General features: G+C 62.2%; 36 protein-coding genes. 13 read left to right on the top strand and 23 right to left on the bottom strand.

The features are described from left to right. Nucleotides 1-682 precede the first annotated feature (682 nt). From DF200_RS06715 to DF200_RS06705, 3 genes are read right to left on the bottom strand one after another with little or no spacing between them, the layout of a single operon-like run. Nucleotides 683-1,555, bottom strand: a complete 873-nt coding sequence (locus DF200_RS06715; protein WP_109137514.1) for an AraC family transcriptional regulator — start codon at nt 1,553-1,555, stop codon at nt 683-685. Between the two features lie 43 nt (nt 1,556-1,598). Continuing rightward, a complete protein-coding gene (locus DF200_RS06710; RefSeq protein WP_109137513.1) occupies nt 1,599-2,294 on the bottom strand; it encodes an N-acetylmannosamine-6-phosphate 2-epimerase in 696 nt (231 codons plus the stop codon). Then, the gene (locus DF200_RS06705) at nt 2,278-3,306 is read right to left on the bottom strand and encodes an ROK family protein (RefSeq protein WP_241520172.1); all 1,029 of its coding nucleotides are present in this window, start codon (nt 3,304-3,306) and stop codon (nt 2,278-2,280) included. Before DF200_RS06705 ends, DF200_RS06710 begins: the two co-directional genes overlap by 17 nt. 237 nt (nt 3,307-3,543) lie before the next feature. On the opposite strand from DF200_RS06705, the gene DF200_RS06700 reads away from it, so the two are divergent. Both DF200_RS06700 and DF200_RS06695 read left to right on the top strand, forming a co-directional pair. Continuing rightward, nucleotides 3,544-4,986, top strand: a complete 1,443-nt coding sequence (locus tag DF200_RS06700; RefSeq protein ID WP_109137511.1) for a sugar porter family MFS transporter — start codon at nt 3,544-3,546, stop codon at nt 4,984-4,986. Between the two features lie 11 nt (nt 4,987-4,997). Beyond that, nucleotides 4,998-6,137 carry an alpha/beta hydrolase gene (locus DF200_RS06695; protein WP_109137510.1) on the top strand — a complete coding sequence of 380 codons (1,140 nt, stop codon included), beginning with the start codon at nt 4,998-5,000 and terminating at the stop codon, nt 6,135-6,137. Nucleotides 6,138-6,277: 140 nt separating this feature from the next. Here the strand turns inward: DF200_RS06695 and DF200_RS06690 are convergent, their stop codons facing one another. The 6 genes from DF200_RS06690 to DF200_RS06665 form a co-directional block, all read right to left on the bottom strand. Continuing rightward, complete coding sequence (locus DF200_RS06690; protein ID WP_109137509.1) at nt 6,278-9,076, bottom strand: bifunctional metallophosphatase/5'-nucleotidase; 2,799 nt, start codon at nt 9,074-9,076, stop codon at nt 6,278-6,280. Nucleotides 9,077-9,323: 247 nt separating this feature from the next. Next, complete coding sequence (locus tag DF200_RS11150) at nt 9,324-13,823, bottom strand: ExeM/NucH family extracellular endonuclease (protein ID WP_241520171.1); 4,500 nt, start codon at nt 13,821-13,823, stop codon at nt 9,324-9,326. Nucleotides 13,824-14,043: 220 nt separating this feature from the next. Continuing rightward, nucleotides 14,044-14,853: a hypothetical protein gene (locus tag DF200_RS06680; protein WP_146192035.1), complete on the bottom strand. Its 810-nt coding sequence runs from the start codon at nt 14,851-14,853 to the stop codon at nt 14,044-14,046. Beyond that, on the bottom strand, nt 14,850-16,355 hold the full coding sequence (locus tag DF200_RS06675) for an AAA family ATPase (RefSeq protein ID WP_109137507.1): 1,506 nt from the start codon (nt 16,353-16,355) through the stop codon (nt 14,850-14,852). The genes DF200_RS06680 and DF200_RS06675 overlap by 4 nt, the downstream gene beginning before the upstream one ends. Nucleotides 16,356-16,726: 371 nt before the next feature. Beyond that, nucleotides 16,727-17,992, bottom strand: a complete 1,266-nt coding sequence (gene ilvA, locus DF200_RS06670; protein WP_109137506.1) for a threonine ammonia-lyase — start codon at nt 17,990-17,992, stop codon at nt 16,727-16,729. A gap of 481 nt (nt 17,993-18,473) precedes the next feature. Then, nucleotides 18,474-18,929, bottom strand: coding sequence for a nucleoside deaminase (locus tag DF200_RS06665; protein WP_241520170.1), 456 nt, complete (start codon nt 18,927-18,929; stop codon nt 18,474-18,476). Nucleotides 18,930-19,111: 182 nt separating this feature from the next. Here DF200_RS06665 and upp point away from each other — a divergent pair, with 182 nt between their 5' ends. Together upp and rlmH are read left to right on the top strand one after the other, a co-directional pair. Then, the gene (gene upp / locus DF200_RS06660; RefSeq protein WP_109137505.1) at nt 19,112-19,750 is read left to right on the top strand and encodes a uracil phosphoribosyltransferase; all 639 of its coding nucleotides are present in this window, start codon (nt 19,112-19,114) and stop codon (nt 19,748-19,750) included. A gap of 471 nt (nt 19,751-20,221) precedes the next feature. Beyond that, nucleotides 20,222-20,701 (top strand): 23S rRNA (pseudouridine(1915)-N(3))-methyltransferase RlmH, encoded by a 480-nt coding sequence (rlmH, locus tag DF200_RS06655; protein ID WP_109137504.1) that lies wholly within the window; start codon nt 20,222-20,224, stop codon nt 20,699-20,701. Nucleotides 20,702-20,877: 176 nt separating this feature from the next. Here rlmH and DF200_RS06650 read toward each other — a convergent pair whose 3' ends face one another. Both DF200_RS06650 and DF200_RS06645 read right to left on the bottom strand, forming a co-directional pair. Next, entirely contained in the window at nt 20,878-21,921 is a 1,044-nt protein-coding gene (locus DF200_RS06650) for a glycerophosphodiester phosphodiesterase family protein (RefSeq protein WP_109137503.1), read from the bottom strand. Between the two features lie 314 nt (nt 21,922-22,235). Further along, entirely contained in the window at nt 22,236-26,198 is a 3,963-nt protein-coding gene (locus tag DF200_RS06645; RefSeq protein ID WP_109137502.1) for a DUF5695 domain-containing protein, read from the bottom strand. A gap of 490 nt (nt 26,199-26,688) precedes the next feature. On the opposite strand from DF200_RS06645, the gene DF200_RS06640 reads away from it, so the two are divergent. After that, complete coding sequence (locus tag DF200_RS06640) at nt 26,689-27,750, top strand: LacI family DNA-binding transcriptional regulator (protein WP_109137501.1); 1,062 nt, start codon at nt 26,689-26,691, stop codon at nt 27,748-27,750. Between the two features lie 535 nt (nt 27,751-28,285). Here DF200_RS06640 and DF200_RS06635 read toward each other — a convergent pair. Both DF200_RS06635 and DF200_RS06630 read right to left on the bottom strand, forming a co-directional pair. Then, nucleotides 28,286-30,244: a glycoside hydrolase family 127 protein gene (locus DF200_RS06635; RefSeq protein ID WP_109137500.1), complete on the bottom strand. Its 1,959-nt coding sequence runs from the start codon at nt 30,242-30,244 to the stop codon at nt 28,286-28,288. Between the two features lie 234 nt (nt 30,245-30,478). After that, on the bottom strand, nt 30,479-31,891 hold the full coding sequence (locus DF200_RS06630) for an MFS transporter (RefSeq protein ID WP_109137499.1): 1,413 nt from the start codon (nt 31,889-31,891) through the stop codon (nt 30,479-30,481). Nucleotides 31,892-32,212: 321 nt separating this feature from the next. Between DF200_RS06630 and DF200_RS06625 the strand changes: the two genes are divergently transcribed. After that, nucleotides 32,213-33,157 carry a helix-turn-helix transcriptional regulator gene (locus DF200_RS06625; RefSeq protein WP_109137498.1) on the top strand — a complete coding sequence of 315 codons (945 nt, stop codon included), beginning with the start codon at nt 32,213-32,215 and terminating at the stop codon, nt 33,155-33,157. 181 nt (nt 33,158-33,338) lie between these two features. Here DF200_RS06625 and DF200_RS06620 read toward each other — a convergent pair whose 3' ends face one another. From DF200_RS06620 to DF200_RS06590, 7 genes are all read right to left on the bottom strand, one after another. Then, nucleotides 33,339-33,839 carry a heat shock protein transcriptional repressor HspR gene (locus tag DF200_RS06620; RefSeq protein ID WP_109137497.1) on the bottom strand — a complete coding sequence of 167 codons (501 nt, stop codon included), beginning with the start codon at nt 33,837-33,839 and terminating at the stop codon, nt 33,339-33,341. Between the two features lie 16 nt (nt 33,840-33,855). Next, nucleotides 33,856-34,890, bottom strand: coding sequence for a DnaJ C-terminal domain-containing protein (locus DF200_RS06615; RefSeq protein ID WP_109137516.1), 1,035 nt, complete (start codon nt 34,888-34,890; stop codon nt 33,856-33,858). Between the two features lie 364 nt (nt 34,891-35,254). Then, nucleotides 35,255-35,911 (bottom strand): nucleotide exchange factor GrpE, encoded by a 657-nt coding sequence (gene grpE / locus DF200_RS06610; RefSeq protein ID WP_109137496.1) that lies wholly within the window; start codon nt 35,909-35,911, stop codon nt 35,255-35,257. Nucleotides 35,912-35,913: 2 nt separating this feature from the next. Then, nucleotides 35,914-37,803, bottom strand: coding sequence for a molecular chaperone DnaK (gene dnaK / locus DF200_RS06605; RefSeq protein ID WP_109137495.1), 1,890 nt, complete (start codon nt 37,801-37,803; stop codon nt 35,914-35,916). Nucleotides 37,804-38,048: 245 nt separating this feature from the next. Further along, nucleotides 38,049-40,241 (bottom strand): alpha-amylase family glycosyl hydrolase, encoded by a 2,193-nt coding sequence (locus DF200_RS06600; protein ID WP_109137494.1) that lies wholly within the window; start codon nt 40,239-40,241, stop codon nt 38,049-38,051. Between the two features lie 79 nt (nt 40,242-40,320). Further along, nucleotides 40,321-41,613 (bottom strand): ATP-binding protein, encoded by a 1,293-nt coding sequence (locus DF200_RS06595; RefSeq protein ID WP_158275800.1) that lies wholly within the window; start codon nt 41,611-41,613, stop codon nt 40,321-40,323. 241 nt (nt 41,614-41,854) lie between these two features. Next, nucleotides 41,855-43,279, bottom strand: coding sequence for an LLM class flavin-dependent oxidoreductase (locus tag DF200_RS06590; RefSeq protein ID WP_206603421.1), 1,425 nt, complete (start codon nt 43,277-43,279; stop codon nt 41,855-41,857). A 376-nt stretch (nt 43,280-43,655) separates the two neighbouring features. Between DF200_RS06590 and DF200_RS06585 the strand changes: the two genes are divergently transcribed. The 5 genes from DF200_RS06585 to hemC all read left to right on the top strand — a co-directional run bounded on the left by DF200_RS06585 (nt 43,656) and on the right by hemC (nt 49,842). Then, nucleotides 43,656-44,177, top strand: a complete 522-nt coding sequence (locus tag DF200_RS06585; RefSeq protein WP_109137492.1) for an FMN-binding protein — start codon at nt 43,656-43,658, stop codon at nt 44,175-44,177. Next, complete coding sequence (locus DF200_RS06580) at nt 44,174-45,091, top strand: FAD:protein FMN transferase (RefSeq protein ID WP_109137491.1); 918 nt, start codon at nt 44,174-44,176, stop codon at nt 45,089-45,091. Before DF200_RS06585 ends, DF200_RS06580 begins: the two co-directional genes overlap by 4 nt. Further along, entirely contained in the window at nt 45,078-46,436 is a 1,359-nt protein-coding gene (locus DF200_RS06575) for a ferric reductase-like transmembrane domain-containing protein (RefSeq protein WP_109137490.1), read from the top strand. The genes DF200_RS06580 and DF200_RS06575 overlap by 14 nt, the downstream gene beginning before the upstream one ends. Before the next feature lie 178 nt (nt 46,437-46,614). Beyond that, entirely contained in the window at nt 46,615-48,420 is a 1,806-nt protein-coding gene (locus tag DF200_RS06570; protein WP_109137489.1) for a glycoside hydrolase family 13 protein, read from the top strand. Between the two features lie 495 nt (nt 48,421-48,915). Further along, a complete protein-coding gene (gene hemC, locus DF200_RS06565) occupies nt 48,916-49,842 on the top strand; it encodes a hydroxymethylbilane synthase (RefSeq protein WP_109137488.1) in 927 nt (308 codons plus the stop codon). Between the two features lie 211 nt (nt 49,843-50,053). Here hemC and DF200_RS06560 read toward each other — a convergent pair whose 3' ends face one another. Then, nucleotides 50,054-50,545 (bottom strand): precorrin-2 dehydrogenase/sirohydrochlorin ferrochelatase family protein, encoded by a 492-nt coding sequence (locus tag DF200_RS06560; RefSeq protein WP_109137487.1) that lies wholly within the window; start codon nt 50,543-50,545, stop codon nt 50,054-50,056. Further along, entirely contained in the window at nt 50,545-51,336 is a 792-nt protein-coding gene (gene cobA, locus DF200_RS06555; protein ID WP_109137486.1) for a uroporphyrinogen-III C-methyltransferase, read from the bottom strand. The genes DF200_RS06560 and cobA overlap by 1 nt, the downstream gene beginning before the upstream one ends. Nucleotides 51,337-51,605: 269 nt before the next feature. Between cobA and hemB the strand changes: the two genes are divergently transcribed. Continuing rightward, the gene (gene hemB / locus DF200_RS06550) at nt 51,606-52,589 is read left to right on the top strand and encodes a porphobilinogen synthase (RefSeq protein ID WP_109137485.1); all 984 of its coding nucleotides are present in this window, start codon (nt 51,606-51,608) and stop codon (nt 52,587-52,589) included. 35 nt (nt 52,590-52,624) lie between these two features. Continuing rightward, the gene (locus DF200_RS06545) at nt 52,625-53,341 is read left to right on the top strand and encodes a uroporphyrinogen-III synthase (RefSeq protein ID WP_109137484.1); all 717 of its coding nucleotides are present in this window, start codon (nt 52,625-52,627) and stop codon (nt 53,339-53,341) included. A gap of 72 nt (nt 53,342-53,413) precedes the next feature. On the opposite strand, the gene DF200_RS06540 is transcribed toward DF200_RS06545, so the two are convergent. Continuing rightward, complete coding sequence (locus DF200_RS06540; protein WP_109137483.1) at nt 53,414-53,854, bottom strand: hypothetical protein; 441 nt, start codon at nt 53,852-53,854, stop codon at nt 53,414-53,416. Nucleotides 53,855-53,915: the final 61 nt, after the last annotated feature.

Genomic DNA, 53,915 nt, shown 5'->3' with positions numbered 1-53,915 from the left:
TTCCATACCCGCACACACAAAAGCCCCGGCCACGACGCCGAGGCTCAACACCCCACCACACAAACTGGCGAAGGCTCATCCTTTCTCGATATCGATGGCATCTGCACCAGTCAAATCATCATTGATTGGATAAGGCTTTAATTGTCAATTATCCTAACATAAAAATGTCTACAACACGGCACATGTCGAAGCAAACACACCGAAGCCAATCCAACCCACAATGTCAATACGGTATATATTCCTTTATTTCCTTTGAAATTAAAGGAATATCAGCATCATCTCCCTTCCTTGTCGCATTCGGAAAGTTTTTTGTAAACTTACTTGCTAATAAATGTACGCATGATTATTACCGTCACTTTTCCATTGGATTACAGCGCTCGGCGTCGGACCGGGGCCGCACCGTCGGGACCGTTCACCGTCGGGACCGTCGGAACAATACCCCGGCGGCGCCGCGCCCGACGGACGACGCCGTTTTTTCGACGAAATCTCGTTTCGTCCTTGGGAAATCACGACACCCGAAATCAGGAACGTTGCGATTCCAACGTTCTTCACATCACAATGCCGTATCGACGAAGGACGAAGCCTCATTTGGGCCCGTTGAACGTCGTCGTCCTTCGCCTTTTCTCTACCACAGACCACGGTTCGCCCGGCTCAATCAAGCCGACGGACGGCCGAAACACAATCATTCCCGGGAACGGGACCGATATTCGCTGGGCGTGCAGCCGAATTCACGGTCGAACGACCCGCGCATGGTCTGCGGGCTTGGGAAACCGGCCTCGCGGACGATCCGGCTGATGGGCATGTCCGTGTTGGTGAGCAGGTCGCACGCCACCAGCAACCGCACCCGCGTCACATAGTTCTTGAACGTCACGCCGGAATATCGACGGAAGATCCGCGAGAAATGCTCCCGGGAATAACCGAAACGCTGCGCCGTCGCGGTGGAGGACAACGATTCGCGATAATGGCGTTGCACATAATGGCGGATCCGTTGGATGACGCGCCCGTCCCGGGCCATGGATTTGTCCTCCTCCTCGTTGCCGGTTCGGGGGATCGACGGCCCGGCATAGTCGAAGATACTGGTCAGCATGGTGTAGAACCACGAATTCGCCTCAAGGAACCGGGTCTGCTTGCCGCCAATCAGCGCGGTGAACATCCGCTCGCAGCATTCCGACAGGCGCTGGTAGGCATCGGCCCCGATATGGTCGTAATCCAGCTGCTGCTGCACCTGGAAGATATACGGATACGAGGGCAGCAGCTCCGTCGGGGAGATTGTGACGGACAACGCCTGAGGCAGCGCGGACGGCCGCCTGTCGTCCCCGATCAGATCGATGCTGTGGAGGCGGCGGGGAGGGATGAGCACCACATCCCCCTCGTGATGCATCGAACGCCGGCTGCCCCGCACCACCGTGGCGCGGCATCGACGGACATACACCACTTCGAACCCCTCATGCCAGTGCAACCGGGCGCGGTCGAATCCCTGATGCGCGATGATCAGGGCGGGGAATTGCGGCGACGCGGTCAACAGCTCCTGATTCGTCCCCTCGACATAATGCATGTGCCGTTCACCCTCCGCCGCTGATCGCCGTATTCGGTTGCCGTCATGACCTTACTGCATCGGAGAACCATGAGGTGATCGTCATGGGATGGGTTATCGCGGTGCCGACGACGACCGCCCACGCCCCCATATCCATGACGCGCCGGGCGTCGTCGGGCGTATGCACACGCCCCTCGCATATCACGGGGATGTCGGGATGGCGTTCCAGCATCTGGGACAACAACTCATAGTCCGGACCCTCCGTCCGGGCCCGGGCGCCGGTGTATCCGGACAACGTGGTGGATATGATGTCGAATCCCGCATCCACGGCGTTGTCGACGTCCTCGATGCATCCACAGTCCGCCATCAGTACCGCGCCGTCGTCCTTCAGCGCCCGTGCGGTCTGCCGCAGCGTAAGACCATCCGGCCGCGGACGGTCGGTGGCGTCGAGCGCCACGATGTCCGCGCCCGCCATGATGCAGGCCCTGGCATGGCGCAGCGTCGGCGTGATGTAGACGCCGTCCTCCCCCTCCTTCCACAGACCGATGACGGGCACCTTCACCCGCCCTTTGATGGCGCTGATGTCGGCGAGTCCCTGGCAGCGTATCGCGGCGGCACCGCCGATCTCCGCCGAACGGGCGACCTGCGCCATGGTCTCCGGATTGCGCATCGGCTCGCCGGGATACGCCTGGCAGCTGACGATGAGACGTCCATGGAATGATTCGATCAGGCTCGCCGTTCGGCTATTGTGCGGATTCATGACTGGTCTCCTCCGTATGTGCTTCATTGGAACGGTCGGAACACAGCGCCTCAGCGGCGCCGATAAGCGGGGCTTTGCTGCCGAGCGTGCCCACGAGGACGGGAGTCCGTTCAAGTATGCCAAGCGTCTGACGGCGGATGCCTTCGTTCACGGCATCCATCCAGCATCGTCCGGATCTCACGACGGAACCGGACAACACCACCGCGTCGGGGTCGACGGCGTTCACCAATCCGCCGAGGACGTCGCCGATGGCATGGCCGGCCAGAACGAGGCTCGCCCTCGCCGCTTCGTCGCCTCGGGCCGCCAGCGCGGAGACCTCCCCTCCGTCGACCGGCGGCGCGTCCCGGCCTTCCCGCCGCATGAGACGCCGGTAATTGTCGGCGATGCCGATGCCGGAGGCTATCGGCTCCACATGGCCGGACCGTCCGCAGGAACAGGGTATCCCCCTCGCATCGGGATGCGGCATATGGCCGATATGGCCGCAGGCGCCGTGAGCGCCGCGCACCAGTTCGCCGCCGACGATGAGCGCTCCACCGATGCCGGTGCCGAGGGCCGCCACCAGCAGCGAGCGCAGACTCCTCCCGCATCCCCACAACGCCTCGCCAAGGGCATGCGCCTGCACATCCCCGACGACGGATACGGGCAGGTCGAAAGCCGCTGATATCGCCTCGCGTAGCCTCATGCCGGTCCAGCCCGGAATCAGCGATGTGGCCGACAGCACCGATCCCGTGCCATCGATCACGCCGGCCGACGCGACGCCTATGCCCAGCAGGGGATATGGCACGTCCCCGGCATCCAGACATTCCCGCATGGCGTCGATCACACGCTTCAGCACCGCTTCGCCGCCCTGCCGGGCCCCGGTGGGAATCGAATGGCCACGAAGCATCCTCGGCATGGCCTGCATACGGCCGTGTCCATCAAGTCGGGCCAGCATCAATCCGACGGCGATCTTGGTGCCGCCGATATCCACGGCCAATATCGTTCGTCGTTGATCTTCGATGATGGAATCCATATGCACCTCCGTTGGTGTGGATGCTCCGCATTGACGCATATTCGGCGTCGTTCGTCATGCTTCCATTCTTCCAAGGGCGTTTCGTCGCCGGCAAACGGGCCGGGACCATACATCACAAAATCATCCATTTGCATCACGTCCACAGTCCCGTCAACGATGACCGGAATCCGTCCGCCCAATACGATTGGGCCCTACCGATGGACACCGACGTCCATCGATCGGGGAAAGGAGCCCATCATGAGCCAACATGCTCAACCCCAAATCGACGGAAAACTCAAAGGCAAACTGATCGCCGTCTGCACCATCGGCGCTGTGGGCGGATTCCTGTTCGGATACGACACATCGGTCATCAACGGCGCGGTCACCGCCATCGCCAGCCCGGATTCCGGGTTCGCGCTCAGCAGCACGATGAGCGGATTCTCCGTGTCCAGCGCCCTGCTGGGCTGCGTGTTCGGCGCATGGTTCGCCGGCGTGATCGCGGACCGCATGGGACGCATCCGCGTGCTCGAACTGGCCGCGGTCCTGTTCGTGGCGGCCTCGCTGGTCACCGGCCTGACGACCGACTTCACCATGTTCATCATCTTCCGCATCGTCGGTGGCCTCGGCGTCGGATTCACCTCGGCCATCGGCCCGGCCTACATCTCGGAGATATCGCCGGCCGCGAGACGCGGGTTCTTCACCAGCTTCCAGCAGATGGCCATCGCCCTCGGCATCATCGCGTCCCTGGTCGTCAACGACATCTACGTGGCCATCTCGGGAGGCGCCGAAATGCCCATGTGGATGGGCCTCGACGCATGGCGTTGGATGCTCGTCACCACGGCATTGCCCGGCGTCATCATGTTCTTCCTCTGCTTCGCCCTGCCGGAGACACCGCGGTATCTGGTCATGAAGGGCGACGTCGGGAAGGCGCGCGACATCCTGGTCGACGTCATCGGCGACCCCGACGCGGATTCCACCATCGAGAAGATCCGCAGGTCGTTCCACAGCGACGAGAACGAAAGGAAGGTCAGTTTCAAGGAGCTGCGCGGAAAGACCTTCGGTCTCAAAGGCGTGGTCTGGATCTCCATCATCTTCGTGCTGCTCGCCCAGGCGAACGGCCAGAACATCATCATGCTGTACGATTCCAGCCTGTGGAACATGCTCGGCTTCAGCGAGCAGGCGTCGCTGACCATCGCCGTCGTGCGCGCGACGCTCGCCGCCGTGGCCACCGTGGTCGGCATGGTGCTCATCGACCGTGTGGGACGCCGCAATCTGATGAAATACGGAACGCTGCTGATGACGGTGTTCCTCGGCATCACGGCCATCGGATTCGGCCAGGGGCAGCTCAACGCCGACGGCACGCTGAGCCTGTCGATCACGTGGACGTGGATCTCCATCATCTGCACGTATGCGTTCTTCCTGGTCTGCTGCGCCACGACGAACGTGGCCGTGTGGGTCATCATCAGCGAGATCTTCCCCAACCGCATCCGAGCCAAGGGCGAGGCCGTGGCCACCGCCGCGAACTGGATGTTCAACTTCCTCATCACCACCATCTATCCGCCCATGCGCGACGGCATCGGACTCGGCTGGACCTACGGCTTCTACACCCTGATGGCCCTGCTCGGATTCTTCTTCGTCATCAGGTTCCTGCCCGAGACCAACGGCGTGGAGCTTGAGGACATGAAGGCCGAACTGAAGTAGGGGGCGGAACGATGAATCATCGAAACGAGGAGGCGACGACGTTCTCCGTCAACGGCATCGCCTTCACCCGCGAAGACCTGTATGCCACGGACGGCAGGCGGCGGCTGACCCCGCTGCAGGAGCGTCTCGCCAGAACGTGGACGTATCTTGACGAGGACATTCCCGCCGACGACGATATGCCCGACGATGCCGAATACCGCGATTTCGTCGAGTACATCCGACGTCATCGGGCCAGTTATGCGTTCAGCGACGTCAGGCGACTTGATTTCCGCAGCGCCGTCCCCGGCACCGTGATGAAATTCGCGGACATCGACTACGCCGGGGATGGGACAAGGTCCCACCTTCTGGACATATTCCTGCCGAAGGAGGCGTATCTGCGTGGCGACGGCGACATCCCGGTCATCTTCAACATCCACGGCGGGGCGTTCTTCTATTCGTTCAAGGAGATCCAGAACGCCTACGCCGCCCAGCTCGCCGAACACGGATTCGCCGTGGTCTGCCCGAACTACACGCTGGCGCCCGGCGGGGATTTCCTCGACATGCTCGCCGACGTGTCGACGGCGTTGCAGTGGCTGATGCACAACGGCGCGGCATGGCAGTTGTCGTCCGAACAGATGTATCTCGTCAGCGATTCCGCCGGCGCGTTGCTGGGAACGTTCCTGCTCGCCTGTGAGACCAACCGGGAGATGGCGTCGCTGCTGGGCGTCCCCGGGCGGGGGGCGCGGTTCCGGTCGGTCGGCTTCACATCCGGAATGCTGGCCTACGACCATCTGTTCGACCCGTCGTATCCGGATTCCGGCGAATTGTTCGAAAAGCTGCGTCCGCTGTTCCGGCCGTTGATCGGACGGCTGGGCGGAACGCCGTATGAACGGACTGCGGCGCTGATGGAACGAATCGACTATCCACCGGTCTGGCTGTCCACCAGCACCGATGATTTCCTGGAATCCGATTCGCTGATCACGGCGATGCGGCTGCGAGCTATGGACCGCGACCATGAGCTGCATGATCTGCGGGCGGTCAACGGCCGACGCATCCCCCACGATTATCCGCTGATGACGTGGGATTCCGGCAGCGCCGCGCTCAACGACGCGATGATCGCGTTCTTCCGCGAGCATCTGTCGCCACGGACCACGTTGACGGCCAGCGTCTGACGGAGAACGTCTGGAGAAACACAATCGCCGAACCGGCGGGATCCGTCGGTTCGGCGATTGGTTGTCAATTATCGGATGTGGTGTGGAGGCCGGCCGATGATGATGACCGACCGGCCTTCACGGGACCTGGATGCGGCGGCTCAGTGCTGCTGCCTGCGGGCGATGCTCACGGCGCCGGCGCCCACACCGAGGACGATCAGCATGAACACGGCGGGGAGCGTCATGTCGGTGCCGGTCTTGGCCAGACCGTTGCCGGCGGTCTTGCCGGCAGTCTTGCCGGCGGTGGGGGCGGTCTTGGCCGGGGCGGTCTCACCGACGGTCACCGGCAGTTCGGCCTTCAGGGCCTTGCCGTCGATGGTGGCGGTCACGGTGATCGTGGCCTTGCCGTCCTTGTGGGCGAGCAGGGTCTGCGCGTTGAAGGCCACGGCGTTGGAGGAGCCGTTGTTCGGCGCGCTCTGCGCGGTCTTCTCGGCGAAGCTCACGGTCTGCGGGTCGGAGGACTTCCACTGCACGGGCTTGCCTTCGACGCTCTTGCCCTCGGCGATGGCCCACACCTTCTGGGAGGCGCCCTTCTTGAGCTTGAGCGAGGTAATCTTCTTGCCGTTGGCGTCGGTGAAGTAAAGCGAGGGCTTGACGATCTTGCCGTCGCGCACGGCCACCGGCAGTTCGGCCTTCAGGTCCTTGCCGTTGACGGTGGCGGTCACGGTGATGATCGCGTTGCCGTCCTTGTGGGCGAGCAGGGTCTGCTCGTCGTAGGCGACGGAGGCCTGGGCGGCACGGCTCTTGCCGTTCTCACCGGACTGTCCGTCCTTCGGCGCGAAGCTCACGACCTCGGGGTCGGAGGACTGCCAGTAGATCTTGGTGCCTTCCACGTTCTCGCCCTTGACGAAGGCGCGCACGGTCTTCTTGTCGTTCGGCTTCAGGGAGAGGGCCTTGAGGGCGTTGTTGTTCTCGTCGGCGAGCGCGAGGGCCGGCTCGGTCGGCTGCGGCTGCGGCTGGTCGGACGGCTTGGTGGCGAGCGTTTCCACGGAGGCGTCGGCGATGGACAGGCTCTGGCCGTCGATGGCCTCGGCCTTCTTGGCGTTCTCAAGGAACGTGGCCTTCTCGGCGTCGGTGAGCGTCTTGGTCACGGTGACGGAGCCGGCGCCGGGGCCCTTCTCCTCACCGGTGAAGTCGAGGTCGCCGATGTTGCCGAAGTCCACGCCGTTGGCGGTGAGCTTGATGCCCCATGGACGCGGCTCGTCTGTGGTGAAGGCGAGGCCACTGACGGTGAAGCTCACGGTGTTGCCGTCGAGCTTGACGGCGGAGAAGCCGGCGCTGTTGCGGGCCTTCGGGGCTTCAAGACCGGGGTTGGCCTTGAGGTAGTCGGAGAAGCCGTCGAAGTCGATGTAGCCGGTGTCCACGTAGCCGGTGCCCTTCTGGAACACGGTGAAGTTGTCGCCGCCTGCGAGCAGGAAGGAGTTGCCGGCGATCTTGAAGGTGTCGGTGGGCTGCACGGCCTTGCCGTTGACGGTCAGGTCGTAGACCTTGGCGCGCGGCACGGTCTTGCCGTCGATGGTGGCGTTGTAGGTGTTGTAGTTGTACTTCACGTTGTCGGAGAAGCCGAGCCACAGGACCGGACGCTGGGCGTTGGCGGGCTGCCACTGCTCTTCGATCAGGGTCTTGAGCTGGGCGCCGGTGAGCGTGATCACGGCGTTGGAGTTGCCGAAGGGCAGCACGTCGTGGGCTTCCTTGAGAGTGACCTTGCCGTCGTTGTTCGGGTCGAGGTCTGCGCGCAGGCCGCCGGCGTTGATGACGCCGATGTCGGCCTTCTGGCCGGCCTGGTCGGCGGCCCACTTCGCGGCGTTGCCGTTGAGGATGCCGAGCGTGGATTCCACACCACGGTTGTTGCCGCGGGTGGTCAGGTCGCCGGGCTTGCTGGCGCCGCGGTTGAAGGTGGAGCCTTCGGCGAGGGTGCCGAGCTGCTCGTCGCCCTTGGCGTCGGCGGCAGCCTTGGCGTCGGTGTAGATCTTGTTCACGGTCTCGTCGGACTGGTAGAGCGGGGTGTCGCCCTTCTCGCCGCCGAACACGTCGTGCTTCTCTGCGGTGGCGGTCACCTTCGCGTCCTTGCCGGTGCCGGTGATCTGCAGGTCGGTGGTGGAGTACTGGGTGCCGTAGTTGGCGGTCTCGATGATCGGGGCGCCGGACTTGGTCTTGGCGGTCTCGTACACGTGCGTGTGGCCGCCGAGGACGGCGTCCACGTTGGCGTCAAGACCGGTCAGATCGTTGGCGTCGGCGTGCACGAGGGCGACGACCGCGTCGGCCTCGCCGTTCTGCTCGTTGCCGTCGGAGAGCTCGTCGGCGTACTTGTTGACCGCGGCGATCGGATCGGTAACGGTGATGCCCTTCATGCCGGCCGGGGAGACGGAGTCGGCGAGCGTGCCGAACACGCCGCCGATGAAGGCGACCTTCTTGCCGCCGATGGTCTCGATGGCGTACGGCTGCACCTTGTCCTTGAGCACATCGCCGGTCACGTTGGCGACGACGTACTTGGCCGGGGCGATGCCCGGGACGATGCGGTCGGCCAGATCGGCGGCGCCCTTGTCGAACTCGTGGTTGCCGGTGGCGGTGACGGCCAGGCCCATGGTCTTGAGCTGTTCCATGGCCGGGACGTCGTCAGCGATCGAGGACTCGAACGCGGAGGCGCCGACCAGATCGCCCGCGCCGACGAACAGCGTGTTCGGGTTCTTGGCCTTGGTTTCCTTCAAGGCGGTGGCGAGGTAGCCGCCGTTCTCGATGTGGCCGTGGAAATCGGTGATGCCGAACAGCGTCACGTTCGTGGCGGCGTCGGCGGCCGGCTGGGCCTCGGCGGCGCTTGCGGCCTGCGCGGGGACGACCACCGCGGCGAGCAGCATCGCGGTCGCCAGCAGTCCTCCCTGAATACGTTTGTTGAACCTCATGTTTTTCTTCCCCTGTCCGTAGATTCCAACGCAGATCGGATGACCTGCGAGAAAGTACCAATAGACATATTCACGGTACGTCCGTCTCGGCAACGAGATGCGAACTGCATACGTCGAGGGAAATAACGTCAGATGAACAATAAAAGCCGACTACGTAGACGCGGTCTGCGTCCACATAGTCGGCTGTCGTCATGGATGGTCATACCGCCGGTTCCCCTCCCGACGGAGGGGAACCGATAGAGGGTGACTACGAGCGGCGCTTGCGCATCGCGAGGGCCACGCCGGCACCCGCGAGCACGATCACGGCGAGGGCGATGCCGCCGATGGCCGCACCGGTCTTCGACAGCGTGCCGCCGTTGCTCGTCGACGCGGCGGAACCGTTGGCGCCGGCGTTTCCGTTGCCGTTCTGGCCACCGTTGGCACCGTTGTTGGCACCGTTGTTGCCGCCGGGCTGCTGGTTGCCGGGCTTGTTGTTCTGCTGGCCGCCGGTGGTGTTGCCACCGGGCTGGTTCGGCTTGCCGCCAGGCTGGTTCGTGTTGCCGCCGGGCTGCTGTCCGGCGTCGCCGACCTCGATGTAGCCCATGCGCAGCGAGTGGCCGTCGGTCACGGCGTCGTCGGCCCAGAACACCGGCTTGTAGGTCTTGCCGGCCTTGCCTCCTTCGACCGTCTTCGCTTCGGCGTCGGGCGTGATGGCGAAGCCTTCGCTGTTGCCTGCGGCGATCTCGGACGGCTCGTCGTTCAGCTTGGTCAGCTGCAGCGTGCCGTCCTTGAACTCGTAGGTGGCGAGCATGGCCTTGGTGGGCTTCTCGTCGGCGCCGATGGTGTTGTCGCCCTGGGCGAGCAGGCGACCGTGTTCGGCGTCCCATGCCAGGTCGCGCGGGCCGGAGTATCCGGCGTTGGCGGCGGCTTCCGGCAGAGTGATCTGCGCCACCGGGAAGGCGTTGTCGTGGCCGTCCTTGGTGGCCTGAAGCGCGAAGGCGTAGATGGCGTTGGTCTTCTCCAGCGCCACGAAGAACAGGCCGCCGTAGCTGTTGCCGAAGCCGTCGGGGTTGTATTCGTGCACGTTCTTCGGGTCCACGTTCACCTTGAACTTCTTCTCGGTGAGCACGGAATCCGGGATGAACGCCACGCCCTCGACGCCGAGATTGGCGTCGTCGCCGTCGGCGAGCTGCACGCCGAACTGGCTCAGGCCGGCGACGAGGTTCCACTCGTGCGCGGCGGTGAGGTCCTGGGCGCCGTCACCGTTGGTGTCGGTGGTCTTCTCGTTCACGTTGTACTGGAGGATGGACGGACGGGGCTTGTTCTTGTCGGTGTTGTCGCGTTCGGCACCGATGAACACGCCCTTGGCCGGGTCGCCGCCGATGAGCGTGATGCCCTCGGAGTCCACGCCGCCCTTGCCGTCCTTGAAGTGCAGCTGCTTGCCGCCCTTCGCCACGCCGTCCTTGGTGAAGCCCCATCCGTCGTTCGTGTCCTGCTTCCACGTGCCGGTGGCCGCGTCGTAGACGAACTTGTTGATGGAGCCGGCGCCCTTCGGCCCGGTGATGCCGAGCGTGGGGTTGAGGTCGTTGTCGGCGGCCCACAGCGTGCCGGGCTTGCCGTCCTTGCCGGGCTGGTAGGCCAAGCCGGAGAGGTTGCCGTCGGTGTGCTCGCCGGTGGCCTTGCCCGCACCGAACTCGTCCACGCCGTCGATGGCCTTCACCTTGTCGAGGCCGGGCCATGCGTCAACGGTCATCTTGTCGCCGGACGGCTGGTCGGTGCCGCCGCCCTCGCCCTGCTTGACCATGCCGTCGGCGTCGGTGTTGGCCACGTAGACGACCTTGCCGTCATCGCCCTTCCAGGTGAACTGGAGGATCTGCTTGCCGGACTTGTCGAACACGCGCACCTGATCGGACTTGCCGAGACCGATGCCGGCGAGCTTGTCGAGGTTGAACTCGGCTTCGCCGCCCGCCTTGATCACGGTGCCGTCGGGCACGGTGTAGATGTGGTCGGCGGAGTCCTTGTCGTCACGGAACGACCATCCGGAGATGTCGGCGTCCTTGGTGTTCTTGGAGCCGAGCGTGACGGTGTCGGTGCCGACGTCGATCTTCTTGAGGTAGACGGCGGTGCCTTCGTCCTTGATGGTGTCCTTGAACGTGGGCGGAACCGGGGTCTCGCCGGCCGTGGTCTTGATGCCGACGACCACCGGATCGTGGTCGGAGGCGCGGAACTGGTCGGGCTGGTACAGGTTCTTCGCGTTGTAGTTGTAGCGCGAGTATTCCAACGCCACGGATTCCACGGAGTTGATGTTCCAGATGTCGGCGCCGGTGACGTCCTTGAGGGCCGCCTCGTTGGCGAAGATGTGGTCGAGCGATCCGACGCCGCCGTTGCTGTTGCCCTTGTCGTCGGTCACGGTGTAGGCGTACGTGTACTTGCCGGTCTTCTCGCTCACCTGTTCGCTCAGGTCGGTGTACTTGCCTTCCGTCACGATCTTCTGGATCGGACGCTCGGCGTAGTAGGCGTTGAAGTCGCCCACGAGGAACACCTTCTGGAGCTTGAGGTCGTTCTTCACCGTGTCGGTGAACTTGAGCAGCTCGGAGGCCTGGGCCTGGCGCGTGTAGTCGGCGTTGCCGGATCCGTCGCCCGGGTCCTTGTTCAGGTCGTTGCTGGCGGAACCCTTCGACTTGAAGTGGTTGGCCACCACGAGGAACGCGTCGGAGTCGGCGGCGTCCTTGGCCTTGAACGCCTGCGCGTCGGGCTGGCGTCCGTGCTCGTAGCCGTTCTTGCCGTTGAAGGCGTCGGAATCAGTGAGGATGCGGGTCTCGCCCACGGTCGCCACCTTGGCGGGCTTGTAGATGAAGGCCGTGCGGATCACGTCCTCCACATCGAGCGCGGGCACGTCCTTCGGGCTGGGCACGTAGGCCCAGGTGCCGGCGCCGGCCTCGGCGTTCAGCGCGTCCACCAGCGTGGAGAGCGCGTAGTCGCGGCGGTTGCCCTTGAAGTCGTTCGGCACCACGCTGGCGGCCTTGGCGGAGTTCTCGATCTCCTCAAGGGAGACCACGTCCGCGCCGAGCTTGTTGATCGCCTTGACGATCTTCGCGCGCTGACGTTCCATGTTCTCCTTGTTCCAGGCGCCGCGCACGTCGCAGTTCCTCGCGGTCACGGGGTTGCCCGCACGGTCGTTGTAGGCGTTGCTCGTCGCGCAGCCGGTCTCGTCGGCGGTGGTGGAGAAGTAGTTGAGCACGTTGAAGGTGCCGAGCTTCACGTCGCCGCCCACGGCCTTGAGGTCCGGGGTGTCGGTGCGGGTGTTGGAGAACGTCACCGGCTGGGCATCGGCGTTGTCGCCGGTCAGGCGGGTCGTCGGCTGGAACTTCCACGCGTTATTGCGGTAGTCGAACACGACCGGCTTGGTGAACGTCACCTTCTCGCCCACGCGCACGGGCTGCTCGTTGCTCAGGTACGGCAGCGGCGTGTCGGCATTCGTCGGGTACTTCGTGTCGAGGAAGTTGCGGCTGGAGCCGTCGTCGAGCGTCACGCTCTCGGCCTCCAGGCGGTCGACCTCGGCCTGATATGCGGCACCGGTCTTGGCGTCGCCCTTGAGGCCCTTGACGGTCGGGTTGAGGAACGGCTTGTTGGCGGCCGCCAGTCCGATCTCGCCGTACTTGTTGGTGTTGTAGACGTCGGAGACGGTGTAGTCGCCCTGCGGTTCCACCAGCATGCTTTCCAGCGTCTCACGCTGCGCGTCGGTCTTCGGGAACGCGACCTGGGCCGGTGCGGGCGCCTCGACCTTGTCGGTGAGCTTGGTGGCCTTCGTGGCGTTGAGCTCGGTCAGGCCGTAGTATTCGCTGACCTTGCCGCTCACCTCCACGTAGTCTCCGGCCTTGAGGGTCTTGGCGTTCGTGGCGTCGTACACGAACAGGCCGTCGGACGCCGTGTGCTTGGCGAGGTCCACGCTGCCGCCGGTGGCCGGCGTCTGGATGGTGTAACCGTTGAAGCCGCCGTCCGGGTAGGTGGCGGTGACGACGCCCTTGGTGCTCACGGTCTTGTCGACGAGCGGGCTGGCGTCGCCGGTTCCCTGAATCTCGGCGATGGTCTTGTCTTCGGACGGCGTCGGATCAGGCGGGGTCGGCTGGGAGCCGCCGTTGGTCACGTTGGCCGCACCGGGCGTGATGTCGGCGCTGAGTGTGAAGTCGGCGCTGTTGTCGTTCGTGTCCTTGGTGTCCGTGCGGTCAAGCGACTTCACGTCGGTGTTGGACTTCGGTGCGGTCGCCGCGGCCTTCTCGAACGTGTTGGTCGCGCCGTATCCGAGCGCATCGACGATGTCGGCGTTCTGCGTGGTGTCGCCGGCCGCCGGGCTGAGCTTGTCGGTCGTCGCGGCGAGGAACAGCGTTCCCTTGGTGCCGCTGGGCATCAGATTCTCGGCGTCAAGATCGGCGTTCGGCAGCTCCTCGCCGTTCGCGCCGTTGGAATTCGCCTTGACGACGTAGTATCCCTTGGCCTTGATGGTGCCCGTCAGATTGACGATGCCGTTGGCAGCGCCCGTCCCCGATGCGGAACGATACTGCAGAGAGGCGCCGTCGAGGCTGATGTCGCCATCGGTCGTGTTGGCCAGTTCAATGAACTTGTTCTTGTATTTCGCGCCATTGCTGCCTCCGGAGAGATAGGCCTCATTGATGACGACGCCGGCGCAGTTCCCGCCGGTCGCCGCATCGGCGGCCGACGCCGCCTGTGCGGGGACGACCGCGGCGGCGAACAGCATTGATGCCGCCAACAGTCCTCCCTGAAGTCGTGCTGCGAACCGTTTCATATTCTTCCCCTGTCGATTTCGTAGACGGTATATTCCGCCATACGAAATCCACGCTATCGCCGCAATCGCAACACGACACGGAGGAAAAATGAACCACGCGACGCCGCACGATGAACATCACGTGCCGACTACGTAGCCGGCAAACCGCGTCACGCCGACCAGGCAACGACTCTTTCCGCTGCCATTACCGTCGTTGCCGCCTCCTTCGCGGTACAGGGCCGGCCGCATGGCTTTGCAGGAATTCTTCAATCCATTTGAGATTGCTGCCTCGTTCCAGACTGTGGAAGCTGGATCTATCTCTGGCATAATCCCATGAACTGCGCCAATCAGGCATACTGCCGTGCAACTGTGCCAGCTCGTCCAGTTTGGCCCGAAAGCCGTCCGCGTCGTTCTGGTAAGCGAATGCAAAATCAGCGGCCTTGCCTTCTTTCTGGTCGGCTTCAAGGCTTCCGACATCATCATGAAGGGCATGCTCCAAATTACGACTCATATAGAAAAGCCGGTACGGCACCAACCAGTCCTGCGTTTCCTTGATTCGACGCCGATATCCGTCGGACCAATTAACCAACATGTCGGTGCATCGGCATTTTTCCTCGGCGACCTCCAAAGCCCGATCCCGGTTTTTCACACGAATCTGATTCAGACCGTACTCGCGGTCATCCATACCAGAGTCCTCAATGACCGCGGAATCCGGTACATACGCCCCGTCCAAATCGGTGATATGGGCTATCCACCCCAAATCGGTCACCTGCCTATCGGCCGCAATATACTCATCGACAAGCTTACCGACGGTGACCGTCACATCCCGACCCGGCACAAACCCATGCTTGTCTCGGAACGGTTCGGGAAAAAGCCTGGCGGTCATCACATCGCAATGCACCTCCTGATCACCGATGACCGCATTATCGAATAGATTCTGCAGCGGGGCCGCCAATGCATTGGCATCGCTCGTCCCCTCAACAAGCAGCAGCAGTGTACGACGTCTGGCCATCATTCACTCCGTCCAACGTTTGCCTCAACCGTGTTGTCATGCACAGTCGACTCCCGGAGCCGGGGATGCCCGGCTCGGTATAACGCGTTGGCGAACATACGAGCCTTCGGCGCCTCATACAAATCGGGACCGTCCCATCCGAGCAGCACATCGGAAAGATATACCTTGCGCGGGTTGTTGGTGGGCTTAAGCTTCGGTGCCGGAACGAATCGATTGCTGGAATCGGTGACCGTAAAGCGAATGCATTCCGAGGGCAGTACCTCCAACGCCCGAAGATTATGGGCCGTGAATACCAACTGCCCTTTGATGCCCGATGCGATCTGCAAGAGCATGTCACCCAACAGCTGCTCGAATACGCCGGAATCGATCTCATCGATGGCGACCATTGCATTCGAATCGTTGTAGGCGTGGATGAAGAATGCCAACAGACCGGTGATACGGATAATGCCTTCGGACTCGCACCGGAACGGTATATGCGGGCCACCTCGCGTAGACATGAGTTCGACCTGGACTCGCGGTCGCCCCTGTTCATCGGCCGGAGCTGCGGACTTACGAAGTTCCAGCTGCAGACCGGGAATCAGGCTTGGCAGCATGGTGTTGTAGGTGGCGATGATGTCGCAGAGCTTCTCCACGTTGACAGTCGACATGATGTTGGGTTCAAGCAGATCGAATCGGATCGACCCGCCTGTTGCATCATCCATAATCGGAACGTATTGATAGCTCGCCAACGCGCTACGACGTGTCGTGGAGATGAAGATATCCGTTCGTGCATACTGCACCAGACGTCTCATCCCCCGCGTCAAAGCGTAAACCTTGGTCTCTAGCAGTTTTCGTGTGGAAGCCGCAAGACGCTCTTTCTGCAAGGCCCTATCGGACAACGCTTCAAGCAGTGGAATATCCTGATTATGCTCATCCAGCTTTGCGTGGGGAAGAAACAGGAAAGACATGCCTTGGAATTGCTCGGCACGCTCGACGAAATCCACATCACGCGCAATGTCAGCGATACCGAGCATAGAGCGCCATGCATACTGGGGAAGTCGCACTGCGGCTTTGCCCGCGCCATTTTCATGGACGATGATAGGCGAGCCGAGACTACTACGGGAATCTCCTGCGCGCAGCGCCTCCCGCGCGACTTTGGCAAAGCCTCCGGGGTGACGTTCAAGATTTACCGAGTACTCAACATACTGATACTCGTGGCGGGGACCGTCGCTGCCACCCTCATCTTTTTCACATGACTTTTCCTGACGGGGTGCATCCATGCGAAAAACCGCGGTAATGGAGGCTTTCCCCGTCCCCGCGTTCACGATATCGGCACTGCCTTCAGGGAGTTTGGCCCCGGCGAGAAGATGACGAAGACAATCAATGACGTCGATAACCGATGTTTTTCCAGAACCATTTTGACCATAGATACCGGTGACGGATCCACGGGAGTCAAGATCCTCAAAGTCAATGATGCCGTGACCGACATTGCGTACGCCATCCATGACAAGCGTAATAAGACGCATGCTTCATCACCACCAGCCATAAATATAAAAAGTGGTATTTTTTATACCATTTCAATAAATCATAACAATGATAGATGCTCAATTCCTCCGCTTCCAAATCATTTCCCATAGAATGAAGCACAATAGGGCCATGCTGAAGACACGACGTTGTACCGTAGAGGCCCATTCAACGTCATCATCGCTAAATACCACTCATATCGTTGTATGTGCAGGAACATCCATCATCGTTGATACATATTCCTCATGTCCCCATAGCAGTGGCCTCGGCATACACCATCGTTGACAATTCACGACGATACCGCCCGCACGACACGCCAACCAAATGAATCGTGCCCGAACCGGGGATACCGGTTGGGGCACGCAACGGTACGTCAGTACACGCGACGGGGCTGGAATCCGGCCTCGCGCAGGGCGGCGAGGATCTCGTCGATGTGATCGGGGCCGTTCGTCTCCACGGTGACGCCGAGCGCGACGGCGTTCGTATAGTGGTTCGATGCCTTGAACTGGTCGTGGTCCAATGCGATGACGTTAGCGCGATGCGCGGCCAGCAACGTGGCCACCTTGACCAGCTGGCCCGGCGTATCAGGCAGATCGACCTCGAAGTTCATGATGCGGCCGCGGGCGATCATGCCTTTCTGGATCACGGCGCCCATGGTCACGGTGTCGATGTTGCCGCCGGAGACGATCGGCACGACCACATGCGGTCCGGGAGCGGCGGCGAATTTGCGCGAACGCAGGTTGAGGTGTTCGAGCGCGGCGAGTGAGACGGCGCCGGCACCCTCCACCACGAGCTTGTGCTTCTCGAGCATGAGCAGGATCATCTCGTTGATGTCGCGTTCGGTCACGGTGACCAAGTCGTCGAGGAACTCGTTGAGCAGCGCGAACGTCAGATCGCCCGGATGCTTCACGGCCACGCCTTCGGCGGAGGTCATCACCTGATCGGCCTCGACCACACGGCCGGCGCGGAACGAGTTGAGGAACGCGGGGCTGCCCTCGGGGATGGCGCCGATCACACGCACTTCGGGACGGAACGTCTTGATGGCGAGCGCCACGCCGGCGCCGAGACCGCCGCCGCCAAGCGGTACGACCACGTCGGTCACATCGGGGACGTCGTCGAGGATCTCCAGGCCGATGGTGCCCTGGCCGCACAGCACCTCATAGTCGTCGAACGGCGGCACGTAGATCATGCCCTCGGTTTCGCTCAGTTCGCGGGCTTTGGCAGCGGCCTCGTCGAACACGTCGCCGTACAGCACCACGTCGGCACCATACGCCTTGGTGGCGTCCACCTTGAGCGGCGGGGTGATCTGCGGCATGCAGATGGTGGCCTTGGCGCCACGTTCGCGGGCGGCATAGGCCACGCCCTGCGCATGGTTGCCGGCGGATGCGGTGACGATGCCGCGGGCCAGCTCCTCTTCGGAAAGCGAGGCGATCTTGTTGTATGCGCCGCGGATCTTGAACGATCCGGTGACCTGCAGGTTCTCCGGCTTGAGCAGGACCTTGTGGCCGGTCATTGCCGACAGCGCGGGGGATTCGATGATGCGTGTGTGCCGCGCGGTGCCCTTGAGCCGCTTCGCTGCGAGCTTGAGCTCCTCGGCATGGTCGCGCTGCAGATTCCTGAGAACGTCTTTCTGATCCATGGGGCTTATCTTAGGGTGCCGCACCAACAATATAGGCGGTTTCACACGGCTTCGTCCCGTAATTCGGGCAGGCCCCCGCACCTCGGGTCCGACGCCGAGCACCGCGGAAAAAGCATGCCGCCCCTCGACGAACTCGTGCAGCGGACGTCGAAAGGCGGCAAGTGTGCAAACGGCCTGGCAGGCCCTACTCCTCCATACGAGAGGAATCTTCGGATTCGTCGGCCCATGCGAAGAAACCATCCGACAGCAGTCGGAGGATATCGATGCGGCTCATCGTCAACTCATCCATCGCGATCATCTCCCCTCACGTGTGACGGACGGCGGCATCAGCATCCCCTCGCCGTCCGTTGCAATCACAACATACGCGTCGATTCCACGAATCGCGTTGCCTCATGATTTCGGAATCGTTACCGGTGTAACGGGCAGATGACCGGCCGTACGGCGGCGGGACGCATCACCTCCGCTCATCTTTGCCACCCCATCAGCGCCGGCTGGCGAAGAAGTCCGTCAGCAGCGCACGGCATTCGGACTCGCGCACATCGCCCACCACCTCGGGCATCGCCCCCACATGCGGGTCGCGCAGCACATCCCACACCGAGCCGCACGCCCCCAGCTTCGCATCCCACGCACCGAGCACCACACGCCCCACATGCGCCGTCAACACCGCGCCCGCACACATCGGACACGGCTCCAACGTCACAACCAGCGTGCAATCGCTCAGATTCCAGCCTCCGCGCAGCGCTGCCGCCTCACGCATCGCCAACACCTCCGCATGGGCCAGCGGATCGCCGCCTTCCTCACGACGGTTCCGACCCCGACCCACAACCCGGCCGGCCGCATCCACCACCACGGCCCCCACCGGCACGTCGCCATGCCCAGCGGCCTCCGCCGCCAACGCCAACGCCTCGTCCATCATCCGTCGATATTCGCCATACATGCGCCCAACTCTACCCAACACGGCGGTTCTGACGGTTCCGGCCAACACAAGGAACGCGTTCCCCATCCCGCATCCGCCCCATCATCACGAATATCAGCAGACAAACGCCACAAAAGTCGCATTCCGACCACGGTAGGCCGCGTGTACGCACCACATCACCCATTAAGCTGGGCACTATGACTATGGAACTTCACGTCGTCTCCCATCCGCTGGTGGACCATAAACTCACCGTGCTGCGAGACAAGAACACCCCGTCCGCCACCTTCCGCGAGCTCGTCACCGAAATCGTCATGCTTGAGGCATACGAGGCCACACGCGACATCCTCGTCGAAGACAAGCCCATCGAAACACCCGTCGCCCCCATGGTCGGCAAACAGCTCGCCGCCCCGCGACCCATCATCGTCCCCATCCTGCGCGCCGGACTCGGTATGCTCGACGGCATGGCCAAGATGATCCCCACCGCCGAAGTCGGCTTCCTCGGCATGAAACGAGACGAGGAAACCCTCAACATCATCACCTACGCCAACCGTCTCCCCGACAATCTCTCCGGCCGCCACGTCTTCCTCGTCGACCCCATGCTCGCCACCGGCGGCACCATGATCGACGCCATCCACTACCTCGCCGAACGCGGCGCCCGCGAAATCACCTGCATCGACATCCTCGCCGCCCCCGAAGGACTCAAACGCCTCGAACAGGAAGTCGACCCCTCCATCAACTTCAAAGTCGTCGTCGCCGCAGTCGACGACCACCTCAACGAGAAAGCGTATATTGTGCCGGGGTTGGGCGACGCCGGCGATCGCCTCTACGGTGTTGTCGACTGACGGAGCGTTTTCCACGTTGCAGAGGGCTCGACGTACCCTCGTACGCCTTCGCCCTCTGCGCCTCGAAACCGCACACGTCAGCCGACACCACAACCATTAGGCAAAACCCGACGCACCCTCGTACGCCTTCGTGTCCCACGCCTTGAAGACACACACATTAATCAACTCCACACAAATCAAAAACCCCACACAAGGCTCGACGTACCTTTGTACGCCTACGCCCTCTGCGCCTCGAAACCACACCGCTACGTGCTGGACTTCACGTTACGTGTTGGACCCCAAAAAACACAATCGTTGAAATTGCAACGATTGTGTTCCCAACACACAACCCAAAATCCAACACACACGGCAAAGCCCAACACACAACGCCACACAACGCACTTCGGCCTCACACCGCACGCGTCCATACCCCACGCAGCACCTACATCTCACACCACGCCCTACACCTCACCATCCGCTACACTTGCATCCATGCGAATCGACATCATCGGCGTGGGAAAAATCAAGGAACGCTATCTACGTGACGGCATCGCCGAATACGCCAAACGCCTCGGCCGCTACTGCAAACTCAACGTCATCGAAGTGACCGATGAGAAGACCCCGGAACACGCCAGCGACGGCGTCGAACGCCTCATCAAATCCAAAGAAGGCGAACGCATCGCCAAACACCTGCGCGACGACGCCTATGTCATCGCCCTCGCCATCGACGGACGGCAGCTGTCGTCCGAACAGTTCGCCGCCACCATCAACGACCTCGGCCTGCATGGCACCAGTCATATCCAATTCGTCATCGGCGGTTCCATCGGCCTCGACGACGCGATTCTACGACGCGCGAACTACCGGCTCAGTTTTTCGAAGATGACGTTCCCCCATCAGCTCATGCGCATGGTGCTGCTCGAACAGATCTATCGCGCATACAAAATCAACGCCGGCGAACCATATCACAAATAAACGGAGCAAAACCGTCAACCGACGCCAATAAACCGGCCAGTCGGACGACGGACGACGGACGACGGCCTTGTTTCGGCGGACGTATCACGCGATCCATCCACCGATCGTCCCTCGAAACCGCGTGGCGGCGCATCACCCACCATACGCCGCCACGCGACCGACAACCGACGTCCCGCCTAGATCCCCGGCACGAACGATTCGAAGATCATATAGTCGAAGTATTCTCCGGACCGTTGGAATTCCAACGAACTCCGCACCGTCCACGACACGGTTTTAGCGCCGAGCTTACGGGCGAAACGAACCTGCGGAAGGTCGCCGCCACGCCAGTCGTACGCCACGAAATCCGGCCGGCCGAGCCAGTTGAACGCCAGCAGTCCGCACATCCATTCCCGCCAGTCGCTTTTGCCGAAAGCCACGTTTTCGGCCAACTGCCCGCGGTTCACCGACGGACGATGCTTGCGATACCAGTTCACCGCGCCCGGATGGAACGATTCGACCACGTATGCGCCCGCATAGGCCTGCAGCAGGGCGTCGCCCTTCTCCATGAGCTCCTCGGCGGCGTCGTCCCAGCCGTAGTGGTCGAACTTGTATTCCACGATCAGCGGCACGCGGCCACCGACGACGTCCAACACGTCGGAGAACAGCGGCACATGCTGATAGTAGCCCTCCGGCCTCTCGTCCCATTTGCCGTCGCCTCGCGTCACGGCCACGGCGTCGCCCGACTTCGCCGGCGCGGGGAACAGCGGGATGTTCTTCAGTTCCTCATACGTCAGATCCTTGATTTTCCGGGGGTCGCCGGCCACACGTTTGAGATCGGAGTCGTGCACGACCACAACCTGACCGTCGCGAGTGAGTTGCAGATCGAGTTCGATGCCGTATCCGGCCACGCATGCCGCCGCGAACGACGCCAGAGAATTCTCGGGTGCCACGGGACCCGCGAACGATTCGTCGGCGTACCCGGCCTTGATGGCGCAGCGTCGTGCGAGGTCGACGTAGGCGCAACGCTCGTTCACCGTGCCGACCGACAGTCCGGAGCCGGCGTCGTGCAGACCACGGTGCGCGTATTTCACGCGTGGGATGGCCGGCACCTTGTTGCGCCGGGATTCGATGATCGACCGCGGGGCCAGCGCCCACGCGCCGATGCCCGCGGCCACGCCGCCGGTGATCGCCGCGCTTCTCATCAGAGCGCCGAGTCCGCCGCTTACGCCGCTGCGATTCATACCGCTGCCGTTCCTACGCCTGGCCATACATGCCTCCTCATTGTCAGGCACCCGCACGTCACCGTGCTCATCGTGTGCATACCGATATCGACGGTATCACCTCATCACCGTCCGTACGACGCCACCACACTGCGATTCACCGTTTTTTACCGATTCGCAACCACATGTCCGCCGGTCTCATAACATCGGCAAACGCCTTATCTTCCCCGTGGCGCGACACGACCCGGCCACGCAACACCGCATACCATGATGATATGCGGCTGCGTGGGCCGGGTCGTGTTGAATACTCAATGCGTCAATCAGCTAACCGCCGATTATGCCCGATGCCGACGAATGGCCAGAATCAGGCCCGCGGCGGCGGACAGTATCGCTACCACGGCGATTCCGATGACGGCGGAGCCTGTCTTGGACAGTGACGACGGTGCAGCCTGCGCACCGGCCTCATCACTGGAAGAGGGTCCGTTGGAACCATTGCTGCCGTTCGAGCCCTGGTTCACATTGGAGCCCTGGTTGCCGTTACCGGAGCCGGTGTTCCCACTGGAACCGTTGGAACCATTGCCACCGTTGGAACCATTGTTACCATTGTTACCGTTCGAACCGTTGGAACCCTGATTTCCATTGGAACCATTGGAACCATTGCCACCGTTGGAACCGTTGTTGCCATTGTTACCGTTCGAACCGTTGTTACCGTTCGAACCGTTGGAACCATTGTTTCCATTGGAACCATTGCCGTTCGAGCCGTTGCCGTTGGAACCCTGATTCCCATTACCGGAGCCATTGTTCCCGGCATTGCCGGGCTTGGCGATGCTGAACAGATGTTCGGCGTCGTCTCCGGCGAGCGCCACGGAGACGCTGGCGGCACCGTTCTTGACCGTCACGTCGGCGATCTTCTTGCCGTCGAGCTTGGCCTCATACGTACCGTCGGCCATATTACGCACGGCGACGACGGCGTTGGCCTTGGTATCCGCGGCCAGCTTCATATCAACGCTGGTGCGGTCGTCGGCCACGGTGGCCTTGGTGTACTGCGCACCGGTCACGTCGAAACCGAACTTGCCGAGGTTGTAGAACGTGGCCCTCTGCTGCACGCCGTCCTTCGGGGTGATGGTGGTGGCGCCACCGTCCTGCGAGAGATCGGCACCGTAGGCGTATGTGCCGATGATCTTGTCGTTGACGACGTTCACGGAGGCGGTGCGCAGGGCGCCCCAGAAGCCGAGGTCAGCCTCGCCGCTCCACATCCACCAGTGGTTCCGCACCGGAATCATGCTGTACGCCCCGGCAGCGGTGGTGTTGCCGCCTTCGGACTGGTACTGCCATGCGGCGGCACCTGTGTTGCGCTGGTCGTCGCTGATCTGACCCATGTTGATGTTGGACCAGCCGGCCATATACGCGCCGTAGGTGGAACGCATGAGCTCATCGGCATCGAATCCGGCCGCGGAGACATCGGCGTTCTGCAGGTAGTCCTGCTGCTGCCAGGCACCCAGCTGGGTTTCGTAGCCGAGGTTCCACCAGGATTCGCCCATGTGGCGGTTGTCGCCGCCGTTGTAGTACCACAGCGGCTGCGTACCACGTGCGGAAAGGGAGGCGAGCGTGGTCTTCTTCTGCAGGGCGGTGTCGCCGAACATCTTGGCCATCGTGTACGTGGATTCGAACGCGGTGGTGTCGATGCTCATCTCGGATGCGAACGGGTAGTCCTTGCTCTGGAAGTACTTGAGCTTGTCCTGTGCGTGCTTGGTAAGCGTGTTGGCCTCGTCGGTCTTGCCATTGGACTTCAGGGCGGCGATGATCTCGGGGATTGTTCCTTCGCCCATCGCGCCCATCTCACGCGCGGAGTTGTCAAGGTAGGCGGCCTTGTAGTCGAGGTCGTGGTTGTAGAACGCGTTGGCGGTGTTGTATGCCATGTCGAGGTACTCCTCGGCCTTGAACTTCATGGTCTTGTTGGCAATGTCCGGGTAGGTCTTCGCGATGCGGTACATGGCGTAGTACGTGTTCCACACGTGGGGTGCGTTCATCACACGCCAGGTCACGCCGCCTTCGCCCACGTTGCCGCTGTTCCACGCACCAGAGGGGCGTTTACCGTCGGTGCCGTCGTACCAGTGGTAAAGGTTCCACGTGCGAGTGTTGCAGTCGTCGCCCGTGCAGGCGATGCCGGCGTCCTTTTTGCGCTCGTTCTGCAGGTAGCCGAGCAGGAAGTGCTCGATGTAGTAGTCGAGCGCCTGAATCTGCGTCTTGTCGGGCGAGTCGGCGTTCTTCTCGGAGAGGAACTCCGCCGGGGACAGGCCGAGGTCGTCGGCGCCGCCGGCCATCCAGCGCTTGTTCCATTCACTCTGGCCCTGCATGGAGGTGCTGTAACGCGTCACGAGTTCGGCGGCGGCCATGTTCCACTGGAGGAACGCGCCGTTGTAGCCCCTGTTCGAATCCTTGGCCTGCTGGTTCTTGGCCAGGAAGTCCGAGTGGGTCTTGATGACCTCATTCAGCGGCTTGATGGAGTTGTATTGGATGACGGACTTGCGCGAGCCGTCCTTGCCGAAGTTCACGGTCACGTACTGTTCGCCGATGCTCGGGAACGTGATTTCGTAGATGTCATAACCGTTCTTCGTGCCGGTCTTCGTGATCTTGGCGTCCGCGCCCGCCTTGGTGTCCTTGCCGCCGCCGGCGACGACGGACTTCACGCCATCCTTGGCTCGCACGGCGAGTGTGGCCTTGGAATCCTGCGAGATGGTGTACCCGGGGTAGGAGACGGCGTCGACCACGCCGGATTCGTAGAGTACGTTGTGCAGGTCGTTATAGTCCTTGGCCCAGCGGAACGTGAAGCCGTAGCTGGCGGACTTCCCGGCGTCGAGCGTGAGCTTGGAGGCGTCGAGGTAGCCGTCGATCTTGCCTTTGCGGGCGTCCTGCATGTGGTTGGAATGGATGGCGAATTCGACGAGACCCTCCCAGCTCGGATCCACTTCGGCGAAGGGGCCTTCGCCGGGCTTGGCCTTGTCCTTGAATTCGAGCGAGGTGCCTTCGTTGGGAACCATGACCAGGTACGGGCCGGTACCGGAGGGACGCTGCCAATAGATGTAGGAGCCGTCCTTGGCTACGAAGGCGTGGCGGGAGACGTTCTGCTGGTAGATGTTGTCCTGGCTGGAGGAATCCCACCACGAGTTGAACAGCATCGGCAGGCTCAGATCGTCCATGGTGAGCTGCTTGCCGGAGGTGTTGTCCACCTTGATGTTCCAGTTCAGCGCGTCGCCGTTGTTGCCGCCGAGCGCGTACGTCTCAGTAAGGTTGAAATCCTTGATGGCGCCGGTGCGGCCTTCGGTCTTCGTGGAATCATAGGAAACGGTCACGCTGTTGCCGTCGGCGCTCTTGGCGACGTTGCGGCCCTGGTCGGAGAGACCGGTGTTCTGCGCCTTGCCGTTGGTCCAGGTGTCGATGTCGCCGGTCCAGCGGGAGTCATCCACATTGAACTTCGCCCCGGCTGCCTTGGTCTGCGGGTTCATCACGTAGTTCGTGCATTCCGGACCGTCGGAGGCGTTGCCAAGATTGTAGATGGCGCCGGTTTCGCGGCTGATGCCGACGTTGAAGCTGTTCGACTTCAGCACGGACACGCCGGACTTGGTGTCGGACGGCACATTGCCGTCGGCGGTCACGGAGAACTCGCTCACAGCTACGGCTGCATATGTCTTGCCGTCGGTCGCCGCATCGAACACGGCACGAAGGTACTGCGCCTTGACCGGGGCTTTGAACTCGACGTTGTTCGTCTTGGTCTTTTCGCGAGTGTATGCGGAACCGTTCTTGAGTTCGACATCGCCCCACGTCTTGCCGTCAGTGGAGCTTTGCAGCTTCCATGATTGCGGCACGGCCACGCCGTCGCCCGCCGTGTCGGATTCGTTGTCATGCCAGAAGGAGATGCCGACGCCGGTCAGTGTGACCTCTCCGGCCCACTGATATTGCAGCCATTGCTGGGCGGGACGATTCGCCGAGGCATATGTGCCCCAGACTTCGTTGTTGTTCCCCTTGACGAACACGGACTTGCCGTCACGCACCGCGTCGAGGTTGTTCCAGCTTGAGGTGGCCGATGCCGTCAGTCGCGCCTTCTGCGCGGGTGTCTGTGTCGCCGCGGATTCATCGGCGTCGACCGGCGGGGTGCACGCCTGTGACGACGTGGCCGCGGCAGCCGTGACCGCGGAAGAGTCGTCGTCCCCCGCCGCCCATGCGGCCCCGGACGGCAATATCATCGCCGCGGACAACAGCACCGCGGTCGCCGTCGCCAACGAACGGCTCTTCCCCACGGTGATTCTATGTTGTGGTCGCTTCACTGCGATTCTCCTTTAATCGATGTTTTCTCCATGACGAGCCAAAACCCGCGGACATCGGACTTGCGAGTCCGATATCCGCCGGTCTGTGCCCCAACAAGGAACTTCCGCGAACCGGACCCACCGACTTCCTTCGTCGAATCCGATTCACTAGCGAAAAAATATACACTATGCGAATACCTTTTCGCAAATCAAAAACACTGAAATTGATGTCTTATTCAAAAAAGATTGATATCATTGTTTTCGCATTTTCGCATCGGTTTATTTTTGGAATCGTCTTACGGTCCTCAAAGCCCGCCCGACTCCGGAACCATCCCGCACGACAGCCCCGAAGCGCATACTCCCCGTGCCTTCGCCAGTGCCGTCGACGGGTGGTGAAAACCGCGAAAAACAATGCGTCGTAATGAATGCCGTCAGCAGCGGTCCTTTACAATGACGTTGATACCTGAGATAAGAAAGTATGGGAATGACAGCAGTAGAATCACCCAATCAAGTACAGCGTAAGACCACCCTCGCCGAAGTGGCGGCCATGGCCGAGGTTTCGCTGGCTACGGCATCCAAGGCCTTGAACAATCAGCCCCGCGTGAGCGATGCCACCAGAAGGAGGGTGATCGCCGCGGCGGAGAAGCTGTCATACGTGCCGAATTCCCAGGCGCAGTCGTTGATCTCCGGACGGACCAATTCGATCGGCGTGATCACGTCGGATCTGACCGGCCGGTTCTGCACGCCCATCCTGCTCGGCGCGGAGGACGAGCTCGGCGTGACGTCCAACACCGTGCTGCTGTGCAATGCGCGGGGGGATGCGCTGCTGGAGCACAAGCATCTGGAGTTTCTGCTGTCGCGCAACGTCGACGGTCTGCTGATCGTGGGTGACGAAACCGATACGAGGCCGCATCTGACCGTGCCGAATCACGTTCCGGTGGTGTATGTGTATGCGCCGTCTGATGACGAAAGCGACTGTTCGATCGTGTGCGACAACGTGGAGGCCGGCGCGATGGCGGTCGAGCATCTGCTGTCGTGCGGCAAACGCAAGATCGCGATCATCGGCGGCAGCAATACCAAACCGAACGCCCATAATCTGCTGCTGGGCTCGCCGAGTGCGGCCAAGGCCCGTTTGGACGGCGCGTTGAAGGCCCTGCATGAGGCCGGATTGGAGCCGGCCGGACCGGTGCGTTTCTCGGAGTGGACGGAGTCGTGGGGGCGCGCTGCCACAAGACTACTGCTTGATCAGGGCGTTGATTTTGATGCGGTGATCTGCCAGTCCGATGGCATCGCCCGCGGCTGCATGGATGTGCTGAGGGAGCGCAGCCTCGCCATTCCGTCGCAGGTGGCGGTGATCGGCCACGATAATCGTCAGCTGTTGGCGCCGGATGCCGATCCGCCGTTGACCAGCATCGATAATTGTTCCGAGGAGATGGGGCATGTGGCGGCCCGTGCGCTGCTCGACGCCATCAACGGGCGCCCCCACCACGGTGTGGAATATATTTCGTGCCGTCTGGTGCAGCGCGAATCCACGCTGCCGATGTAGGACGGCTTTAGGGGGAGGTGGACCTCTTGGCGGAACCTCCCTCTGACGGGGCAGCCGGCATAGCCCTCTTACTGTTACTGTCTTACCGCCATTCTGAACGAGGATATCGAGTCGAAGGATCTTGACGGTTCACCAGACTCTACCGTCAAAGCTGTTGAGGTGTCGACTACCCCTCAGTCACGCTACGCGTGACAGCTCCCCTGACAAGGGGAGCCTTCGACTACGTCGAAGCACCGCCTCACACCCCGTCAAACGCCCACGTTCCAACCCGCAATCAGATTGAGCGCACAATGGCCCGGCAGGCATGATATCCGACCGTAAGCTCGGCCGAACGCCCACGCTCCAACCCGCATACTGACCTGAGAAACCAAGGAGGGGATATGCATTGCTCGACCGTAGGCTCGGCCGAACGGCCACGCTCCAACCCGCAATCAGATTGAGATGCAAAGGCCGGGATATATGATGTCCGACCGTAAGCTCGGCCGAACGGCCTTGAGTGTGTCGGACATCACATATCCCGGCCGACCATCCGAAATCAGACGGTCCTCTGCCATACGCGCATCTGGCCTTCGCCCCTGTTGGCCCACGCGTAGTACGGGATGAACGTCACCGAGGCGGATTCGGTCTGTTCGGAGCCTGCCGGCAGGTAGAGGTCGTCGGATTCGTCCAGGATCTCCTTGGTGCCTTGTTCGGTGATGGTGCCGACGCCGCCGAGGAGTTCGGGCTTGAATTCGTATGCGCCGGAACCGGGCTTGATGGCGTAGAGCCACAGGTCGCCGGCGTTGTCGGCGGATTCGGCGGTGTAGACGAGCGGGCCGCGGGTGACGGCCACGCGTCCGGCGTCCTCGGCCACGCGGTTGTTGGCGCGCAGCTCCTTGACGGTCATGTCGAGGTCGAGGGAGATTTCGGTCTTGGCGTCGGCGATGGTGAGGTATACGAAACCGTCTTCGGGTTCCACGTTGGTCTCCTCACCGTTGACGGCGAGGGTGAATGCGCCCTTCGACCATGCGGGGATGCGGATGCCGAAGCGGAATTCAGCGCCTTCGGGGTTGTCGATGGTGAATTCGACGTGGCCTTCCCACGGGAAGTTGCTGCGCTGTTCGATGACGGCGCCGTTGTGGAAGGTGGCCTTGTTGGCGATGAACTGGTCGGCGAGGATGGTGCCGTCGTCTTCCACCGCGTAGATGTAGCGGTCCACGGACGCGATGAGGCGCGAGAGGTTGGCGGGGCAGCAGGCGCAGGCGAACCAGCCGGCGCGTTCGGCGAGCACGTGGCGGAAGTCGGGGTTGCCTTTGAGGGCGCGCGGGTCCACTTCGAGCGGGTTGACGTAGTAGAAGTGGCGGCCGTCGAGTGCCATGCCGGCGATGGTGCCGTTGAACAGCTCCTTTTCGAGCACGTCGCCGTATTCGCCCTTGGGTTCGAGTTCGAGCATGCGGCGGGCGAAGAAGCTCATGCCCACGGAGGCGCAGGTTTCGCCGTATTCGGCGTCGTTGGGCAGGTCGTAGTCGTAGGTGAAGGATTCGCCTTCCTTGGTGGTGCCGATCTGACCGGTGATGAACATGCGCTTGTGCACGACGCTTTCCCAGAAGGTGTGGCAGGCCTTGAGCAGGCTGTCGTCGCCGGTGAGGCGGGCGATGTGGGCCATGCCGGTGCACAGGTACATCACGCGGACGGCGTGGCCTTCGGCGTCCTGCTGCTTGGTGACGGGTTCGGCGGCCTGGTAGTAGGTGCGGGGCAGGTACTTGATCTGCTCGAAGAAGTCACGGTCCCAGCCGTCGGCCTTGTTCTGCTTGTCGTAGAAGTCCGGGTCCTTGCCGCGCACGTGGAGGAACCAGCGGCCGAGTTCGGCGTACTTGGATTCGCCGGTGACTTCGGAGAGGCGGGCGAGCGCGAGTTCGATTTCGGGGTGGCCGTCGGCGCCGTGCACCTTGCCGGCTTCGTCGCCGAAGTGGGCGTCGATGCAGGCGGCGATCTTCTTGGCGATGTCGAGCGCTTTTTCGTTGCCGGTGGCTTCGTAGTAGGCCACGCCGGCTTCGATGTAGTGGCCCATGGTGTAGAGCTCGTGGGACTGCTGGATGCGCGCGAACTTGCGGTCGGGCCACTTGATCTGGAAGAACGTGTCGATGTAGCCGTCGGGCTGCTGGGCTGCGGCGATGAGGTCCACGACGCCGTCGGCGATGTCCTTGAGGTCGGCGTCGTCGTGGTCCTGCAGCGCGTATGCGGCGGATTCGAGCCACTTGTAGACGTCGGAATCCTGGAACGGCATGCCGTGGAACTTGCCTTCGGCCTGGTCGGCGGCGATCTTGAGGTTTTCGACGGCGTAGCTGAGCGTGTCGCCGGTGGTGGGGTTGCCGCCGGGGTCGAGCGGGAGGTCGACTTCGATCTGGTTGGTGATGACCTGCCACTGGTAGGGCAGGACCTTCTTGACGACGAGGTCGCGGTAGTTCTTCCAGAAGGCGGAGGTGACCTCGACCTTGGGTGCGCTGTAGGCCATGATGTTCCTTTCTACGGCGGAGGAGCCGTGACGGCGGTTTGGCGTCGCTGCCGTTGGAGCGTTGAAATGAGAGGGGAAGCAATATGGGAGGCGTCGGCTCCCCAGAGGAGCGGGAGCCGACGCCTATCAGAGGAAGGGAAGGGTACGTTGTGGAGGCCGCCGACGTCTCCTCTGGCAAGGGGACGTCGGCGTCCGGGATGGTGCCGATCCGTCAGGACCGTCGAGCGGCCGTCGTCACTTGGCGGAGGCTTCGGTCTCGGCCTTGGCGTGGCGTTCGGCGAGTTCGGCCTTGATCTGCGGCTCCATCTTCTCGTACTTGCGGTAGAAGCACATGATCACGCCGACGATGATGTAGACGATCACGGGCAGCCAGATGAAGCAGAAGCTGATGGCGTTCTGCGCGGCGGCGGACTGCACTTCGAGGTTGGCGTCGTATCCGGCGGCGCCCATGATCTCCAGCGGCAGGAAGGCGCCGAAGCCGGAGCCGACCTGGATGCAGAACGCGGAGCCGACGGCGGTGAGGAAGCCTGCGGCGTGGATGCCGGTCTTCCATTCGCCGTAGTCGACGGTGTCGGCGAGCATGCCGAACGGCATACCGATGGCGATGGCGGCACCGAGCACGCCGATGGTCCAGAAGATGACCAGCAGGGGCACGTTGTGGCCGGCGAGCGGCATGAGCGCCTGGCCGAGTCCGCCGATGATGAGGCCGATGATCATGGTCAGGGTCTTGTTCTTGGTCTTGTTGGCGATGAGCGGCATGGCGATGGTGCCGATCAGACCGAGCACCTGCACGCCGTTGAAGATGGAGGTGAGGTCGCGGTTGTTGAGCACGTACTGGGCGTAGTAGGTGGAGACGCCGTTACGCGTGGACTGGGCGACCCAGTAGATCACGAAGGCCACGACGAGGATGATCCACGGCCAGTTGCCCTTGGCGGCCTTGAGGGAGTCCTTGAGCGGGATCGGCTTGTTGAGTTCGGGACGGTAGTTGTATTCGGTGAGGTTCTTGAAGGAGAACAGCAGCAGGATGATGGCGATGATGCCCCAGATCGCGGTGACGATCATGAAGCCGGTCTTGTCGCCGCCGCCGAATTTCACGCCGAAGAAGCCGACCAGCGGGATGGTGAAGGACGAGGTGATGAAGGAGCCGATCTGGCCACCGGCCATACGGAACGAGTTGGCGTTGTTGCGCTCGACCGGGTCGTCGGTGAGGTTCGGCAGGATTGCGGTGATCGGCGTCTGGATGCCGGTGTAGACGGCGCCGGCGGCGAGGACGTAGGTAATCAGCGCGTACCAGAACTTCGGCGCGCCGTCAGGCAGGCTGGGCGCGGTGAACGCGATGAACACGGTGACGGCGAACGGGATGCACAGCCACAGGAACCAAGGGCGGCTCTGGCCCCACTTGGTGTTGGTGTGGTCGACGATCGAGCCCCACACGACGGCGGAGATGGCGTCGGCGAAGCGCGCGACCAACAGGATGGTGCCCGCACCCAGAGCGCCTGCGGCCGGGATGTGGAACACGTTGGTGTAGAAGTACATGATGTACGACGAAATCGTCACATACAGCAGGTTGCCTGCCATATCGGTGAAGGAGTAAGCGATTTTCTCCCTTACCGAAAGTTTCACAGAGGAGCTTACGTTGCTACTCATAGTCTCTCTCGCTTTCGTTGCGAACTTTTGTCGTAAGACATCATATGTTTTTTCGCATTTGCGAAAAGCCTTTTTCTTTTGTTATCATGACAATGACCTTTGAAAAATGACACTGCCGACCGACATGCTCCACCAGCCATGATAGACCACGCTTGCCCTCCCCCGGATGCGGCAAACCGCTTATCGGTTGCCCCACAACCGAGCAAACGCATGCGCAACGCCTCATCGATGGCGAAAATCGCATGGCGACCATGCGCCAGCGCCGTCGTCCGGCATCGTCCACGCCATCATCCGACATCGTCCATATAGGGAGACCGCCCCATGAACAACGAATTCATCTCGATTTCATGCATCCCCGCACCGACCTTCATCGAGGGGGACTATGTGGTGTTCCAGCCGGGCGACCGCCATCCCGACCGGACCACACTGCCGTATTTCATCCTCATCGTCGTCACCCACGGACGGCTGTTCATCGCCGAGGACGGCAACAACATGACCGTCGCGGCCGGCGAAAGCGTGATACTCCTGCCGAAGCATCACCATTATTCATGGAAGGCGATGTCGGAGACCACGGAATACTATTGGGCGCATTTCGCCGTCATCAGCGAATGGGACGTCGGCCCGCAGCCCACGCCGATGAGGTCGTCCATCGAAGTGCCGATCCTGCATTACCACACGGCCCAGCCGACGATGTACCTGCTGCGCCAGCGTCGCATCGAGGAGCCCCAGCCGCTGTATTCGCTGTTCAACCGTCTGTTCGCCGCCAGCACCAGTCCTATGCAGAACAATTTCTGGCCCACGCAGCAGTTGTTCCTCGACGTCCTGCAGACCGTGCAGATCGTGGGAGAAGAGGAATCCACCGCGTTCAGGCTCGCCGAAAAGGTCCGTCGATACCTCGACGACCATTTCAACGAGGACGTGACCTCGGCCACGTTGTCCGCGGCATTCCATCTGCATTCGAGCTACATCATCCGGTCGTTCAAATCGGCGATGGGCATGACCCCGAACGAATACCTCATCGCCTACCGCATGGAGCACGCCTACAAGGCGTTGTCGAATACCGACATCCCCGTGCAGAAGGTGGCGGTCATGGTCGGATATCCCAACGCCAGTTATTTCGCCACGCTGTTCAAACGCCACTACGGCATGTCGCCCAGCTCGGTGCGTTCGCTGAACCTCATCCACACCGGCGCCCAGCCTCATCCGCTGCGCAGGGAGCAGCGCGGCGCAGGAAACAATGGCCGCAAAGAAAACAACGACGACTAGGACGATAAAGGTATGGCCGTCATGACCGTCACGCGGGCCGGATTACGTGACGATATGTAGCATACGTGACAAGGCACACACGGCCCGCGTGACGGTCATCACACAACGTTGTGATTCCAACGGTTCTGCGCACACGTCACACGGTCCAGGTGAGCCGAGTGACGCATCAATATATGGTGAATCAACGTGCGGTGATCTGCAGAATCGTGCGGCGATAAGGCGACGGCTCGCGCACGCGACGAACACGCTGCACCTCGATGACCTCGCCGTCGGCGGCCGCCTCGAATACGACGTTGCCCTCCATACGACGACGAAGCTGGCGATTCTGCCGTTTGAGCTGACGATTCTCCTCCATCAACTGGAGGATCCTCGTGATGCCGGCAAGATTGATCGACTCCTCCTGGCTCATACGCTGGGCCTGGGAGAGACGATTGATGTCGCGCAGCGAATACCGGCGGGCACCGCCCGGCGTACGCTGCGGCACGATAAGACCCAGACGGTCATACTGCCGCAGTGTCTGCGGATGGATGTCGGCCAGTTCGCCCGCCTGCCCGACGCTGAAGATCGGCAGATCGACGTTCAGCCCCAGCTCCTCGGACGCGTCAAGCGAGACGCGCTCGGCCACCAGGGCCTGGGCGCACATCGTATACGCCTTGCGCAGCTTCGGCGCAATCCTTGCCATGACCGATCACCACGCCTCATTCACCGAGACGCTCGGCGGCTACGCGGTCGGCGAAGTCGCTGCTGGAGGAATCGAAGTCCTTCAGCGTCTTCTTCTGTCTGAAGCCCAACGTCTCCGGCACCTGGATCATTACGCGGCCGACCAGATCGCCGTTGCCGCGCGGGCTGGCCACGCCCTTGCCCTTGATGCGCACCTCGGTGCCGCTGGACGAGCCGGCGGGCACCTTGAACGTGACGACCTCGCCGTCGATGTCCTTGGCGGAGACCTTGCCGCCCAACGCCGCTTCGGCGACGGTGACGGGCAGGTCCATCACGACGTCACGGCCAGACATGCTGAACTTCGGATCGGACTTCACGTGCACGGCCAGATACAGGTCGCCGTGCGCGCCGCCATACTGGCCCGCATGGCCCTTGCCGGCCAGACGGATCTTCTGTCCGTCCTTCACGCCGGCGGGAATATGCGTCTTGAACTTGCCGCCATCCACGCTCAGCGAGACCGTTGCGCCCTTGACCGCCTGACGCAACGTCAGGTTAATCTTGGAGTTGCGGTCCTTGCCGCGCACCGGCTCCTGCGGTTCGCGGTAACCGCTGCGTCCACCGCCGAACCCGGCACCGGGAGCGCCCGCGCCCGCCGCACCGCCGAACGCTTGGAAGATGTCGTTGAGGTCGGGACCGCCCGCCCCGCCCGTGGAGAAGCGGATGCGCGAGGAGCCCTGGGGGCCGCCCGCGCCGGCGCCGAACATCGAACCGAAGATGTCGGAGAAACCGCTGGCGTCGAAGCCGCCCTGGCCGGAACCGCCGGCGAAGCGTGCTCCACCCATGCCGAACTGGCGGATGGCGTCGTACTTCTGACGCTGCTCCTTGTTGTTCAGCACGTCATAGGCCTCGGAGATGTCCTTGAACTTCTCCTCCGCCTCCTTGGTCTTGTTGAGATCGGGATGGTATTTGCGGGCCAGCTTGCGGTAGGCCTTGGTGATCTCCTCGTCGGAAGCGTCCTTGGAGACACCGAGGACCTTATAGAAATCCTTGTTCAGCCATTCATTCTCAGCCATCTCCATGTCTCCTTTCTAAAAGAAAATGATGTATTGATTATTGGAAATACGCTTTACATTTATCGTGTATGAGACCGCGCGGGACAGGGGCTGGCATGTCGTGACACGCTCCGGGCCGCTCAGGCCGAGTCTTTACGGTCTCGACATGCCAGCCCCTGCCCCACGCTCGTTGCGTTTGCCGCGCAACGCATGCCGCCCTCCCCTCTTAGGCACGGCCATGCTCGTTGCGTTTGCCACGCAACGTATGCCGCCCGCCCCTCTCGGGCATAACCGCATGTTCACGCGGATAGCACTCCTTGCACCGGCACATACTAGTGAGCGATGCCGGCACAAGGATTTCCATGACGCCTCTTTTGGGGAGGGGTCAGCTCTGCGGGGAGGCGACGACCACGCGGGCCGCGCGGATCACGCGGTCGCCGATGCGGTAGCCCGCCTCGACGACGGTGTCCACCGTCTCCTTTTCGGCTTCGGGATCCGGCTTGTGCAGAATCGCCTCATGCTTCGTCGGATCGAACTCCTCGCCCTTGACGCCGAACTTCTCCACGCCGAACTTCTCGAAGGCCTTGTCGATCTTCGAGGCCACGGCCTTGAAGGAGTCGTCCATCTCGCTGTGCTCGCGGATGCGGTCGATGTCGTCGAGCGCGGGCAGCAGCGCGGTGAGCACGTCGATGATGCCGTGCTGGCGGAAGGTGTCCTTCTCCTTGGCGCTGCGGTTGCGGAAGTTGATGAACTCCGCACGCTCACGCTGCAGGGCCTCCAGATAGTCGGCGGCCTCCTTCTTGGCTTTGCCAAGAGGGGTGAGCTCGTCGGCGTCGTCGGCCTTGGATTCATCGGCGCCGGCGTCCGCGGACTTGTCCGCGTCGGTCTGGGCCGAGGTGTCGCCGGCCTTCGGGGACTCGGATGCCGAGGCATCCTTCGCATCGTCGGAGGCGGGGGCAGAGCCGGCGGATGCCGGGTCGTTCTTCAGCGACTCGGCATCCTCCATGTCGTTCAGGTAATCGTCCTTGTTGAACTCAGACATGATTACTTGTTGTCCTTGTCGTCATCGTCGTCCACGACCTCGGCGTCCACCACGTCGTCGTCACCGCCGTTGGAGGCGGAGCCGGCGGCACCGGCAGCCGCACCGGCGCCTGCGGCACCCGCCGCGCCGGCCGCACCCTGCTGCGAGTACAGGGCCTCGCCGATCTTCTGCGCGGAGGTCATGAGCTCGGTCTGGGCGTTCTTGATCTTCTCGATGTCGTCGCCCTTCAGAGCCTCCTTCAGCGCGTTCACCTTGTCGGTGACCTCCTTGGCGACCTCGTCGGAGACCTTGTCCTTGTTGTCGTTCACAAGCTTCTCGGTCTGGTAGGCGAAGGATTCGGCCTGATTACGGGTCTCGGCGTCCTCCTTGCGCTTCTTGTCCTCGGCCTCGTGGGCCTCGGCCTCCTTGACCATGCGGTCGATCTCGTCCTTCGGCAGGCCGGAGCCGCCGGTGATGGTCATCGACTGCTCCTTGCCGGTGCCCTTATCCTTGGCGGACACATGCACGATGCCGTTGGCGTCGATGTCGAAGGTGACCTCGATCTGCGGGACGCCGCGCGGAGCCGGCGCGATGCCGGTCAACTCGAAGGTGCCCAGCGGCTTGTTGTCGCGGGCGAACTCACGCTCGCCCTGGTAGACCTGGATCAGCACGCTCGGCTGGTTGTCCTCGGCGGTGGAGAACACCTCGGAACGCTTGGTCGGGATGGCGGTATTGCGGTCGATGAGCTTGGTCATGATGCCGCCCTTGGTCTCGATGCCCAGCGAAAGCGGGGTCACGTCGATGAGCAGCACGTCCTTGCGGTCGCCCTTGATGACGCCGGACTGCACGGCCGCGCCGACGGCCACGACCTCATCCGGGTTCACGGACTGGTTGGCTTCCTTGCCGCCGGTGAGCTCCTTGACGAGCTCCTTGACGGCGGGCATACGGGTGGAACCACCGACGAGCACCACGTGGTCGATCTGGCTCACGGAGATGCCGGCGTCGGAGAGCACGTTGTTGAACGGCGTGCGGCAGCGGCCCAGCAGGTCGGAGGTCATCTCCTCGAAGTGTGCACGGGTCAGGGTCTCGTCCAGATGCACCGGGGTGCCGTCAGGCGTCATGGCCAGATACTGCATCGAGATGCTGGTGGAGGTCGAGGAGCTCAGTTCCTTCTTGGCCTGCTCGGCGGCTTCCTTCAGGCGCTGCAGGGCGATCTTGTCCTTGCTCAGGTCGACGCCGTACTTGTTCTTGACCTCGCCGACCAGCCAGTCGATGATCTTCTGATCCCAGTCGTCGCCGCCGAGGCGGTTGTCGCCGTTCGTGGCCTGCACCTGAATGGTGGAGAAGCCGTCGTCGTCCTTGCCGATCTCCAGCAGGGACACATCGAAGGTGCCACCACCGAGGTCGAAGACCAGGATGCGCTCGTCCTCCTTGCCCTTCTCCAGACCGTAGGCCAGGGCGGCGGCCGTCGGCTCGTTGATGATGCGCAACACGTTCAGGCCCGCGATCTTGCCGGCGTCCTTGGTCGCCTGACGCTGGGCGTCGTTGAAGTACGCCGGGCAGGTGATTACGGCGTCGGTCACGGGCTCGCCGAGGTAGGCTTCGGCGTCCCTCTTGAGCTTCATCAGAATCTGGGCGGAAATCTCCTGAGGCGTCCACTTCTTGCCGTCGATCTCCACGTTCCAATCGGTGCCCATGTGGCGCTTCACGGAGCTGATCGTGCGGTCGACGTTCGTCACGGCCTGACGCTTGGCGACCTCGCCCACGAGAATCTCGCCGGACTTGCTGAACGCCACCACGGACGGCGTGGTGCGGGCGCCCTCGGCGTTCACGATAACGGTGGGCTGGCCACCTTCAAGCGTTGCGATGCAGGAATTCGTGGTTCCCAGATCGATACCAACTGCGCGTCCCATAATGTTCCTCCTATTGTCTAGGTTCGTTCTACGTTTCTCGCTCAGGCTTCAGGAATCCCGACCGTCCTGCCGAACGGTCCATGATTCGTCAAGCTTTTTCGCTTTCCAAAACTTGAGCCTACACCACTCAACTTTAGAACGCCAACTTTTATTCCGAATATTCAGGATTTTTTTAGGACGTCCTGCGGGAGCACCCATCCAATGACCGAAAGACCCGGAATCCACCAGCGATTCCGGGCACGCCCCTACTCACACCGCCAGATGCAGAAACTACGCGGCGGAATGGCCAGCTGCCGTTCATGGCCACGCGAGTAGCTCTCCCAATTCGCCTCGCCGCATCCCCCCGGGCCACGCGAGCTGAACACGCATTCCCACGCGGAATCATCAAGCGGCGCGAACTGCCCCCAGCCGTTCGCGGCGCGCAACGCCGACACGCCCTGCCACGCCATACGCTTCGTGGGATTGACCGTCACGCAATCGTTGCCCACACGGAACACGACCACGGAATCGTCGCGCCGCGGCACGATGCGGGGACCGCCGAACACCGCAGGATTCCTACGCCGCCACCAAATCAACGCGGCATAATAATCCACCAGACCACCGAGCCGCCGGGCGCGACGCCAGTCCAGCCGGTTCAACGCGGCCGACCGGTCATACGAATTGTCGCATCCGTGCTTGGTCCGCGCGAACTCCTCGCCGGAGAGCATGAACGGGATGCCGGCCGACGACAATACCAAGCCGGCGGCCATACGGTTCGCCTCCATGATGTCGCCGCTCAGACTGGGATCGGCGTCGTATTCGGCGTCGGTCGGCCCGGACTCCGCCGACCAAACGCCGGACCCGCCAGCCGCGCCGCCACCCAGCTCCCCCACATGACCGAATGCCACCGAACGCATGGCCATACACAACTTGTCCCACAACGTCAGGTCGTCGTGGGCGGAAACATATTGGACGACCTGCCCCACATTGGCCGCCTCGACCTCGGTGCCGCGCCACGCGTCGACGGCGTGGCGGACGGACGGCGCGAACTCAAGCGCCGCTCCGGAAACGTAGCCGGGCTTGTGATGATGGAAGATATTGCCGCGTATGGCGTCGCGCGAATCGTCACTGAAGAATCCAATGCGCGAATCAAGCCGGGAGAGGCCACGCTTGCCGGCCAATACGACGTGGGGCGCGACCGCCGTCATGTCGGCGGCCCACGGCTCGCCGTACATGATCTTCGCGGAGCCGCCGGGCAGGTCATCCAACCGGGCGCGTATCTCGTTCATGGTGTCGACGTCCATCAGACCCATCAGATCGAATCGGAATCCATCGATATGGTATTCACGCGCCCAATATTCGACGGAATCGACGATGTATTTGCGCATCATCGGACGTTCGGTCGCCATGTCGTTGCCGCAGCCCGAACCATTGGACAGCACACCGCCGGCATACCTTCGGCAGAAATAGCCGGGCACCATGCGCTCGAACCAGTTGTCGGCGGCATACATGTGGTTGTAGACCACATCCATGATGACCTTGAAGCCGTTGCGGTGCAAGGCCTGAATCATCTGCTTGCATTCGCGGATGCGTACGGCGCCGTCGAACGGGTCGGTGCTGTAGGAGCCTTCGGGGACGTTGTAGTTGACCGGGTCGTAGCCCCAGTTGTAGGGCTTATGCGCGGCATCGACGACATCGCGCGCGGCGGCCTCGTCCACCGAGCCGAAGTCGAATATCGGCATGAGCTGCACGGCGGTGACGCCGAGTCTGCGCAGATAGGCCACGCATGTGGGGAAATCGCCGGCGCCATCCACACTGGTGTCGTCGTGCGTGAACGCCAGATATGTGCCGCGATGTTCGGCGGGGACGCCGCTGTGCGGGTCATTGCTGAAGTCGCCGACGTGCGTCTCCCATACGACGAGTTCGCCCAACGGAATGCTCGGAGACCTGTCGTCGGCCCAGCCTTCGGGATCGGTGCGACGCAGGTCGACGACCATGCTGCGCCTGCCGTTCGCCCCGGCGGCACGCGCCCATGGGTCGGCCGTGCGGGTCGCGTGGCCGTCGGGGAAATACGCCACGTAGTCGTAGAAGGTGCCGTGGCCCGCACCTTCGATATGTGCGGACCAGGTGCCATCGGGCCGGCCGTCGGCGCCGATGCCGCACGTCATCGCATAGGTGGCATACGGCTGGCGGGAGATATCCTCATCACCATCCTCGCCGGTGCTGGTCCCCGGCGGAAAGGCCGGCTCGGCACGCACGCCCGGGGCGCAGACCCCGCCATCGTGGAACAATCGCAGCTCCACACGGCTGGCGGTCGGCGCCCACACGCGGAACGTGGTGCCTTCGGACGCACAGCCCCCGTCTCCATCTCCGGCACACGCATCGGGAATCGCTCCCAAGTCGTCGCCATCATACGGCTGCACGTCATCGATCGCCGGAACACCTGATGAAACGCTCATATCGCACCCCCGTCGGCACATCGCTTCCACACAGCAATCTACCAGCAACGGGGCGAAACCCGATGAAAAGCGGCACCTCCTACTCCCCGATACAAAACGCCGCATACAACGGCACGCTGCGTATGCCGTTGTCACTGCCGAAATTCTTGGTCGACAATCGCAGCGCCTCACCCGGTTCGTATTTGCCGCGATACACCGACAGACTCCGAGATCTGGTGTTATCGGACGACTTCACCTCCACCGGCACACCGGCGATGCCGTCGTCCATCTGCATGACGAAATCCACCTCGGCGGTGGCACCGCTGGTCCAATACCGCAGCGGCACGCCATTGGCGCATATATGCTGCGCAACATAGTTCTCGACTATGCCTCCCAAGTCGACCCACCTACGACGCCCCGCATCCATCACCATGTCCTGACGCAATTCCGAACGGGCCGACAACAAACCGGTGTCTCCCATATAGACCTTGAAGGCCGCGGCATCCTCATGCATGGCGAGCGGAAGCCGCCCACTGGAAACACGTACGCAGCGCTCAACCAAACCGGCCGACAGCAGCCATGAGATCGCCGGCGCATACACCGATGCCCGTCCTCCGGAATGCACCAGTTTGTACTGGAACTTATGATTCTCCTTTGCCAACTGCGCCGGAATGCTGTTCCAGGTATCTCGTATACGAGCCGTTTCCACAGGTGAAGCGTACTTTGCCATGTCGGCTGAATACAGATCCGCAATGTCCATCTGCACAACGCGGACCGCATCGAAACTGCCGCTACGAACATATTCGGCGACGGCCTCGGGCATACCTCCCACCAGAAGGTATTGCCAGAATCGAGACAGCATCTCGTCGTGCAGATAAAACGCCTCGCCACTGCGATAGCTTTCCCGAATTTCCTCGACCAACGCCCCCTCACCGAGCGCATCCACAAACTCGGCAAAATTCATCGGTCTCAGCGTCAGCGTCTGCACTTTTCCAACCGGGGCGGTAAACCCCTGCTGGTTGACGGCAACCCCCAACAAGCTGCCGGCGGCAACCACGGATAGCTGCGGCATATCCTCCTGAAAATACTTCAATGACGCCAAGGCACGATTGGAAGCCTGAATTTCATCCAAGAACAGCAGCGTATGGTCGGGATCGATGCGGGTGCCGGAAATCTGAGACAGACGGCGAATCAATATCCTTGGCTCAAGGTCCTGTTCGAAAACCTGACGCGCGCGGCCGTCCCGCTCCAAATCAACCCGCACATAATCGTTTGCGAATTCCGTCTTGGCGAATTCATTGAGCAGATAGGTCTTGCCGGTCTGGCGTGCGCCGTACACGAGCAGCGGCTTGTGGCCGTAAGTCTTCCGCCATTCGACAAGACGCTTCATCATATTCCTGCGCATAAGCCATCAACCCCATCGTATCCATCGTTGCAACACAACGGTGCCATCCAACGGTGCACACGTCTGCGTTCCAGTTATTTTCGAAAAAATGTCGTACAACACATTATTATATTGATAATAATGTATTGTATTCCAATTTTTTGAAGATAATGAACTTCAGTTCCGGCTCGTCATAATCACCGTTTTGGCATGGCAGCGCCTCACCACTAGGGTTTTCGGCGTTTGGGCGCTACTTCGACACCTTGTACTGGTAGCCGCGGTGGTTCGGGTTGAGGTGATCGCCCTTGCCGAACAGCTTGTTGCGCAGCGTGCCGGGCGCGTAGTCGGTCTGGTAGACGCCGCGCTCCTGCAGGATCGGCACGACGTAGTCGATGATGTCCTCGAACGTGCCGGGGTTGGTCACATACGCCAGGTTGAAGCCGTCCACGTCGGTGAGCTCGACGATACGCTGCAACTCGTCGGCCACCTGTTCGCCGGAGCCCACGATCACCGGGCTGTTGCCGCCGATCGCGCGTCGGACGGCGATGTCGCGCACCGTCCAACGCCGGCCGTCGTCGCCCTTCACCTTCTGCATGTTGGCGGCGGTGGACTGGATGGCGTTGGAGTCGATGTCGTCGAGCGGCTGGTCGAGGTCGTATTTCGACAGGTCGGTGCCGATCCAGCCGGAATACAGGGTGAGCGCGCCTTCGGTGGAGGCGTAGCGTTCGTAGTCGTGGTACTTGTCCCACGCCTCCTGCTCGGTGTTGCCGGTGATCACGGTGAGCATCATGAGCACGCGCGCGTCGTAGCGGCCCCGACCCGCGGCCTCCAGCGAGTCGCGTACCTGCCTTACCTGCGGAGCGACCAGCTCCGGTGTGGGGCCGGTCACGAAGATGGCCTCGGCGTTCTCGGCGGCGAACCGGATGCCGCGAGGCGAGGTGCCGGCCTGGAAGATCACCGGGGTGCGCTGGGGCGAAGGCTCGCACAGGTGGATGCCCGGCACGTCGAAGAACCTGCCGTGGTGGTTGATCTCATGCACCTTCGTCGGATCGGCGTACACGTCGTGCGCCTTGTCCTTCACCACGGCGTCGTCCTCCCACGAGCCTTCCCACAGCTTGTACAGCACGTCGAGGTATTCGTCGGCGTAGTCGTAGCGCCGGTCGTGGGGGATGTCCTCCTGGCCCATGTTGCGCAACGCGGACGGCAGGTAGCCGGTCACCACGTTCCAGCCCACGCGGCCTTTCGTCAGATGGTCGAGCGAGCTCATGCGCCGCGCGAACGTGTACGGGTGCTCGTAGAAGACGCCTGCGGTCACGCCGAAGCCGAGATTGCGCGTCGAGGCAGCCATCGCCGAGACCAGCGTGGTCGGGTCGTTGATCGGCAGCTGGGATGCGGTGCGCAGCGCGGAGTCCACGCTGCCTCCGTAGACGTCGAAGTATCCGACGAGGTCGGCGATGAACATCGCGTCGAAACGCCCCCGCTCGAACAGCCGCGCGAGTTCGACCCAATGGTCGATGTCGTTGTATTCGGTCGAACGGTCGCCGGGGTAGCGCCACATGCCGGATGACTGGTGGCCCACGCAGTCCTTGACGAAACCGTTGAAATGAATCTGTCGCTTTGCGTTGGCGTTGGTCTGGTCGGCGTTGGCGTCATGCGTATTGGTGGCGTTCCCCACGGCGGAGTCCTTTCAGTCCCATCCCCACGATGCGGCGTGCATTGCCGTCGTCCGCGGGATGCGTTCGGCGTTTCGGCGCACGCCTCTCCCCCGGCGCGCGTCATGGATATCGTCATTATGCCGTCCATCGGTCCGCCGACGGGCGGAAAATCGCCGCACGCCGTATAGACGCTGCTTATCAGCGATTATCAAACGCCGGAATTCATGCCGAACGTACCCCGCTCGGAATGCGTGGCATCATATGATATGCATCACATTCTTTCCGCCAACCCCTTCATTTTCAGCAAATTCCCGGCTTTGACGCAGGAATCGCCCAGTGACCGTTTTTACGCTCGACACCGACGATCGATGTCATGATGTCATTAGGGGGACCCTCATGAACGCGACCATAACGCGCGCGGCGGTGACCGTCATCGCCGGCCTCGCCATCATCGGCGACGCCTTCCTGCTGTTCGTCAAGCCTCATCAGACGCAAGGCCAATCCACTGCGTCCGGGACGACGCTTGGCGCGTCCACCTCGCCTGGCGATTCGAGCGAATCGTCGCCGGACACGGATTCCGGCTCGGAGGGCTCGAACGACTCAAGTGGCTCCGGCACGACGGCGTCCACACTCGCCGACGGCACATACACCAGCGTCGCATCCCCGAACGAATACGGCGAGGTGCAGCTGCAGGTCACGGTCAAGGACGGCAAGATCACCGCAATCAACGCGATCAGCTATCCGAATCACACCGATCGTTCGCAGGCCATCAGCGCGCAGGCCATCCCCGAACTCGCCGACCGGGCGATCAGCGCGCAAAGTTCCGACATCCAATTCGTCAGCGGCGCCACCGAACCCTCCACGGCGTTCGCGAACTCCTTGCAGGATGCCATCAACCAGGCTCTGAATCAACGATGACGCCAACACGCGGACCAGCCATCCAAGCCGTCATCCAGGCCCGAGTCATCCATGCGATGACCGTGCCGTTCACCATGCAGATCGTAGCCGGGCCACAGCAATCATCTCATGCTCTCGCCGCAATCGCCGACGAGGCCATCACGCTCATCGGGAAATGCCTTCATGACGTCGAGACCCGCTTCTCCCCGTTCCTCAACGACTCGCTCGTTGCCAAGGCACGTGCCGGCGATTGGTCGGCGTTGCTGCACGACCGGGATTTCGCGGAAATCTACGCGCTCTGCCATCAGGCGAAGCGACTTACCGACGGATGCTTCGATCCGATGCACAATGGCGTCTACGATCCGACTGGCATCGTCAAGGGGTGGGCCATCGAGCGGGCGCACCAACGGTTCCTTATGCCGCTGGTGCGTGATGGACGCTGCGCCGCGGCCGCATTGGGCGGAGGCGGCGACATCCGGACCGCAGTGCATGACGACAGTGATTTCGTCTGGCGCATCGGCATCGAGAACCCGCTCGCCGGCGGAATCGGCCGCACGAAAGCGGGAACAACCAATCCGCGGCAAGGCCGCCCCACACCGCACACGACATCGCAGCCGTCCACCATCCGTACCATATCCCTGCGTGACGGCGCGATCGCCACGTCGGGGACCGCCAAACGCGGCGAACACATCACACGACGTTCGCATGACCTTGCGCAGGCGACCATCATCCATGACCGTCTCGTGTTCGCCGACATGTGGGCGACGACCGCCATCATCGCCGGCGAGCAGCGGTTCCGCAGCATTCTCGCCACCCATGCCGCCCCGAATGTACAGGCGATTCTGGCGCGCTACCCCGAATATCACGCCGACGATGATTCCCTTGTTTCCGTAATCGGATTCCCCTCCCAAAAGGATTCATATGAAACACATTAATATATCAATCACACTGGCATGGGCGGTCGCACTGTTCGTCGTGCCGCTGCCGTTCCTCGTCACGCTGGCCACCGGCCTTCCCTCCTTGTATTCCAACGAATTGTTCGGCATCGAACTCGGCGTAGTGGCATATACGTGGATGCTGGCCTCCGTGTATCTGGCATGCCGCCCCCGCTGGGTGGACAGAACGGTAGGACTGCCGCATATGTATATGATCCACGGCATTCTGGCCGTATCGGCCATCGTCGTGGCATTCATCCACCAGTCGCTGCTGCCGGGAGCGGGCGCACTGATCGGACTGACCGGCCACGTGGGATTGTATCTGTTCATCGCGGTGGCGGCGTGGTCGATGGTGTTTCTGGCGGGATGGCTCACCAGCCGAGTGGCATGGCTCGCACGCGTCAAACGAACGCTGGAGCGCGTATTCCGCCATGAGATGAGCGTATGGCTGCATCGTCTGAACCTGCTGGGCATCGCCATCATCGTCATCCACGTCCATGTGATCGACTACATCGCCGCGATCAAGCCGTTCATCTTTCTGTTCGATGCGGCGACGATTGCGATGTTCGCCTATTACCTATGGAATGTCATCAGCCGACGCTTCTACGCTTTGCGGGGGCACGTCGTTTCGGCACGACCGATCGCCGACCGGGTCACGGAGCTCACGGTGGGGCTCGACGGGGAAAGCGCACGAAACGTCCGTTGGAATCCGGGGGATTTCGCGTTCATCGCGTTCCCCGGGGAACGCGGCATGCATGAATACCATCCGTTTTCATTGACGAATTCATACAGCGGGGGCGACGGCGCAAACGTACAGTCAAACGTGCAGCAGGGCAATCGCCCGCCGATGACGTTCGCCATACGCGCGGACGGCGATTTCACCACACGGTTGGCGACGCTCAAGCCGAACACCGCGGTGAACATCGTGCCGCCGTACGGCCGGTATTCGGAATTCATCCGCGAACATGACGAACGGGGCAGGGGAACGGGCGATGCGGCGACCCCGCTGGTTCTCGTCGGCGGCGGCATCGGCATCACGCCGCTGATCGGCGTATTGACGGGATACGCCGGTTCCGGCCGTTCGATCGACTTTCTATACACGGCCCGCAGCGAACGCGATTTCATCTACCGTCAGGAGCTCGTCGCCTTCGGGGAGCGGAACAGCAACGTGCACGTGCGGTTGAGCACGCATCGTCCCGACGAACAGTTGCTTGCGCCGATGATACGTCCCGGCGCCATATATCTGGTCGCGGGACCGCACGCGATGCTGGTCGCCGTACGTCGAATCCTGCTGGCGCGCGGCGTGGACGTCAACGACATCTATTACGAGCCGTTCTCCATGTAATCAGCGGCGTCCTCCGGGCAACGTCCTTCCCCAGCGTTATTGTTAGAACGTTCAAATTCAATATTTAGAAATATTCGACGCATACCGAACGCCTAATATCGCGGCCAGTACTTGCGACGTCGACGTCAGTATCGGCACACGCGACCATCGGATGGGACAACGACGAAAGGGGATTTCGATGACGAAGAACAACGAACACGCCGACTGGTGGAAGCAGGCCGTGGTCTACCAGGTCTATCCACGCAGTTTCAAAGACATGAACGGCGACGGGCTCGGCGACATCGCCGGAGTGACCGACCGCATGGACTACCTGCGCGAACTCGGCGTCGACGCCATATGGCTGTCGCCGTTCTATCCATCCGAACTGCATGACGGCGGATACGACGTCATCGACTACCGGAACGTCGACCCGCGGCTCGGCACGATGGACGACTTCGACTCGATGGTGGACGCCGCCCATACGGCCGGCATCAAAGTGGTAGTCGACATCGTGCCGAACCATACGGCCGACAAGCACGTATGGTTCCAGGAGGCGCTGGCCGCAGGGCGGGGATCGGAGGCCCGCGAGCGCTACATCTTCCGCGAGGGACGCGGCGAACACGGCGAGATCCCGCCGAACGACTGGGAGTCGATCTTCGGCGGGCCGGCGTGGGAGCGCGTGGACGACGGGCAATGGTATCTGCACCTGTTCGCCAAACAACAGCCGGATCTGAACTGGAAGAACCCGGAAGTGCACGCGGAATTCCTGAAGACGCTGCGATTCTGGTCGGACCATGGCACGGACGGGTTCCGCGTGGACGTGGCGCACGGCATGGCGAAGGATCTGGACTCGAAGCCGCTGGAGGAGCTGGGGCACTGGTCCACGCTCGACCAGTTCAATCCGAACGGCGACAACCCGCTGTTCGACCGCGCCGAAGTGCACGACATCTACCGCGAATGGCGCAAGGTGTTCAACGAATATGATCCGCCGAGGTTCGCCGTGGCCGAGGCGTGGATCGCGCCGGAGCATCAGGCGCTGTATGCCTCGCCGGACGAGCTGGGGCAGGTGTTCAATTTCGAGTTCGCCAAGGCGGATTGGGATCGCGCTGCCATGCGCGAGGCCATCGAAGAGGGGCTGGCCTCGGCCGAACGATCGGGGTCGACGACCACGTGGGTGATGAACAACCATGACGTGCCGCGGTCGGCGAGCCGCTATGCGCTGCCGCAGCTGAAGACGCATGCGTATCATCAGCTGGTCGAGGCGTGGCTGCTGCGCGACGGCGATCTGGTGGACGAGGACCGCGCGCTTGGCACACGGCGTGCGCGGGCGGCGGCGCTGATGGAACTGGGATTGCCGGGCGCGGCCTACATCTATCAGGGCGAGGAGCTGGGATTGTTCGAGGTGGCGAACATTCCATGGGATCGGCTGGAGGACCCGTATTCGCGTACGAGCCGACACCAGTTCGCCGTGAAGGGGCGCGACGGCTGCCGCGTGCCGCTACCCTGGACCGCCGCGGACGAGCCGCGCATGGCTGCGTGGAGCGATGAGAAAATCGGCAGCGGCGACGACAGCAATGCGGATGGCCGCAATGCCAGCCTGTGGAAGTTCGGGGACGGCGAGACCGGATCGTTCGGGTTCTCGCCGGCCGGGTCCGGCGTTGAGCCGCATCTGCCGCAACCGCTGTGGTTCAAGGATTTCGCGGCCGATGCGGAGAACGCGGACGAGGGTTCCATGCTGAACCTGTATCGTGCGGCGCTGCGACTGCGGCAGGAGCTGCTCACCCCCACCGGAGATACCGGGCTGGCGTGGCTGGACGAGGAGGTGGACGCCGGAGTGGCGATCGCCTACACACGGCCTGCCTCTGATGGCCGCCGGTTCGCCAGCATCACCAACTTCGGAGAGAAGCCGCTCGATCTGCCCGACGGTGAAATCAAGCTCGTCTCCGCACCGCTGGCCGATGGCCGCCTGCCGCAGGACGCCACCGTCTGGCTGCTGCTGAAGTAGCGACAGCGAGCGGAGACGAGGTACCAAATCCCCCTCACCAACCGGCCCCTCTCACCAATCGGCTCCCCCTGACAGGGGTAGCTGTCGGCAACGCCGACTGAGGGGGTCAACAACACACCGCATTTGCCCAGCCATCAACAAAAGACCGCAATACCAGCACACACTCCCCTCAGTCTCGCCACGCTCGACAGCTCCCCTCCGTCGGGAGGGGAGCCAGCAACCCAACTCACCAACCGTCCGCTCTCACCAACCAACCCCCCTCACCAATCGGCTCCCCCTGACAGGGGGAGCTGTCGGCAAAGCCGACTGAGGGGGTCAACACCCAATACAGCAACATCACGCCAACGCATCTTGCCCCATCATCACCACATCCCATCATCACCATCTCATCCCATCATCACCACATCCCATCATCCATAACTTTTCCCTATAACCGCACGGCCTCCCGTCACGCATGCGAATGCTATAGTGGGCACGCTTGAACGAGGAGCATGCATGACACACGTATTCCGGGTCGGGACCCGCAAAAGCCGGCTGGCGCTGCGCCAGACCGAAATCATCATCGACGCGCTGAAAAAACGACATCCCGACTGCGAGTTCGTCGTCAAGCCCATAGTCACCCAAGGCGATCGCGACCTCGATTCCAGTCTGCAGAAAATCGGTGGCAAAGGCGTGTTCGTCAAGGAGATCGAACGGGAACTGCTGGACGGCACCATCGATTTCGCCGCCCACAGTCTCAAGGACGTGCAGCCCGTCCTGCCGGAATCGCTCGCCTTGGGATGTTTCCCCAAGCGGGATTCCCCATTCGATTGCCTGATTTCCAAGGAACCATTCGACGGCATCGATGATTTGCCGACCAGTGCCCGCATCGGCACGAATAGTTTGCGTCGTCAGGCGCAGATTCTGCGATTACGCCCGGACGTGGTCATCGTACCGATCCGCGGCAACGTGGAGACGCGGTTGCGGAAAATCGACACCGAGCATCTTGATGGCGTGATTCTCGCCGAAGCCGGCTTGAATCGCCTACGCCCGGATTTAAGCGGATATCATCGGACTTCGCTGCGGGGCGTGATTCTGCCGGCGGCGGGTCAGGGCGCAATGGCCGTGGAATGCCGAGACGACGACGAAACGACTCTGACCATGCTCGCCGCCATCGACGATGCCGCCACACGTGCCGCCGTGCAGGCGGAACGCGAGTTCATGATCGCGCTCGGCGGCAGCTGCACATTCCCCATAGGCGCGTATGCCCGTTGCGAACGTAATCGCATAACATTTGATGGGCTGGTGGCGTCGGCGGATGGGCGACGTTGCTTCACCCGTCATCTCGTCGGCACGGTCGGCGACCATCTCGGCAAGCGCGCCGCCGATTCCCTCATCTCCTCCCACGGCGTGCTGGACTTCACCCTGCGTGCCGGACTCTGACCTGCGTGCCGGACTTACCGCTACGTGACGGACTCGTCGTTACGTGCTGGACTTACCGCTACGTGATGGGAACACAATCGTTGGAAACAAGCCAATCCCGTTTTTTACGACCCAACACGTAGACCAAAGTCCAACACACAGCCCAAAGTCCAACACGGGGACCGAAGTCCAACACGGGGAGGAGGAGCGGCGGGGCGCAGCCAGACAAACGTCAGGCACCCACCTCGCCCTGAAGCCACCGCAGTAACCGCTGCTTGAGCCGTCTGGCCATCCCCGGATCACGGCCACGCGTGGAAACGGTGAACAGGCATTCTTCGGTTTCGACCACGGCCACGTTGAAGAAACTCGACTGCGCCGGGTCGCCGACGTTGTTGATCAGCGGGACGCCGGCGGCACGCGCATCATCCACGATTCGCGCATTCACGCCGTCGTCGTCGGTGCACGCCAGCACGATGAACGGCATGTCCGGCGCAAAAACCGAGATATCCCCAGACTTGTAGAGCTTTTCCCACCAATCCACGTGGTTCCGGTCGATGCGGGCATCCAGCTCCGGACCGATCACCACCACCCGCGCCCCGCAGCGCAGCAATGTGCCGATCTTGCGCGCCGCCACGGCGCCGCCTCCCACCACCACGGCCAGCCGTCCGCGCACATCCACGGTCACCGGATACGGATGCTCCGGCAGCGAAGACCCGTCCCCCATCAGCCCACGCCGCCTTCACCATCATCGCGACCGCCGCCATCACCGCAACCACCATCATCACCGTCATCAAGCAGCGACGCCACGCCGCCCACCACAATCAGCGCCGGCGCACCCAATCCGGCTTCGGCCACCGCCTCCCGGATCCCCAGCAGATCCGATTTCACCGCCCGCTGGTTCTCGCGCGTCGCCCACTGGATCACCGCGATCGGCGTATCGGCCGGCTTGCCGTTGCCCAGCAGTTCCCCGACGATGCGCCCCAGCGATTCCATGCCCATGAGGAACACGAGCGTACCCTCCATATGCGCGATGTTGTCCCAGTCGAGTTCATGCCCGGCCCGTTTGCGATGCCCCGCGATCACATGGAAGCTCGATGCGAAATCGCGATGCGTCACGGGGATGCCCACCGCGGCCGGCCCGGCGATGGCGCTGGTGATGCCCGGCACCACTTCCACGTCAACCCCCAGCCCTCGCAGATATGTCCGCTCCTCGCCGCCCCGCCCGAACACGAACGGGTCGCCGGATTTCAGCCGCACCACACGCTTGCCTTCACGCGCGAGCCTGGCCAGCAGATTGTTGATCTCCCGCTGCTTTACGGGATGATGATGCGCCGACTTGCCGACGTCGATACGTTCCGCATCATCACGCGCGAACTCCAGCAGTTCCGGATTCACCAGCCGGTCGTATACGATGACGTCGGCCTCCTCCAACCGTCGCCTGCCGCGCAGCGTCAGCAGTTCCGGGTCGCCCGGCCCGGCACCCACCAACGACACCAATCCCCGTCGTTCACCCATTACGTCTCCCTCCGGTCGCGATGAGGCGGCCATTCCGACGATCTATCCGTCGTCGCCATATTCCAACAATCAGACCATAACGACCATAATCAAACCCCGCGCAAACGACCAAACCGTCAGGCACGGGCGTCCACGCCGTCAGACCGTAATCATCCATTGCGATATATCGCCCGTCATAACTAACCGATATAGGAGATCCGATTCCCCGCCAAGCGAACATGCCGCCGGGCGCATATTCTTGGAATTCGGACAACATCAGGGGGATTCATATGACATTGACTTTCACTCGTCATCGCCGTCTACGGTCGAGCGCCGCGCTGCGCGCTCTGGTCCACGAGACCGAGGTGACGAAGGACGACCTCATCATGCCGGTGTTCGTCGACGCCACAATCGATGGCACCGAGCCGATTCCATCGATGCCCGGCATCAACCGCTATGGCATTGGTTCATTGCTCACGGAAATCAAAACCATCGTCGACCTTGGCATCAGGGCAATCATCGTCTTCGGCATCCCCGATCATAAGGACGACGTCGGCTCCGATGCGTGGAATGACGATGGCATCGTGCAACGGGCGATCCGCAGGATAAAGGCCTCCTACCCGAATCTTGTGGTGATCGCCGACGACTGCATGTGCGAGTATACGTCCACGGGCCATTGCGGCATCGTGCGCGACGGCGAGGTGCTGAACGACGAATCATTGGATTACATCGTTCGTATCGCCGTCAGCCAGGCGAAGGCCGGTGCCGATATCATCGCGCCGTCGAACGCGATGGATGGATATGTGGCCGCCATTCGTGAAGGTCTCGATAAGGCTGGATTTATCAACGTTCCAATCATGTCTTACTCGGTTAAGTATGCGTCGAGTTTCTATGGCCCGTTCCGTGACGCCGCCGACGGCGCACCGCAGTTTGGGGACCGTAGCGGATATCAGATGGATCCGGCGAACCGGCTTGAGGCGCTACGCGAGGCCGCCAGCGACGAACGCGAGGGCGCGGACTTTCTCATGGTCAAGCCGGCGATGGCGTTTCTCGACATCGTGCGCGACGTGCGCAACGCCAGCGACCTGCCGCTGGTCGCCTACAATGTCTCCGGCGAATACGCCATGGTCAAGGCGGCGTCGGCGAACGGGTGGGTGGATGAACGACGTATCGTGAAGGAGACGCTGACCGGCATCAAACGCGCCGGAGCGAATCTCATCATCACGTATTTCGCGAAGGACGTGGCCTCGCGCATCGACCGGGGCGAATGGTAGACGCCCGTCCGGCATAATCCGGCAAGGAGGATGGCATGACCGTACTGATCACGTATCCGAAGGACCGTATCGATGAGGATTCGCGACGTCGGCTCGACGAGGCCGCCCAATCCGTCGGCGGAGTCATATACCTTCCGCTGCGTCGATTGCGGCCCACCGTGCCGGACGAGGCTTCACTGCGCATCATCGCGAGCAGTGACTATCTCATCATCACCAGCGGTTTCGCACTGTCTCGGTATCTGGAACAGTATCGGCATCTGAACTGGTTGGCGACCGTCGTGGTGCTGAGCCGGAAGATGGCGGCTCAGGCCGAACGGTACGGTCTGCCGCATGTGCTGGTGCCGGATGAGGAGAACCAGCAGGGGCTCGTACGGCTGCTGGCGACGCTGCCCCGTGCGCGCATGGCGCTGCTGTGCGGCGACCTGCGCGTGCCGAACGACCGGATCCCCGAGGAGATTCCACGGATCCGGATCTATGAGAACGTATGGAATGATGCGTTGGAACAGGCGGCGATTACGGCCATCGGAGCCGGTGCGATCCGACCTATCGACCGCATTCTAATCACCAGCCCGTCGGCGTATAGGCGGTTGCAGGCGATCATCGGGAAAATTCCGGAGCGTTTTTCGACGTATCCCACGTATTACGCGCTGGGCCCCAGCACCGCGGACATTATTCGTAAAAATGGCGGAAACGTAATCGTGCCGGAATCGGACGATGTGTTACGGCGGGCGGTGGAGCTTATCGGCCGTTAATTCACGAATCGTCAGATACCACCCGCGAAAACCCTTTTTTGCGTGATATTCGACGATTCGTGAACCGGGAGCTCAGAGCATTCCCCACGACCGGGCGTATTCCACACGGATGGCAAAATCCTCGGCGGTGAATCCCGCATCAAGCAGTTGCTGTTCGAGCTGCTCAAACGCCGCGCCGTCGCGTTCCGCACGGATGCCCTTCCACGAGAGCGATGTCTGCCAGTCGTCGCCTTCCTCTCCGGCAGGACTGAACTCGCGCAGTGCGGCAAGCACGCGCTGGGCGATTCGGGCGCGCTTGACACGCTCCTCCAGATCGGTGGCGGCGGCCTCAAGCGTCAGGCCGGTGCTGCGGAACGGCTTTCCGGTGAACGGAATGTCGACGATCACGTGCCATACGACGGGCAGTCCGCCGCCGACGCCCGAATCGGCGTCCACCGAGCCGGCGTATCCCAGCACAGCGGACTCCGTGGCCCCGGAGAATCCGGAAGATGATGATGTGGATGGGTCAGTCATGAAAGTCCTCCTTTACCCGGCCTCGCGACTCGGGGTCGTACCGCGCCGTGAAAACTCACAT

The sequence above is a fragment of the Bifidobacterium catulorum genome, assembly GCF_003129925.1.
GTDB lineage: Bacteria > Actinomycetota > Actinomycetes > Actinomycetales > Bifidobacteriaceae > Galliscardovia > Galliscardovia catulorum.
Note: the sequence above shows the minus strand (reverse complement) of the source record. Positions and strands in the feature narration are given on the sequence as shown.

What these genes read in the sequence shown, in the direction of transcription:
- DF200_RS06715 (WP_109137514.1), bottom strand. Translation starts at nt 1,555, where the DNA reads ATGCATTATGTCGAGGGGACGAATCAGGAGCTGTTGACCGCGTCGCCG.
- DF200_RS06710 (WP_109137513.1), bottom strand. Translation starts at nt 2,294, where the DNA reads ATGAATCCGCACAATAGCCGAACGGCGAGCCTGATCGAATCATTCCAT.
- DF200_RS06705 (WP_241520172.1), bottom strand. Translation starts at nt 3,306, where the DNA reads ATGGATTCCATCATCGAAGATCAACGACGAACGATATTGGCCGTGGAT.
- DF200_RS06700 (WP_109137511.1), top strand. Translation starts at nt 3,544, where the DNA reads ATGAGCCAACATGCTCAACCCCAAATCGACGGAAAACTCAAAGGCAAA.
- DF200_RS06695 (WP_109137510.1), top strand. Translation starts at nt 4,998, where the DNA reads ATGAATCATCGAAACGAGGAGGCGACGACGTTCTCCGTCAACGGCATC.
- DF200_RS06690 (WP_109137509.1), bottom strand. Translation starts at nt 9,076, where the DNA reads ATGAGGTTCAACAAACGTATTCAGGGAGGACTGCTGGCGACCGCGATG.
- DF200_RS06680 (WP_146192035.1), bottom strand. Translation starts at nt 14,853, where the DNA reads ATGATGGCCAGACGTCGTACACTGCTGCTGCTTGTTGAGGGGACGAGC.
- DF200_RS06675 (WP_109137507.1), bottom strand. Translation starts at nt 16,355, where the DNA reads ATGCGTCTTATTACGCTTGTCATGGATGGCGTACGCAATGTCGGTCAC.
- ilvA (WP_109137506.1), bottom strand. Translation starts at nt 17,992, where the DNA reads ATGGATCAGAAAGACGTTCTCAGGAATCTGCAGCGCGACCATGCCGAG.
- DF200_RS06665 (WP_241520170.1), bottom strand. Translation starts at nt 18,929, where the DNA reads ATGTATGGCGAATATCGACGGATGATGGACGAGGCGTTGGCGTTGGCG.
- upp (WP_109137505.1), top strand. Translation starts at nt 19,112, where the DNA reads ATGGAACTTCACGTCGTCTCCCATCCGCTGGTGGACCATAAACTCACC.
- rlmH (WP_109137504.1), top strand. Translation starts at nt 20,222, where the DNA reads ATGCGAATCGACATCATCGGCGTGGGAAAAATCAAGGAACGCTATCTA.
- DF200_RS06650 (WP_109137503.1), bottom strand. Translation starts at nt 21,921, where the DNA reads ATGAATCGCAGCGGCGTAAGCGGCGGACTCGGCGCTCTGATGAGAAGC.
- DF200_RS06640 (WP_109137501.1), top strand. Translation starts at nt 26,689, where the DNA reads ATGACAGCAGTAGAATCACCCAATCAAGTACAGCGTAAGACCACCCTC.
- DF200_RS06635 (WP_109137500.1), bottom strand. Translation starts at nt 30,244, where the DNA reads ATGGCCTACAGCGCACCCAAGGTCGAGGTCACCTCCGCCTTCTGGAAG.
- DF200_RS06630 (WP_109137499.1), bottom strand. Translation starts at nt 31,891, where the DNA reads ATGAGTAGCAACGTAAGCTCCTCTGTGAAACTTTCGGTAAGGGAGAAA.
- DF200_RS06625 (WP_109137498.1), top strand. Translation starts at nt 32,213, where the DNA reads ATGAACAACGAATTCATCTCGATTTCATGCATCCCCGCACCGACCTTC.
- DF200_RS06620 (WP_109137497.1), bottom strand. Translation starts at nt 33,839, where the DNA reads ATGGCAAGGATTGCGCCGAAGCTGCGCAAGGCGTATACGATGTGCGCC.
- DF200_RS06615 (WP_109137516.1), bottom strand. Translation starts at nt 34,890, where the DNA reads ATGGCTGAGAATGAATGGCTGAACAAGGATTTCTATAAGGTCCTCGGT.
- grpE (WP_109137496.1), bottom strand. Translation starts at nt 35,911, where the DNA reads ATGTCTGAGTTCAACAAGGACGATTACCTGAACGACATGGAGGATGCC.
- dnaK (WP_109137495.1), bottom strand. Translation starts at nt 37,803, where the DNA reads ATGGGACGCGCAGTTGGTATCGATCTGGGAACCACGAATTCCTGCATC.
- DF200_RS06600 (WP_109137494.1), bottom strand. Translation starts at nt 40,241, where the DNA reads ATGAGCGTTTCATCAGGTGTTCCGGCGATCGATGACGTGCAGCCGTAT.
- DF200_RS06595 (WP_158275800.1), bottom strand. Translation starts at nt 41,613, where the DNA reads ATGATGAAGCGTCTTGTCGAATGGCGGAAGACTTACGGCCACAAGCCG.
- DF200_RS06585 (WP_109137492.1), top strand. Translation starts at nt 43,656, where the DNA reads ATGAACGCGACCATAACGCGCGCGGCGGTGACCGTCATCGCCGGCCTC.
- DF200_RS06580 (WP_109137491.1), top strand. Translation starts at nt 44,174, where the DNA reads ATGACGCCAACACGCGGACCAGCCATCCAAGCCGTCATCCAGGCCCGA.
- DF200_RS06575 (WP_109137490.1), top strand. Translation starts at nt 45,078, where the DNA reads ATGAAACACATTAATATATCAATCACACTGGCATGGGCGGTCGCACTG.
- DF200_RS06570 (WP_109137489.1), top strand. Translation starts at nt 46,615, where the DNA reads ATGACGAAGAACAACGAACACGCCGACTGGTGGAAGCAGGCCGTGGTC.
- hemC (WP_109137488.1), top strand. Translation starts at nt 48,916, where the DNA reads ATGACACACGTATTCCGGGTCGGGACCCGCAAAAGCCGGCTGGCGCTG.
- DF200_RS06560 (WP_109137487.1), bottom strand. Translation starts at nt 50,545, where the DNA reads ATGGGGGACGGGTCTTCGCTGCCGGAGCATCCGTATCCGGTGACCGTG.
- cobA (WP_109137486.1), bottom strand. Translation starts at nt 51,336, where the DNA reads ATGGGTGAACGACGGGGATTGGTGTCGTTGGTGGGTGCCGGGCCGGGC.
- hemB (WP_109137485.1), top strand. Translation starts at nt 51,606, where the DNA reads ATGACATTGACTTTCACTCGTCATCGCCGTCTACGGTCGAGCGCCGCG.
- DF200_RS06545 (WP_109137484.1), top strand. Translation starts at nt 52,625, where the DNA reads ATGACCGTACTGATCACGTATCCGAAGGACCGTATCGATGAGGATTCG.
- DF200_RS06540 (WP_109137483.1), bottom strand. Translation starts at nt 53,854, where the DNA reads ATGACTGACCCATCCACATCATCATCTTCCGGATTCTCCGGGGCCACG.